Here is a 57,454-nt window from a genome sequence, read left to right as displayed (position 1 = left end):
GACGCCCGATGGACGGGCCGTCCGGCTCGCGGGGTGGGATCGGCGCCACCGCCGGCCGGTTGCGGGCCGGGGTGGGAGGGGGCCAAGAGCGCGCGGGCCCGCGCGTCACCGGGGCTGACGCTACGCCTGGGGTCGACGGTCGCCGTTCACGCACGAACCAGGAGCCTTGCCCATGGACGACTACCCGCTTCTGAACGCGTTCCTGACCATGTTGTGGCTGTTCCTGTGGATCCTGTGGTTCTTCCTGCTGTTCCGGATCATCACGGACGTGTTGCGTGACGACAGCCTCGGCGGCTGGGCCAAGACCGGATGGATGGTCTTCGTGATCGCGCTGCCGTTCCTGGGCGTGTTCGTCTATGTCGTCGCCCGCGGCAGCGGCATGGGCAGGCGCGACGCCGCCCGGGCCGAGCAACAGAACGAGGCCTTCCAGGCGTACGTCCGCGACGCCGCCGGCACCAACAAGGGGTCCACCGGCGTCGAGGAACTCTCCAGGCTGGCGCAGCTCAAGAGCAACGGCGACATCTCCGCCGAGGAGTTCGAACGGGCCAAGCAGAAACTGCTCGCGTGACCTGCCCCCGGCGTGGATACGCGTAACGCTTGGTGCGGTCAGGCGCCCGGCCGATGCGCCCGTCGGCGACGAGCCGATCGGCGGCGGCCGGGCGCTATCGCGCTTGGGTTCGTCCGGTCGGTTCGCGGTTGCGCCCGGTGGCGGCCAGCAGGGCGATCACCGTGAGCAGGGCCAACAGGAGGACCACCCACAGCAGGATGACCAATGCCGTCGGGTGGTTCCACAGGGCGAAGCCGAGGGTGACCAGGAGCAGCGCGCCGAGGGTGAGCCACCGGCGGCGGGCGGCCACCCAGGTGCCGGTTTTGCCGGTGCCCATGTGGTGCCTGTGCGCGGAGCGGGCGAGGGCGTCGGCGCCGCGGTCGGCGCCGGCGCGCAGGGCGCGTGGCAGGCGTCCCGGCCCCGAGAGGTAGGCGCCGATGCCCACCACGACGCCCAGGACGAGCGCGGTGCGGACGCTGTTCTTCAAAAAGCGCAGCAGCGTGTCGAAGATCGCTCCGGCGGCGGCCGGGGACTGCACCGTCGCGGGCAGGTGGTCGAGATAGTAGCGGCGGGCGATCGCCAGGCCGACGGCCAGGATCAGGCACGCGAGGGCGGCGCCCAGGGCGGTGGTCACCAGGGCGCGGCGGCGCCGACGGGCCAGGAGGACCCCGATGGTGCCGAGCAGCACGGTGAGCACCGGAAGCCAGTTGCCCAGCACGTCCAGTGCGTGCGCGGCGTCCTGGATCTTCTTCAGCTTGTCCGACTTGACCAGCACCATCTTCTTGTCGACGTCGGGGATCCGTTCGGCCGGGGTGACCCCGTCCGCGACGAGGTCCTGTTTGACCGTGTCCACGGCGGCGCCGACATCGAGCGTCACGGTGCCGTCCTCCACATCCACCGAGCCGCGGCCCTTGCCGGTGAGCACCTTGACGACGTCGGAGTGGGCGGTGCGGTTGGCGTTCGTCCAGACCTTCTCGAACCGGTCGCTGTCCACGAAGCGGGTGGCCGCCCGGTGGGCCACCTGGTCGACGGCGTCGTTCAGTTGTGGGCCCAGCCCCTTCACCGCGGTGCCCACCCGTGGCGGGAGTCCCTGGGCCTCCAGCCAGGCGGCGATGTCCGCGGTGACCTGGGCGCCGTCCACCCGCACTGCTGCCCGCAACCCGTGGAACACCGCGTGCACCACCGCGGGTTCGTCCGGCGGCTCGGCGGGCGCCGTCGCGGCCGGGTTCACCCCGCTGGAGCTCGGGTCCGACATCGCCGGGTCGATCCGGCTGCCCGCGGCCGCCTGCGGGGTGCCGGGACACAAGCCGACCTACGGCGTGGTGCCGTTCGCCGGGCATCTCCCGCCGTACCAGCCGGTGGCCCCGGACCTCGCCGTGGTCGGCCCGCTCGGCCGATCGGTCCGCGATCTCCGTACGGCACTGGACGTGATCGCCGGGCCCCACGGCTGGGATCGGTCGGCGTGGCGGCTGGAGCTGCCGGACGCACGCCCGGTCCGGCGGGTCGCGGCCTGGTTCGACGACCCGTACTGCCCCGTGGACGCCGAAGTGCGCTCCGCCCTGGGCACGGCCACGGAGCTGCTCGCCGCGTCGGGGGTGGTCGTCGAGGACACGGTGCCGCGGGGCATCCGCCTCCGGGAGAGCGACCTCGTGGCGCGGAGGCTACTCGCGGGCGCGACCCTGGGCGGCAGCCGGGCGGAGGATACCCGTCCCGGCATCGCGGACCCGGGGCCGGCGGGCGACGAACTCGGCTCCTGGTTCGCCGCGCAGAGCCACGCGGACTGGTGGCAGGCACACGAACTGCGCAACCGGCTCAGACGGCTCTGGCACGACTTCTTCACGACGTACGACGCGATCCTGCTGCCTGTCGCGCCGAATACGGTGATCCCGCACGACCACCGCCCCCTCTCCGAGCGCGACATTGTCGTCGACGGTGCGCGCAGGCCCTACTGGGACCAGATCGTCTGGGCGTGCCTGACCGGCATCTGCCATCTGCCGTCCACCGTCGTCCCGGTGGGCCGCGACTCCCGGGGACTGCCGATCGGCATCGCCGTCGCCGGGCCGTATCTGGCGGACATGACGGTTCTCTCGCCGGCGCAGACCCTCGCCGGGCTGCTCCCGCCCGTCGGCCGTCCCGCGCTGGGGGCACCGGCCCCGAGCGGATCCGCGTGAGCCGTGCGGGCCGGTCAGGACACAGAGGCCGGCGCGGCGTCCCGGTGCAGCCGTGCCACAAAGCGCAGCACGACGACGACCACCGAAACGCCCAGGAAGTTGCAGACGGCCACACTGTCGTACAACGCGTGCGCGCTGCCCGCCGCGTCCGCGGCGATCTTGCCGACGACGACGATGGCGGCAAAGTAGACCACGTTGAGCACGACAGCGAGGAAGCCCCCGCCGATCTGCTCCATGAGGGTCAGCGCGGTGAGCACCGGGCCCTGGACGACGAAGGTCAGGCCCACCACCCCCAGGTAGCTGCCGGTCTCGGCGGCCACCGCGGGATCGTCGGTGAGCAGCCGGGCCAGCGGATCGGCGACCAGCCACACCACCACGGAAATGCCTGCGTACGCCATGCCGGCCAGTTCCAGACCCGAGCGGGTAGTCCGCACGAGGCCGTCGTAACGGCCGCCGCCCCGCTGCTGGTTGAGCACGATTGCGGTCGCGCCGCCCAGCACGGTCGCGGGCAGCAGGACCAGCCCCTGCACCGTCGCGGCGACGGAGAACCCCGCGACCGAGGCCGGGCCGTAGTCCCTCAACGCCCAGAGCACGGCCAGGTTGTAGCCGGACAGGATCAGCAGGGTCAGGGCGATGGGGGCACCGATCTGCCGCAGATGCCCGACGACCTGCGGCCGCCAGGACAGGGCCTCTCCCGGCCGCCACAACCCGTTCCGGCGCATCAGGACGAGGCCGAGCACGGTCACGAACACACCGCACACGCCGCTGGACATCGGCACGCTGGCCACCCCCACCCCGGCCACCAGCCCCAGCAGCGCCACCAGCCCGAGCCTGACGCTCGCGCCGACCACAGTGACGACCATGGCGGCCCCGGCCCGGCCGGACCCGCGCAGACTCGCGGAAGTCAACGCCGGTCCGATCAGGGTGAGTTCGGCCAGTGCCGTCCAGCGCAGGAAGGAGACGAAGTCGTCGTGTACCGACGCCGGCACGCTGAGTAGGCCGGCCAGCGCCGGCGCGCAGGCCGCGGCGAGGGCGCACAGCCCCGCACCACCGATCAGCCAGACCCGCGCCAGGCTCGTCATCAACGGCACCACCTCACCGGGCCGTCCCTCGCCCCGGCTGATCGCCGCCGCCACCTGGTTGCTGACGGCAAAAGCGGCCGTGACGGCGATCAGAACGAAGCCGACGGGCTGGTATAGCGACCGGATGTACAGCGCGTCCTCCCCCATCCGACCCAGCACCGCCACCACGCCGAGCAAGGCCAGGACGTCGGCGAGTTCTGCAAGGAACATGGGCACCGCAAGACCCAATAAGTGTCGCCGCATTCCCTTCCTTGACTCGTCGTTTTCGTCGTTGTCGCCGTTTTCGGGCATGGCCGACCTCCGATCGGAAGGGGTATTTCTTCGGGACCCGGGCAAGGTAGCAAAATGTCGGGTCCTCGGTCACCGCTCGGCGGAGCCCCGTTCACGCGCGTCGGCGGGCCGGAAGTCTTCGCTCGCCGCCTCCCCGACAGCAACACTCTCCAGGTCCCTCAGCCAGGAGACCATCTCGCCGGGGGAACAGGCCGCGGTGTCGGCCCGCAGGGTCACCGACAGGTCGTCCGCACTGGCGAAGGCCACCACGTAGAAGCGAATATCGTCGTCTTCCTTCGTTCCGCCCGCGGTGATTCGGGTTTCGGCCGGCGACGCGCGTAGCTCGTCCGCCGAACAGGTCGGCGCACCGGGCCCGTTCACCATGCCCCCCGTGCTCCGCCGGGTCTCCGGGCCATCCGGATTCTCCGGACTGTCCGCGAAATAGAGGTTGACGGCACACGACAGGTCCGCCTCGAAGCCATTCCGGTCGGCGAATTCTCGCAGCACCGTGGCCACGTCCTCCGGATCGTACTGGGAGTTCAGTGCCGACATCACACTCGCCTGATGAGCCGCCTTCAGCATCTGCGGGAACGTCCGTCCCACAACCCGGATTGAGAGCGGAGCACTCTGCACCATCGTTCCCGATACCTTGCGGGATTCCTCGGTGAACCTGTTGTGCGAGAGCAGCAGAATTCCACAGGTCTCGTTTTCCGTCCACGCGCACAGGAGTCGGGCGCACAGCGCGAGCAGCACGGCCCCCCGACTCCCTCCTCGAAGACGACGCTCCACCCGGTGTCATCCTTTTGGCAGACGGCACGTTCCACAGCTATCCGTCCGTCGGCCACCGAGAGCTCCGGGACGCTCTCGACGCCGGATGGGAGGTGTGGGGGCTGTGTTCGATGGGAGCGATTCGAGCCGCCGAAATGTCGGCACTCGGCCTTCGCGGCTACGGCAGGGTGTTTCGGAATTTCGTCGACGACCCGGAATTCTCCGACGACGAGGTTGCTCTCGTCCACGGGCTCGATCCCCCCTTCCTCGCCCTGTCGGAGCCGTTGGTCCACATTCGGGAATATCTGACCCACCTGAGGATGCAGGAATCACTCCCACCCGCGCGGGTCGAGCAGATTCTCGTCGAATTCAAGAACCGCTGGTATGGCGAGCGCACCCTGCCCGCGCTCGCCCGACGACTGGACGAAACCGGCTACCGTGCCGCCCGCAACGACATCAAAGGGTTCGATCGCTTCAGACTGAAGACCCACGATCTCGAAGCCTTCCTTGCCGAACGTCCATGGACCCTCCCGCAGAGAATGGCGCATACGTGAACCCACACCAGTTCCTCGCCGAGATCGGCGGCGTACCGTTCGTCGACGATGCCACCTTCCGGCCACACGCGCTGCTGACCGCCGCCGCCGTGGTCAGACGCAGTGCCGAGGCTGACGCCTTTTCGTCGCTCAAGGACTACCTCGACCCCGGGAACGCACAGCTGATCTTCGATCGCCACGCCAGGTCCCACGTCGAGCACGTGGAATGGAGAGAACTTCCTGCGGCCGAGGCCACCGAAGTTGGGCGCGCCTCGCGACTCGTCGTGGAGTCGATGCCCCAGTGGCGATCTCTGTTCGCGATACCAAAGCGGTATCGCCGGATGGCGACGAGTACGAGCAGCACCTCGGTACTGGTACCCCAGACGATCTACCTCGGCCCAGGAGCCTTCAAGGACGGTGAGACGCTCCGGGAGACACTGATCCACGAACACGCCCACATCTGGCTGAACTTCATCGCCGAGGTCTTCGATCTTCAGGTGCCCGAGGCACCCAACGACTACATCCTGCCGTCGGGAACAACAGGGAAGACGTACCGGGGTGTCATGTTCGCCGCGCACTTCGCAGCCTCCGCCGCCTGGGCTCTGCACCGACGACGCGACCGTGGCGAGAACGGCCTGGAAGACCGGCTCGGTCACCTCACCCGGTATCTCGAGAAGTGCCTGGCGACCATGAGGACCCGCCCCTACGGCAGCGTTGTCGGTGATCTCGCCGACAACGCGTTGACCCGGCGACTGAACCTGCTCGCGGACGCGGCGCACGACACGCCCGTAGCCGGGTGACGGGCTTGCCCGCCGAGCGCACTTCGACGAAAGCGCCGAGGAAGGGTGTCCACAACTTCGCCCTCCTGCAGATCGCCGCCTTCTTCGGCACGCTGGCAACACGATGCATCGAGATCGCGCTTGCGTGGTGGGTCCTGGCGGAGACCGGCAACGACGCGCTGCTGGGCGTGCTGATCGCTCTGGGTGTCGGAGCGGACGTGTTGTCACGCGGGGCACTGGCGTGGCTGGGCGACAGATTCGACCCGCAAAGAGTCGTCGGCTGCTGCTTCCTGGGATCTGCCGTCGTGAGCGGACTGCTCACCTGGCTCACCTTCGTCGGCGCCTATCACCTGTGGCTCATCGTGAGTGGAATCCTGCTCCTCGGCGTCGGCCTCGGGGTTCGCGAGCCACTGCTCATGTCCATGATCCGGAGTCTTCTGGATACCCCGTCGGTCGCCGGAGCGGTCCGGATTCGCAGCGTCGTGATGTCCGTCTCGTCCTTCGCCGGACCGGTCGTCGCCGGTATCCTGATCGGCCCGCTGGGGTATTCGGCGGTGCTCGGCACCGCCTTCTGCGTTGTCGTTGTCTCCACTACGCTCGTCGTCCTCCTCCGCGTGCCACCGCCCGAGAACCGCCCGACACCGCCACGGCGCGGCGGATTCGCCGCGTGGGCGTCAGGCACCAAGGCCGGCTTCCGGGCCATCCGCCGGGTTCCTCCGGAGTGGCGACTGGCAATGCTGACGATGGTGGTCAACTTCGCACTGTTTCCCGTCTTCGCCGTGATCGTGCCGGTTCTCGTGGCACAGCGCTACCCCGGCCGAACGTGGGTCCTCAGCGTTGTCGAATCCTCCTTCGCGACAGGGCTTGTCTTGGGCGGCGCGGCCCTGACCCGCATCAGCGACAGATTGCTCGGCCGGCGGCGCAGCGTCACGGTGGGATTCGCGCTCCTCGGCGGCGGTTTCGTGGGCACGGGCGTGGTTACCGGCGCGCCTGACCTCGGCAGCGCCGTCGCCTTCACCGCCTGCGCGTCGCTGCTGATGGTGCTCGCCGGCGTCGGCCTCTGCATGGTCACGATCAACACCGGCACCGTACGGCTGCTCGCGACCCCGTCGCCGTATCGCAATCGCATGGTCGCGGCGGCGTCCTTCCTGTCGGGGATCGTCATGCCACTCGGATCCATCTGCGCCGGACTGATCTCCCGCACCTCCGGCGAACTGTGGGCGCTGGTCGCGCTCGGCGCCGCAATCTGCCTCTGCTCGGTAGTCGCGGCACACGACAAGGTGCTCGCCCACTTCCTCGACATCCCGGACGAGGAACTCGGCGACATCTACCTCAGGGAATTCCCGGACGCTTTCGAGACCGAGACCCAGGAGACGGGAGCAACACGCCCATGAAGGAATCCTCCCTGACCCTCGTACGGTGCCCGGAGGAGGACTGCGGAACATCCTCGCTCGCCGTCGACGCCTGGGCGCATGCGACCCTCACCGGCCATGAGAAGGACATCGTCGAAGGCACCGTGAACTGCGAATCCTGCGGCAACGCCTATCCGATCGTCTCGGGCGTCCTGATACTGATCGCGGATCTGACCGGGTACCTGAGGGATCGCCTCGCCGTGATGATGCACCTCCCCGAGCACACCCCCTCTCCCGAAATGGCGCGGTGGCTGAACTCCCGAGTCCCGGGGCCCGCGGACCCCCGACACACGCGCCGCAGCATGAAACTGGAAGAGCGGTACGTCAGCGCGTTTCTCGGAGCACACTTCGATCGAGGCGCGGCCGCCGAAACGACCGACGAACTCATCGCTCACATGCTGGCCGCGAGCGCGCAGCGCGACCTGTGGGCGACTGCCACCTCGCTGTTCGATCGGCTGGGGCCCATCAGCGCCCTCGATGTCGGAAGCAGCGTGGGCGGACTGTCCGCCCTGCTGTCGGAACGCCGGTGCCGGACCCTGGGAATCGACACGTCATTCCTGTCCGTGCCGGCGGCACGTCGTGCGGTCCTGGGCGCACCGAGTCGACTGGATCACTATCGCTCGTACCACGAAGGGGACCTCTACACCGAGCGCCCTCTGGTCGTCGGTGGCAACGCAAGGTACGTCGACTTCATCGTCGGATCCGGGCTGACCCGTACGACGCGTGACCCGGTCGAACTGACCTGTGCCGTCAACCTCTTGGACCTGGTGCCGAACCCGGAACAGCTCCTGGACACACTGGCCGACCAAACACTCGAGAGCGGACACATGCTGATCACCTCGCCCTATGGATGGTCCGGCGTGGCAAAAGACCGCCGGCTCGGTGGGACCGGGGGCGAGAACTCCTCATCGGCCCTCCGCAAAGCAGCCGCTCGACGAGGCATGAAGGTCGCCTGGGAGGACGACCGCGTTCCCTGGCTCTGGCGCGACTACTCCCGATTCTGGAGGGTCTACTTCGTGGACGTGGTGCTCTTCACACGAGCGTGACCGCACTGCGACCCTACGGACCCGATGCCTGTGCGTCGGGCGACCCCGGTCGTGTAACCCCCACCGCCCCCGAAGCTGCCACCGGCGACTCCTCCGGGAAGACCACCTCCCCGCTGCTCGGCGGCCCCGGACCCCTGACCGCCTCGCGGGCTGGCGCCCCCGGGCCGCAGCCGCGACGGACGACGACACTGTGCCCGCCTTCGGCGGCGGCGCGCCCGTGGTGGACTTCGGCGGCCCGGACGCCATCGATCCCGGCCGTGTCCGGGCGGACCTCGCCCGACACACCCACGCGGCCCTGATCTTCGTCGAGGGCACCTTCGCCCTCACCCTCGCGCAGGTCCGCGAACTGGCCGACCACACCGCCTACCTCGCTGCCCCGGCCGACCTGCGCATCGCCCGCAGGACCCTCCGCAAGATCACCGAGGGCGAAGACCCCGCCACCCACCCGCGCGGTTACCTCGAACGCGGCCGCGACGCCCACAGGCGCCACGTCGAACCCGCCCGTGCCCACGCCGACCTCGTCCTCGACGGAACCCACGCCCTCTCCGACCTCAGCCGGGCCCTGCACCAGCTGAGAGGGCATTTGATCTAGATGAAATAACCTTTATGTCCTAGTAGGTTCCTCGCCAGGTGGGTGTGGTCTCGCCCGTTATGCGCTTGGTGAGGTTGTCGATGGAGGCGATGTGGATCATGGCTTCGGAACTGGCGGGCAGGGTCTCGTAGTCGCGGATCAGACGTCGGCGGAGCATGATCCATCCCAGGCTTCGTTCGACCACCCAGCGCCTTTCACGACGTGGAAGCCGCGAACTCCGGGGCTTCTTTTGACGACTTCGACGTCGATTCCGAGGCCGGCGCCGTGTTCGATGAGGGCGTTCTTGAATCCGGTGTCGACCCAGCTCTTGGCGATGGTCGGGTACGTCTTCTCGGCCTGGTCGAGGAGGCGTATCCCGAGGGCGTTTTCGGAGAGGCTCGCGGCGGAGACGGTCACGGCGAGGACGAGGCCGATCGTGTCGGTGAGGATGCCTCGCTTCCGGCCGACGATTTTCTTCGCGGCATCCGTCCCCTGGCTGGTCGGGGCACGTTGGTGGAGGTCTTCACGCTCTGGGTGTCGATCACGGAGGCGGTCGGTTCGGGGTTGCGTCCCTCTTTTACGCGGGCCGGGCCGGTCAGGTCGTGGTTGAGCCGGGCGAGGATTCCCTCGTCGCGCCAGGCCGCGTAGTAGGAGTAGACGGTGCCATGGCTCGGGAAGTCGTGCGGGAGGTATTTCCAGGGGATTCCGGTGCGATTGACGTAGAGGATTGCGTTGAATACGTCGCGGAGTTCGACCTTGGCCGGTTGCCCGGTGGGTCTGCGGTCCAGTCGGGCTTTTCTCCAGGCCGTCAGGGTCGGCTCGATCAGGGCCCATCGGGCGTCGGACGGGTCGCTGGGGTACGGCTTCCGCCGGCTCACGGCAGAGCTCTTACACGAACGGCGGTTCCGAGAGCAGTACTTGGCCGCCAGGGCGTTTCTGCGACATCAACAAACCAGACGGAATCCAGGCCCGAGAAGCGGAGCAAACAGGCACTCGAGGCTGGGGCCTCACGGCCGCGGAGAGACACGTAAGGCGCAAATCCTATCGAAGGCCCTGGCGGCAAAGCGACTTACTACCGCGTTCCATACCTAAATCCCCACTTAGAGGGGGTCCGGTAAGGGTTTCTCCCTCTTTGGCCGCCTTGGGTGATCTCGGCGTGAGGCAGTTCCGATGATCTCCTGCGTGAGGCAGGTCGGGGGCTGTATTGATCGTGTTGTGATGCGGCGAAGGCGCTATCCCTCGGATCTGACGGACGCCCAATGGGCCCCGATCGAGCCGCTGTCTCGCCTGGCGCAAGGATCGGGCCGGTGGGCGTCCGCCGACGACGGACCTGCGCGAGGTGGTGAACGCGATCCTGTACGTGGCCCGCACGTCGATTGGTTGGCGGTACCTGCCGCACGACTTCCCACCGCATACGACGGTCTACGACTACTTCACCGCATGGGAGAGGAACGGAACCGCCGAGGAGGTCCACAACACGCTCCGTGACGAGGTCCGGCGCCGGAAGGGCCGCCGAGTGCTGCCCACCGCGGCCGTCATCGACGCGCAGACGGTCAAGGCGTCGTCCAACACGCCGGAGGCCACCCAGGGTTACGACTTCGCGAAGAAGACCAAGGGCCGCAAGTGTCACATCGCCACCGACACGCTCGGCCTGCTCCTGGTCGTGCTCGTCAACGCGGCCTCCGTCCAGGACTCCGTCGGCGGCAAGGGAGTGCTCGACGAACTGCGCGCCCGCTTCCCCGACATCACCAAGGCGTGGGCGGACGGCGGCTACAAGAACGGCGCCGTCGGGCACGCGCACACCCTCGGCATCGACCTGGAGCTCGTGAACCGCGACCCCGCCACCAAGGGTTTCGCGGTCCTGCCGAAACGATGGGTGGTCGAGCAGACGTTCGGCATCCTGGCCCGCTACCGTCGCCTGCATCGCGACTACGAGACCCGCCCCGAACGGTCCCGCGCGATGATCCACTGGGCGATGACCAACACACTCGCCCGCCGACTGGTCGGCCCCAAGGTCCGATTCCGGCAAACCATCTACCCAAACCCGGACGCGGAAGCCTAAACCCTTACCGGACCCCCTCTCATGGCGGTGGTGATGTCCTGGTCGGTCACCGTCACGATGTCGTCGAGGAGTCGGAAGTTCACAGCCCGGGCCAACGGCGGAGGCTGGTGTATCCGAGGCCGTCGACGATGGTGACGGGGAACTCGGGGAGAACGATGCGCCCGCCCCGGCGCAGGGACAGCTGGGCGTCGGCGTCGCGATCCACAGTCCGGCCTCGGGCGCGTCGCGCGTGTGGGCGTAGGTGTCCGCCGGCGGCCCCTGCGCATGGACGCGGACGGCGTCACCTCGCCCAAGAGTCGGGGCACGGTCCCAGGGTCGTGGCCTGGGCGGACGTCGAGACGTTGGTCTCCTGGCGGGTCAAGCACGGCAGCCACCGGGTCGGCGTGGTCGTCACCGGGCGCTACCGCCACCGAACCGGGCTCGACACCAGGCGCTCCGGCCGATGGATGAACAAGGTCGTGGTCATACCGGTCTCCTGGACCACCCCGATGTGGGACGGCCCACCCGACGAATTCAAGGCCATGGTCGCCGCGTTGTGGGGGATCGTCCCCGGACACCCTGGATCGACCCGTCGCACCGCCGGGAACGCATCACGCACGGCCGACCTCCGTCGCGGCCCGGTTCCGTCGCGTTCGCGGCCGTTCGCGACGACCCAGGGGCGCCAGGCCGCGTAGCGTTCCACCGCTGCCGGGTCCGCCTACTCGGCGGGTTCGCCGGCTTCATGGGAGCGGGCACGTGGAGCGGTGGGGGCGGAACCGGCCGGGGTGGGCGCGAACGGGACGTCCGTATCGGTCGGCGTCCGGTTGTCGAACCAGGTCATGACCGGAGAGGCGGTGATCCCGTGGGTGACGACGGAGATGACCACGACCAGGCCGGTCGTGGCCCAGATCAGGTCGGCCCGGGCGAACTCCGCTTCGGCAAGCGCGTACGACACGTAGTAGAACGAGCCGATGCCCCGGATGCCGAAGAACGCGATCACGCCCCGCTCGGGTCGAGCCAGCGAGGATCCCACGAGGGCGACCAGGCAGGTCGCCGGGCGGACGACGAACACCACGGCTGTCGCGAGGGCCACCGCCTGCCACGTCAGCGGCCCGAGCAGGCCGCCGACGATCGCGCCGCCGAACAGCAGCAGGATGCCGACGGTGAGCAGGCGTTCGATCTGCTCGATGAAATCGTGCAGGACGGTGTGGTAGCCGCTCGCCCGCTCGGAGGCCCGGATCGTGCACGCGCACACGAACACCGCGACGAAGCCGTAGCCGCCCGCGACCTCGGTGACGCCGTAGGACAGGAACGTCGCGGCAAGCGCCACGAAGCCCTCCGCGTGCTCGGCCAGCCGCAGTGACCGGGCGCGCGGACGAAAGCTCAGGCGGCCGATGAGCCAACCCGTACCCAGGCCGAAGACGAGCCCGGCCGTGAGCTTGTACGCCACGTCGACGGCCAGCCAGTGGCCTGTCCAGGCGCCCGGGGCCGCCCCCATCGTCGCCATGGCGACAGCCGCATACACGAACGGGAAGGCGAGACCGTCGTTGAGCCCTGCCTCGGAAGTGAGCGTGAAACGCACCTCGTCCTCCGAGTCCTCCTCCTCACTGGGCTCGCCCACCTGGACGTCCGAGGCCAGCACGGGGTCGGTTGGCGCGAGCGCGGCGCCGATCAGCAGGGCCCCGGCCGGGGCGAGGCCCAACGCCCACCAGCCCAGCAGCGCGATGGACAGGATCCCCAACGGCATGGCGATCAGCAGCAGACGCCCCGTCGACGACCAACGATCCCGGCCGAACGGTCGATCGAGCTTGAGGCCCGCACCCATCAGAGCCACCATCACGCCGAGTTCGGTGATGCGCGCGCTCAGGGCCGGATCCGCCAAGGGATCCGGATCCGGCAGCGGCGAAGGCACCGCGAACACGAGCATCCCGAGCAGGAGAAACGCGATCGGCACGGACAGCGGGCGCCGCGCCACGAGCCGGGGCATCACCCCGGCCAGGAGTGCTCCGATGCCGATGACCGCATACGACAAATCCATGGGATCCATCGCCCGCGCCTACCCGAAACCCGAACGCACGCACGTACGGCTCCACTTTCGTGTTCGTCGGATCGTTCGGTACCCCGGTCGGGCCCCTACGATTCACGCCGTTCGCGCTGTGTCCGGCCGGAGGCCCGTTTCGGCGTCCGGCTCGATGCCCGGCTCGATGGGCCTGCCGTTTGCGATGGTCAACCGCGCGGTGGTGAAGGCGGCTTGCAGGCGGCGGTCGTGGGTGACGACAACGAGGGCTCCTTCGTAGTGGGTCAGCTTGTCGTTTAAGTGCGCCACGAGCGCTGAGAGTGAGGTTGATGTAGGTAGACCCACTTGATGCGGTGCTGTGCAGATGATGAAGGTTTTGTGGCCCTTCGGCGTCGCCCTTCGGGGGGAGGCGTCAAACCGCCCCGAGCTGCGTTGGCTGAAGACCGTCGTGGTGAGCGTCGGGGGAAAAGGCGTCCGTGAGGCGTCAGGTGGGGACCGGAAAGGCGAGCGCGAGCGAACCGCTGACGACGTGTCGAAACAAGCAGACGACATCAAAACCGGGGCGTTTAAATGGCGCCGGGATGAGCCTGGCGGGTGCCCGTCTATTGGCCAGGTGGTGTCCGGCATGGAGGCGGCGCGAGTCCGGTCTGCGGCTTCTGCATGGAACGTGGGAAGGCGAGTGTCGATACTGCCGGTCGGACGTCGGAGGACGTCGGTCGGCGAGAGGGAGCGTGCCGAGCGGCGGAAACCGTGAGGTGCTGAGTACCGACGCGGCACGCGCCGACGGACCGGCTCGTAGTAGCGACGAAGCTCCGGTAATCGGGGTGGAGCGAAGGGGCCGGCTCATTGATGATCTGTTCGCGCGAACAACCGGAAGTTCTCCGGGAGGAAGCGGGTGGGCATGTCAGGTCCGGCGGACAAGTCGTTCGTGATTTCGAAGCAACTGGTGTGGGAGGCATACGGGAGAGTCAAGGCCAACAAGGGTGCGGCCGGGGTGGACGGGTGCACGATCGAGGAATTCGAGAAGGATCTGCGGGACAACCTGTACAAGATCTGGAATCGAATGTCCTCGGGGACGTACTTTCCGCCTCCGGTGAAGGCGGTCGAGATTCCCAAACCCGGAGGCACGAGAGTCCTCGGGGTGCCCACTGTGGCGGACCGCATCGCTCAGACGGTGGTCGCCATGGCGCTGGAGGCCCGCACGGAGTCGATCTTCCACGAGGACTCCTACGGGTATCGGCCCGAGCGGTCGGCGTTGCAGGCGATCGAGCGATGTCGACAGCGGTGCTGGAAGAAGGACTGGGTCCTGGACCTCGACGTCCAGAAGTTCTTCGACTCCGTGGATCACGCCCTCATGGTCAAGGCCGTGGAGGCGAACACCGATCAACGCTGGGTGGTGCTCTATGTGAAGCGGTGGCTGGTCGCGCCGCTTCAACTACCCGACGGAACCCTTCAAAAGCGTGACCGGGGTACCCCGCAAGGGTCTGCGGTCTCGCCCGTGCTCGCCAACCTCTTCATGCACTACGCGTTCGATCTGTTCCTGGAACGGGAGTTCCCGACCGTGGACTTCGAACGTTATGCGGATGATGCGGTGGTGCATTGTGCGACCGAGCGTCAGGCCCGACAGGTGTGGGCTGCGCTTGCCGTGAGAATGGAGGAGGTCGGGCTGCGATTGCACCCCGACAAGACCAAGCTCGTGTATTGCAGGGACACCAGACGGCGCGGAGCTTTCGAGAGCACGTCGTTCAGGTTCCTCGGGTACACGTTCGCCCCTCGGAAAGCCCGGTATCCGGACGGCAAGGGTTTCACGTCGTTCCTGCCCGCGGTGAGTCCGGAGGCTCTCAAGGCCATGGGTCGACAGGTCCGTCAATGGCGGATTCACAGGCGCACCGGGCTTGAACTCGATGAGCTCGCCGGTTGGATCAATCCGATCGTGTCGGGCTGGATGACGTACTACGGCCGGTTCTACCGGTCGCAGTTGTATCCCTTCCTACGACGCATCAACACCTACCTGATGCGATGGGCGCGGAAGAAGTACAGACGGCTGCGGGCCTACAAACGCTTTCGTGTGTGGTGGACCGATCTCGTTAAGCGAGTACCGGGACTCTTCAAACACTGGGCGTGGGACCGCCAGTTCGTGTGGACTCGATGAGAAGAGCGGAGTGACGGGAGACTGTCACGCTCCGTTCTGTGGGAGCCCGGGGGTGAGATTCCCCCGGGCCACCCGACCCCATTCTTCGGGGTTTGGTCCCTTTGTTGTGGTGGCTGGGTCGGGTGTATGACTCGCCGTTTGACGATTCGTCCGACGTCGTGGCGGGGTGCCGGTCTGTGGTTCCTCGAGCCTGGCGGTCGCCCGGGACCAGGGGTGGAGGGTTTGGCTGCGCCGGCCGGACGTGCGGTCTTCGAGCGGAGGTTCCTGAACCCTCTGTGGACTCGGGCCGGGGTCAGCCGGTTCGGTTCGGCGGGTTTCTCCCAGGGGCGTCGCAGGTCGTCGGCGAGCGGCCGGGCGAGGAACAGCTGCGCGTAGGCGGCGATCACGATCCAGGTCCAGCGGTCGGCGGATTCGGGGTCGCGGATCCTGGGTGCGGTCCAGCCGAGGGTCTGCTTGAACAGGCGGAACGTGTGCTCGATGTCGAACCTTCGCAGGAACGACTGCCAACAGCGATCGACGTCGGCTTCGGTGGCGTCGGTCTTGGACCACCACAGCCAGACCGGCTTGGGGTCTCCGCCGGTGGGCAGGTGGTCGACTCGGAGCCGGATGATCGTTCCGGAGATCATCGGCAGGTCGCCGTCGAACCCTTCCCATGCGCTGCGTCGGGTCAGCCGTGGGTGGAGGCGGTCCCACGCGGTCGCCGTCGCGGTGCCGTAGCGGGTGGTCGTCGTGGTAGTCGCGGCCTGGGGTTCGCCCCAGGTGTCGGGTTGCCCGAAGACGAACTCGCCGCCGTGCTTGGGCGGTCGGCCACCCTGCGGGTCGTAGGCCCTCGGTGGTGTCGGCCGGCGCATGACGCGGTCCGAGCGCATCCGGCCGAGGATCTCGACCGGCAGGTCCGCAAGGAGGAAGGCGATGCGGGGGGCGTCGTAGCTGGCGTCGAGCACGACGAGCACGTCCGGGTCCGGAGGTGCGTACTGCCCGGCGGCGACCAGGCGTTCGACCACCGCGCGGACCTGAACGGCGGTGGTGGCCGCGACGTCCTCGCCCGGCCCCGGCCGGACCGCGTCCAGGACCACGGTCCACGAACTGCGGCCGGCCTCCAGTGCCGCAACGATCGAGTACGGCCGGCCGGGCACCATCTGGTGCTTGCCCTCGCCCCGGCCGAAGGTGTGGCAGAACGTCCGGTCCGGACTGGTGTCCGCGTCCGGCCGCAGCCACGGTGAGACGTCGACCGCGAGCACGATCCGCCCGTCCGCGGCCCTGGGCAGAGGCAGCCCCGCCAGGGCGTCCCTCAGCCGGTCGGTGTCGATCCGGCCGCGATTGACCGCATCGTAGAGCGCTCCGTGACCACGGCGGTGCTCCGGCGCGAGCGAGAGCCCGACCAGCGTCCTCACCGGGCCGTCCGCACACAGCACGGCATCCGCCAACTCGAACAACGCATCACTGCGGCGGGTCAGACAGGCATGGAACTCGACCCGGAAGCGGGACAGTTCCGCGAACACCTCGACCCGACCCGACCCACACGACAGACTCGTCACCACGGTCTTCGCCCCGATCCCACTGTGCCTCCTGGTCGAAGCACAGGATCCGGCGAAGGCCGCCAACATCACGTGCGACCACCGAAAGCCCGGACACACGGGTGCCGGGCTGCTATCGGCTGGACCCGGGATTCAGCAGCAAGCTAAAGGAGCCGCCAACGGCGACACACGCACGCCATGCCGCCCGCAGGACGTTCCCGCTCACCCGACGCACGCTCGACCACGACCCTGCCGTCCTCGGCCCACAGCCGGTCCCCGGCGCGCAGGAACAGCGGCCGCTCCAGCTCGAACACCGAGCACCCGGGCTCGAAGTCCACCCCGTTCAGCAGCAACATCCTCGGGGCCGTCACATGCTCACCGGTCAGAATCACTTCCCCATACTCTCGCACCGGTCGAGTGAGTTTCCCGAGCGCGCCAGCCACATCGACGATCGCGACCTGGGTTAAAAGACAAGGTCAGTGCCTGTTCGAGTTCTTTTACCAGGTCGGGGGCGAGGTGGTTGGTCGGCTCATCCAGGAGAAGCAGATCGACCTCCTCGCTGATGAGCCGGGCGGGTTCGAGCCGGCGTCGTTGGCCGACGGACAGGGTCCGCACCTCCTTGTCGAGGTCCGCGGCGTGGAACAGCCCCAGCGCGAGCAGTTCCTCGGCGTGCCGCTCGCGCGTCGAGCCCCCTCCTGCGGGCCGGCCGCGTCCGGCGGCGAAGGCTGCCTGCAGAGTGCGGCCGTCGCGCCCGGCCGAGTACGCGTCGTTCTGCCGCAGGTGACCGATCCGCGCTGGCAGCCGGACCGTGCCGGTGGTGGGCGCGAGTTCGCCGGCCAGGACCCGCAGAAGCGTGCTCTTGCCCGCTCCGTCGGGTCCCGTGACCAGCAGCGGACGACCGGGCTCGACCCGCAACGATTCGATGTGCAGCCGACCACCCACCCGAACGTCGCTCAACTCCGCGACCGGAATCACGGGTTGGACCCCGACCGCCCCGACCCCGCCGGCGGATATTCGAGCGCTGAACCGTAGGGGGATCGGTGGTGGCGGGACCGGATCGGCGCTCAGCCGTTCGAGTCGTTCGCGTGCGTTGCGGATTCTGCTCATGGCACCGTGTGCGCGAGACCTCGCCCGGAACGCGCCGGCACCACTGAAGGCTGCGGGCGCCTTGCGCGGGATGGCCGCCAAGCGCGCGGAGTTGGCCGTCACGAGGGTCGCGTTCCTGGCGACCTCCGCCCGCCATTCGGCGTGTTCGAGGGTCCAGCGGGTCCGTGCCGCCGCTTTGGCTGCCAGGAAGCCGGCGTATCCGCCGCCGTGGCGTCGGACCGTGCTCAGGGCGGGGTCGACCTCCAGGATGGTGGGGGTGATCCGGTCGAGGAACATCCGATCGTGCGTGACCACGACGACGGTGCCGCGATGGTGGCGCAGGCGCCGGCCCGACGTCGGGGTCGCCGGCCGGGACGTCGGCGGCCGGGGTCGGGACGGGAGCATTGGGACCGGCCGCCGACCTTCGCGCGACCGCACACGAGGGCAGGACGCCCGGCTGCGACGGCCGAGCGATCGGGCCGAAGGTGGTGGGATTCATGACGCGCACCGAGTACGAGGGCTCCGCCTGGGTGATGACCGAAACCGGGCGCTTCGAGGTCCGCGCCCGCCTGGCCCGCCGACCCGACGGCGCCTGGAGCCTTGCGATCCGCGGCACCGATCCCGATTTCGACCCCGAGGCCCTGGCCCGTGCCCGCACCTGCTGTGGATCGGCGACTGTGCCTGTTCCTTCGCCGTCGACACCGCCCGCGAGCACGAGGCCGACGTCACCGGCGACCACGCCCCCTTCGGCCGACGACTACGCGAACGGCGGGCGGCCGGGCGCGCCCCGGTCCGACGGGGACACCCGGCCGCCGGGGGTCGCGCGAGGCCTTCGTGCCGGCCGGGAGGAGGGTGAGGTCGACCTCGACCCGTACCGGCCGGCGGTGGGAGTGCCCTGTCCGGTCGAGTGGGGCGCCCGGCGGCGTTCACGGTCCTCGACGGACTCGGGCGCTCACCGTCGACGTGGTTCGTCACCGAGCGGTGTGTAGTCGGGGTCGGCCGCGAGTCGACTTCGTGTGCACGCTCTCCTCCTGGAGGGGCTTCATGAGGGCGCTGCCCGAGTTGAAACGCGTGGACCCGCTTCCGAGCGCATCGCGGAGTCGGGCGCCGTACGGGCGGCGCGTGGCGGCCGGATCGTCAGTGGTGACGACCGTGTTGGCGGCGGGTGGCGCCGCTGTCCGCCTGCCACTGCACTTGGTGCTGGGCGCGCGTCGCATCGGGTGCGGTGGCGCGGACGCCGACACCATGGTCCTGGACGAGGGACCAACCCAGGCTGCCGGCGGCCAGCGTGAACGCCATACCGATCGCCGACATGATCACGCCCAACGTCGCGCTGCGGGCCGGCCCGTGCCAATGCGAGGCATACACGGCCAACGTGATCGCAAACAGGGCCAGCGACACCACGTTCAACGCGCCGTGCCGCATCCCCACCCGCTTGGCCGCGGAACCCTTGGGAATACCCATCGCCAGATCGACCAGCCCGGGAATCGCCGCGAGCACCGCGCCGGCCACACCCGCGATGTTGAGCACGATCGCGAAATCCAACCAGAACTGGGATCCCTTGGCCGCATAGACCGCGTAACCCACCAACGCGCCCGTGTATCCGGCGATCGGAAACGCCACGAGCATCGGATGCAACGGATGCCCCATGACTCTCGCCTTGCTGTACATCACAAACCTCCGCAGCTGGAAGAACGAAACCACTCGCCCTGTGCCCGGGCCGACCCGCCTCACACGGACCGTTTGCACGAATCCCACTGATTTGCACCTCGCCAGGGCCGCATCGGCCGCCTCGGACAGAAGGTGTGACGGTCATGTGGCGCGCGAGCAAGGACAGGTTGTGAAAACCGCTTCCATCGTTCCCGTGGGGACGAGACGTGGCCGGTTCCGTGCGAGCGGCGCTCGGGAGCGTCCACGTCACCGGCACGGGCCCGCCGGGCGGCCGATTCCCTCGATTCGTCGAAGCGGCTGATCAAGGTCCCGATTCCTCGACACGGTCGAGGCTGCGGTGTATCAGGCCTGGATACCACGGTGTGGTCGGTCGATCTGCTCCCGAGCGTTATGTTGACGTGGTCGCCGCGCTCCGGACGGCGTCGACGACCGTGCGCTCGGCCCGGTGGCGCGCGGCCGCTCTCGCCAGTTCGTCCGGGGGCCGGTAGGAGAAGCTCGCAGCGCGCACAACACCGTTGGGCCGACGGCGGATCGCCGTGCGGTGAGCACGTTGCGGACGCCGGGATCGACCCGGGAGCGTTGTGTGGACTCGCGTGTTCTCGGCCATGGCATCCGACCTCTCGTACCGGCGAATCGGACGACGATGTCCCCGATTCCCCGAAGCGCCCCACCCAGGCCCGCCGCCGGGACGGAGGAGTCGAGGCATCGAAGGAGGTACGCCGGGAGCGTGGGGGCGAGGCGTCGGAGACGGCGAAGGGCGATCGCGGCGGCGCACGGATCGTGTGGCCGGTGGTGTGGGCGGGTACCGGCGTGAGGCTGCGCGCCAACCGTTCCGTCGAAGAGGAGGATTGTCGATGATGAAGTCGCTGCACGACAAGGGTCTGCGTTCCGAGCACGCCTACATGGCGGGTTTCGCCTCGATCGGGTTGTCGGTGCTTTCCTGGCTGGGGTCGATGAAGGTCGAGCACCATGGTGTCGATCGCGCCGACCGGTGGGGCCTGTTCGTGGGCGAGTGGGCGCCCACCTTCTTTGCGATCGGTATCGCTCTGCGACTCGAGGAGAACCGGGACGGAGGATGATCTGAACCGGCGTCGCGGGGCGAGAACCGGCGGTCGACTGTGGCAGACGCGTCGACCACATCGCGCCGCCTCGCCTCGCGACCGCCGAACTCACCACCGGCTTCGGGCGCGGGAGAGCAACGGGTTCGCTGCAGGCGGGGATACCGGGCGGGGACGGACGGTGGTTCTCCGGTGTCTTGTAAGCGAACACACCCTCCTGCGCTTCGCGTTCGCCGGGCGGGTCTCCACCGAAGACCACCAGGACCCCGAAGCGTCACGCAACCGGCAACTCACCCGCGCCCAAGCCCGCATCACCCCGGCCGGGACGATTGTCGCCGAGTACTTCGACGCGTCCCGCACCCGGGCGCTGCCCGGCACCGCTGTCCCCGCGCCGGGGAACTCCTTCGCGAACTCGCCAACCCCGACCGGGGCTTCGGCGCGGTCGTGACCGGCGAGCCGCAACGCGTGTTCCACGGCGACCAGTTCGGGTACACGTTGCCGTTGTTCACGCACTACTGGGTTCCGCTGTGGGTGCCGGAGGTCGGCGGGCCGATCGATCCGCCCAACGAGGCCCACAACCCGATGACCCTGTTCGGCGGCATGACCAAAGGCGAACGCAACCGCATCCGCGTCCCGGTCCAAGCCGCGATGGCCGCTCAGGCGCAGAGCGAGGGTTGCTACCTCGGCGGCCGGCCGCCGCACGGGTACATGCTCATCGGCCTCGGCCCCCCACCCGCACCCGGAGAAGGCCTCGACGGCAGAGGACCCGCATCAAGGCATCCGTGGGCGCTGCGGGGCGGCTACCCGGAGGGCAGCTGGTGCGAGACGCAGCCGCTGGGCCCGCAGGGGACGTCGCCTTCGAGGGTGATGCGCTGCATCGAACGGCGCATCCCCGGCGGCACGTAGCGGCCGTCAGGCTGTCAACGCCGGGTCGGCGCAGTGCTGGATGCCGTCAAGTTCGATCACGACCCGGGCCCGGTTGGGCAGGAGCAGGAGAAGGTTCATGTGCCGATCCTGTCGAGTGTGCAGCCGTGGCGGCCGAGGACCGGGAACAGCAACTGGGGGGATACGAGGTCCACCGCTTCGGCGGCGCCGAACTCACAAAGACCCCGGCAACCGCCGCCACCGTCTCGCCGACTTCTTCGACCGGCTCCCCGCCCGCCACGCTTTACCCTTACCGCAGGTGGCGGCCATCGTCCCGGCGCGGTGGCGTGGACCGCCGCCCGGCCGGCGAAGGTGCCCGACCGGCAAGGAATGTCCGCGCCCGATACCCCCTCCGATGCGGGGGCCGACCCGGGGGCCGATCCGGATCGGACCCCCGGGCGCGCGAACCCGTTGTGTGTTCCGTCCCGCGACTACCAGCCGGCCTTGACCTTGGTGTATGCGGTGCGGCACGCCGCGTCCGGGGCCTCGGTGGAGAGTTTCGTCATGGCGCCTTGCCAGACCTTCTTGGCCACGGCTTCCAGCTTGCGGGTCTCGGCGGGGAGGTCCACCGCGTACTTCTTGACCGATCCCATCGTGGCGACGGCGAACTTGTTGCACGCCGGTGCGGCCGCGTTCTGCCAGCGGGTGTCGAGATCCTTCGCCACGACGGGGCCGTTGGCTGCCGCCCAACTGTTCCACGCCGCGCAGGCACTCTGGGTGAGTTCCGCCTGATCGGCTTCGGTCAGATTGATCACCTCGTTCAGCAGGGCGTTCCAGGGCTCGTCGGGGACGGTGTAGTACGTGGTGGGGAACTTCTCCTTGGTCTTGAAGATGGCCTCCGAACATGCCGGGGGCAGCGGGGCCGCCGGCACCTGGGCGCCCACGTTCAGCACCCGGGGGTTGGCCGCCGGCTGCCGGGAGGCTGCGGTCGGCGACTGGGCCGGTGCGGTCAGGGCCTGAGCCGAGGCGGCCAGAACCGCGGCGGAGACCACCGCGGTGATCAGAACTTTGCGCTGGATACGGTGAGCTGCCATGCCTGATGCTCCTTTGTCGGGGGCCTGGTCCGGAACGGACTGCCGCCTGATCACCGGAACGATCACAGGCCGATCAGGACACGGGTACTTCACCCGGGACGTGGATGCGTGACCCGAGCCCCCGGGCCCGCCGGCTGCATGGTGCCCATGCGGCGGGCTCCACAGGCAGGGGGCCTCCGCCGAAAGGCGTCGTCGGATGCCTTCGGGGCGCGCCCGGCAGTCGACCATCCGGGCCATCGGGCGCCCTCTCGGCAGGCCCCGGCCGTCGTCCGCCACGCCATGGTCACGGGAAACGTGTCGTTCCCGCCCCGTGGTCGTTGTGGAGTCGACACGGGGCCGGTTCCGGCGTGTGGGGAGGAGCGGGCATGAAGGTCCAGGGTGTGCACCATGCCTACGGTCGGCGTACGGTCCTGCGTGGTGTCGACCTGCGGCTTCGGGCCGGGACGCTGTGTGGCATCGTCGGGGAGAACGGCGCCGGCAAATCAACGCTGCTGAAGATCCTTTCCGGCGAGCTACGGCCCACGCGCGGCACGGTCGGTCATGGTGGCCGGTTCGGTTACTGCCCGCAGCACGTGGTCCTCAACGACGCGCTGACCGTCCGGCAGCACCTGAGGTTCTTCCAGAGGGCCTACCGTCTGACCGATCTGCGGTATGCCGAACAGGTCATGGACGTGCTGGGATTCGCCGGTTTCGCCGACGAGCGGGCAGGGATCCTCAGCGGCGGGACGCGGCAGAAGCTGAACGTGACGCTGGCGCTGATACACGATCCACAGGTGCTGTTGCTGGACGAGCCGTATCAGGGATTCGACTGGGACACCTACCAGCGATTCTGGGATCTCGCCGTGCGGCTGCGTGACGCGGGACGCTCCGTCCTGGTCGTCTCCCACCTGGCGTATGACACCGAGCGCCTGGACGAACTGTGGCGTCTGGACGGCGGGGTACTCCGCGCGGACCAGGCGGTGACGGCGTGAGGTTCCACCTGACCCGGTTCACACTCGCCACAGGGTTCGCGCTGACCGAGCACAGCCGCAACCGGTTCGCCATGGCCCTCGTGACCCTGTTCGTCCCCTTGTGGACGACCCTTGCCTATCTGGCGATGCCCGACACCCCGGCACCCATGCGGCTGCGCGCCACCGGGGAAACGCTGGCGCCCCACGGCAACGAACTGACCGAGATCAGCGGCGCACTCAACGCGGTCACCCTGATCACCGGCTTCATGATGTTCGCCGCCACCTTCTCCAGCAACTGCTTCGACCGCCGCCTGGCAATGGCCGGCTACCCCCGCACCCACCTCGTCCTGGCCAAGGTCACCGCACTGGCGCTCATCTCGGCGACGGTCGCCACCTACGCCACTGCGGTCACGTGCTTGGCCTGGACACCCCGGCAGCCTCTACTGCTCGCGGCCTCGCTGTTCACCGCCGGTCTCACCTACGGCGCCCTCGGCGTCGGCTTCGGCTCGGTGCTGCGACGAGAGGTCGAAGGCATGTTCGCGATCGTGATGACCAGCATCATCGACCTCGCGCTGCAGAACCCGATCACGAGCTCCGGGGCAGACAACCCGGTCGTGCGCTACCTGCCCTCCTACGGGGCCATGCAGGCCGGTACGGCGGCGGGATTCTCCACCAACGCGATACCGCGCCATCTGGCCATCCAGCTCACCTGGTTCGCGGCAGCGGCCCTGATCGCCCTGATGGGCTTTCGCCGCAGCACCCGCAGCACCCTGCCCGTCGACGCACAGCCCCCCGAGCCCGAATCCGCGAACAGCGGCTTGTCCCTTTCCTCGCCGCGCCGAGCTGCCGCACCATCGGCCACGGCATCCGACACGGAAGCACACTGAGGTCCTGGTTCTCGAGATGCGCACGAACCCGCAGCCCACCTCCGCACCCCTCCGCACGGCGATGTACGCCGATAACGGTCGAGCCACCCCCCATCCACCGAAGGGTGAGGACCCCGCCCTGCGGGCGGCGTACCGGCTGTGCCGCCGCGTCACGCGACAGCACGATCCCGGGATCCACGCCCTCGTCCAGCTGATGCCGGCCATCCTGCGCCCGGCGTGCTGGGCCCTGTGGGCGGCTGCCGGCGTCCTTGACGACCTGGCGGACGAACGCGGCGCGGGGCCGGCCGAGCGCGCGGCGCGCGTCGAAGCGTGGACCATGGCACTGAAGCACGATCTGGGAGTGGGCACGAGTGCCGATCCGATCCGGTACGCCTTGGTGGACACGGCGGGGCGGTGGCGTCTGGACCTGACCGGCCTGCAGGGCGCGATGGCGAGGACGCGGGACGACGCCCACGGTCTGCGCTTTCCCGACTGGGCCGCGTGGCGGGCCTGGTGCAACGAAGAGATCGTGCCCTGGGTCGACCAGGTCCGGCACCTGTGCGAGCAGGCCGGTGCGCCGATGACGCTACGACTGGACCGGCAGGCCGACTACGAGCGCTTCATCGACGGCGCCCAACTCACCGACGTCCTCACCGACCTGAGTACCGATCTCGCCGAGGGCCACCTGCTCCTGCCGCAGGAGGCGCTGGAGCCCTTCCCCGGCGCAGAGGCGGATCTGGTCGAGGGACGCTGGAGTCCGGCCGTGGCGGCCTTGATCGCCGAGCTGACGGCCCTGGCGCGCCGGCGGGTGACCAGGCCCGCCATGACGAGGGGAATGCACCCGGGCACCGCCGTTGTACTCGACACGGCGGCCGGCCTGATGCGCCTCCAACTCGACGCCATCGAAGCGGCCGGCCCCACCCTGCTGACACGCCCCCCGCGCCCCTCCATCCGGGCCCGCACCCGCGTGCTGGTACCCGCCCGACTTCGCGCGGCCCTGGCCTGGAGCCTGACCCCCCTGACCGTGCCGGGCCCTCGGCCTCCCGCGGTGGACGCGAGCGATCCGGCCCCGGCAGCCGACGGCACCGGGCTCCTACCTCCGCCACCGCACCCCGACGGCATCCGGCCCCCGCAGATCGCCACCGACCGGATGCCCTGCCACGTGGCGGTCATCATGGACGGCAACGGCCGCTGGGCCCGGCAGCGCGGTCTGCCCCGCCACGAAGGCCACCGCGCCGGCACCGCCGCCGCGCGCGAAATGGTCTACGGCGCCCTGGAGATCGGCCTGCGCCACCTGACCCTCTACACGTTCTCCACCGAGAACTGGAAACGCGACACGGAAGAAATCACCACGATCCTGGAGACAGTCCAACGTGAACTCGACGAGGGTCCCCTCCGTGACCTGGACGTACGCCAGCGCTGGTCCGGCCGTCCCGACAAACTGCCCCAGGACCTCGTCCATGCCCTCAGACGTGAAGAGCACCGTACCCGCAACCGAACCGGACTCACCCTTACCGTCTGCATCAACTACGGCGGCCGCGACGAGATCACCCGGACCGCCGCAGCACTGGCCCAGGCAGTCCGAGCAGGCGTGGTGAACCCCGACCTCCTCGGCGAGGACGACTTCGCCCGCTATCTGCCCCACCCCGACATGCCGGACGTGGACCTGCTGTGGCGTACCGGCAACGAACAGCGCACCTCGAACTTCCTGCCGTGGCACGCCGCCTACGCGGAGCTGTGCTTCACCCCCGGCTACTGGCCCGACATGGACCGACGTGACCTGTGGCAGGCCATCACCGAGTACAGCCGGCGCCAACGCCGCCACGGTGCCGCCCCAGCCACCCTCGCCTCTTCCGAGAACCACCGATCGTCCCCTCAAGCCCAACGCGAACCCCGTCACTGACGCGTTCCAGCTCGGAGGCCCCGTTGATCCGATCAGAATCAGCGGTTGGTGTGTCCTTGCCGGCTCGCGCCAGGACGTGGTGCCCTCGCCGGTGAGCGGGATCCACTCAACCGGCCGGGTCTTCACCCGGCCGGCTTGGGACACCGAAGCCTCGATCTGGAAGACGCACTGTGGGGAGAGGCGAGTAACGGCTCCGGCGTTCCTTAGGTCGTCGCCCCTTTGAGCCCCCGTCAAGCCGAGTCCACCGGCAACGCTGCCACGAACATCGCCGCCGTCGGGCGGCGTACCGGGAACACGCTCACCATGAAGGCGTGACCGCGTGATTGCGGGCCCGCTGTTTCCGGTGGAGAGCTTCGACTTTCATCCCCTTGGCTGTGCGCCGCAACAGTTACCTATTTACCCGGTAACACATGCTTTCTCAGTACCTGCTGCTGCACTCATGACATGGCTGAGCACAGGTGTCCGAGACATCCCGGCTGCCCCCAATCAACGCGTTCGTCTACCTCTCCCGGGGCGGTGCCGCGCTCCCGCTCGGGGCAGACATGTCAGCCACCTTGCCTGCCTCGCCCTCGCCTTCGCCGCGTGACCGCATACACCGGTCGGTTCACTGTCCGGATTCCGGCCGCCGACCCGCGTTACGTCGCCATCGTGATCTGCTCATCCCCGCGGCTTCGGCGATCGCCTTCTGAGACGCCCCGCTCGCGCTGAGTTCCAGGGCCAGGCTTACCAGTTCCTCGCGATCGGCGGCGTTGCTCAGGGCGGCGATCTCGTCGGTGGTGAGGGGACGTCGGATGGGGCGGCCTCGCATGCGCGAGCATGCCTCCCCGTGGCAGGTACGGCGGCGTCGCTCGGCGGATGTGGTGGGCCTCCAAGTGCGTCCGCATCGCGTGCACACGCTCCCGCGCCTGCGGGCCGGCCACCGCCACGCCCGACGATTTTCGATCGACGAATCGACCGACATGGCTGGCCGCGTTGCCGCGCAGGGCCTCGATGGTGCGGGCGTCGACGGCGGCCTGTGGATTGCGGGCCGCCTCCAGGCGCGCCCACGCCGCCCGGTCGCGTTCCATGCGGTGCAGGGCGGCATCGCGCTGTCTGTGGCGGACCGCCGTCGACACCAGGGGTTCGGTGCGGGGCAGTCCGTGTGCCGCGCGGTATTCCTCGGCCGTCAGCCCGTGCACGCGGATGTGGGTGCCGAGGCCGGCGGCTCGAACGCCGCATTCGTGGCACAGAAGCCTCTCGCCGTCGTCGTCGAGCACGCCGTAGAGGCCGTGGCCGTCGGGTCGGCCCACCCTGGCGGCGCCGCAGCGGGCACAGGCGGTGAGGGGAGGTGGCGGGACCGTGGCACCCGCGACAGGTCGTCGAAGCGGTGGATGGAGCGTGGGTCATGTGAGGCCCTGTCGAATGTGTGGGTGCGTGCGACGCCCCGTGCGTGACCGTTGCGTCGATTCCTTCGCGGCCTGTCGCCGGCATGGCTTCGAAACCCGGTGCGGGGGAGGTGGTCTGCGTGGGTGGACGTCCTGTGCCGGTGTCCGGCCGGTGAGGTCGTGCGTATCGCGCCGCTCAACAGACTTCGGACGCTCGGGTGTTATGGCCGGCGGCGCCCCCTGTCCCACGGGATACTGGCTGCATGGAGGGCTCCTACGTTCTGTCGGCGTGCGCGGCCGCCAGGGACGCGATCCCCGCCGCCGCGTCGGGGTTCACCGGGTTCGGGGTCGCGGCGCAGGGCGGTGCAGGGCGTCTTTGCGCCGTGCGTTTCGGTGCTGTCGAGTTCACTGCCGCGGGTGGCCGAGTCGGAGGAGCGTGTCGGGGGAGACGGACTCGGCCTGCGAAGGCCGACCGTCCCGCCCGAGGCCCGGGATGTGGCGGCGCACGTCGAAGGGCGTCCGCGCCGGGTGGGGTGTTCACGAGTTGGCGGACGTTCGGTCGTCGGCGACGGTTCGTGTGGTGGGGATCGTGCCCGGGCCGGAGGCCCCGGCGGGGTGTGCGCCGTACTGTTCGGACTGAAGCGTGAACATGTCCGCGTAGATGGCGTTCGCGGCCATGAGTTCGTGGTGGGTGCCGTGTTCGGCGATGCGGCCTTTGTCGAGGACGTAGATGTGGTCGGCGTGTTGGACCGAGGCGAGGCGGTGGGTGATCAGGACGACGATGGTGCCGTCGGCGACGAGTTCGCGGATGCGCGCGAACGTGTCGATCTCCTTGCGGGCGTCCAGCGCCGAGGTGGGTTCGTCCGCGATCACCACGGGCGCGCGCCGGTAGCGTTCGCGGGCCACTTCGCCTCGGGGGCCACGCGCTTCGTAGGGGCGCGGGCCGGGTCTTTCTTCCCCGAGGACCCGGCCTGCGCCCGAGGGGTCTCCTGCCCGGGGACGAGGGGTTCATGGCTCGCCCGTTCCGGTGAATCCCGGTCGGGCCGTACGAGAACCACAGTCGGCCGGCCCGGGTGACCGGGCATGTCCGCCTCGCGCCGGGAACAGACCGGTGAAGTCCTCGCCCCGGAACGTCACCCCCGGTTCGTGGATCGTGGCCCGGTACGGGGACAAGCGGATTTCCCGGAGTGGGAACCGCCGGATTGTCGCTGAGGGTTCTGCGTACGTCGAGCCCGAAGCGACCTCCGGCGTTCCACTCCAGTGGCGGCGGACTCGACTCGACCGTCGACGACCACCACGCCTACTTCCGGATGCTACTCAACCACGGAATGCACGGCACCGAGCGGATCCTGTCCCGGCCGTCGCGTTGATGACCACCAACCGTCTCACGCCCGAGCAGACAGCCCGCCTTTCAGGCATGGGCGCCCAGCGTCGTCCATCTGTCACACGGTCAGGGGCAGACCGGCGGCTGGGGTTTCGGGATGACGGCGCGCACCTACCGAGGTGACTACGCGCCCATCGGCAAGGTTGGGACGGCGGAGCCGGCACCACGACCTACGCCGACCTGCACAACCAGCTTGGCGGCATCCTGCTCACCCAGACCGGGATGTCCGCTCCGGACTCGGCGTGGGCCATGCAGGATTTCTGGACCACGCTCTACCAGGCAATCGACGACTGAACTGTAAGTCGAACGCGCCGCGGTCGGCAGCCGGATGTCCCGACGATCCCCGGTCGGTACGCCACTCCAGGTCAGCCCGAGGCGGCCGAGACCCGCTCGTCCATTGCGGAGGGAGCATCGGGCGCCCTGCCGCCTGTTGCCGGCGTACGGCCGGACTTCAGCAGCACGGCGATCACGGCGCCCAGACCACCGGCCGCGGCGACGACCCACAGCGCCGTCGTCCAGCCGGTGTCGGTGTAAACCTGTGGGATGTCGGTGGTCACGGTGCCCTGGCCGGTCGGGCCGGGGGAGACCATCCGGAAGGTGTGCGCGGACAGGACGGCGGTGATGACCGCGGTTCCCACCGCGGCCCCGAACGATTGCGCGACCGCCAACATCCCGGCCCCGATGGCGGATTCGCGCTCGGGGACCGCCTCGACGATGAGGTTGTTGGCGGCGGAGTAGTAGAACCCGAAGCCCACGCCGTAGACGGTGTAGAGGACGAGCACGGTCACCCAGTTCCCGTGCCACAGTGCCAGCAGTGCGGAGGCGACCGTCATTACGGCCATTCCCGCGATGAGCGGGCTGCGCAATCCCGAGGCGCGGCCCCACATCCCCGCGGCCGGCCCCGCTGCCATGCTGGTGGCCGACATGCCGATGGTGATGTGCGCCGCGAACGCCAGGAGGCTGAAGCCGAACGCGTAGCCGAGGTCTCCCTCGAAGGTGATGACCCGGCGCATGACCTCCACCGGCTGTCCGGCGGTCGCCGCTGCACCCGCCAGGATCTGGTCCTTGATCGCCGCGGCGTCGGTCTGCGCCATGTACGGGATGATGTAGCCGATTCCGCCGATCACCACGTTGGCCAGGAACCCGACGGCCAGCACCATCGAGACCTTGGACGAACGCAGCAGGCGCGGACTCATCATCGGCGAGGGGGTTTTGGTCTCCCACACCGCGAACAGGGCGAGAACGGCCAGACCGGCGGCGAGGTATCCCCAGGCGCTCGGCCGACTCCAGCCCCACGTCTGGCCGTTGCTGATGTAGACGAGGGCGAGTGCGACGCCGCCGCCGAGGAGAAGCGCTCCGAGCCAGTCCAGTTTCTCGTGTACCCGAACGCTGCTCTCCGGGACGAGCAGCAGCATGAGCGGGATGATGACGGCTCCGTACACGACCAGGAACCAGAACAGCGAACGCCAGCTGTACTGGTCGGTGAGGGCGCCGCCGACGAACGGGCTGAGGATGCCGGAGAACCCGAAGCCGGCCGCCAGGGCGCCGATGGCGACCGGGACGTAACGGCGGGGCAACAGGTCGCGGAGCAGTCCGACGGCGATCGCGGTCATCGCGAAGGCGGTTGCCTGCAGCGCTCGGCCGACCAGGAACAGGGTCCACGATTCCGTCACGGCGCACAGGACGGATCCGACGAGGAAGCTGACGCTGCACATCAGCATGACGCGGCGCTTGCCGTACAGGTCGGCGAGTTTGCTGACGATGGGGGTGGTCGCGCCGCCGACCAGGGCGATGATGATGACCATCCAGCTGAGGTTGCTGCCCACCTCCGGCCAGGAGGCGCCGACCTTCTGCACGGCGGGCAGGACCATCGCGTATTGGAGGGGGACGACTTCGGCGAACAGGATGACGATCGCGGCGACGGTGACGATGCGCCACTTGGAAGCGCCGTCGAGACGATCGGCGCCCGCCCCGGGTGGGGTGTCTTCCGGCGACTGGGTGGTGTCGGCGGTGTCGGCCATGGGCCCTCTTCTCGGCATTGCGTGACGGCCGCCGACCGGTGTGGTCGTCGAGCGTCGCACGTATTGGGTGAGCCGTCGGCCCGGAACTCGGGCCGGAAGCGATCGGAGCGGCGCAGGCGCCGCTTCCGGGAGAGGAACGGGCGCAGAAATTAACATAGGTGATACGCGAAATGAAGACCCTTGCTCTGCGAGGCCCCCCAAGGTGCCCTTGTGCTGCCGTGGGTGTGGCCCCGTCGCCGTGCCGCGTACGTCCGCCATGACGTCAGAGCCGACAAGCCGGAACACGGTCGTCGAAAGGCCGTCGACCGATTCGGCGGCGTGGACGTGCTCGTCGACAACGCCGCCGCCCTGCGCATCGTGGCCGTCGAGGACGAGACCGCGGACGCGTTCCGTCGCGCCTTCGACGTCAACCTGGTGGGTGCCTTTCCCGCGTCCCGGGGTGCCATCTGCATCACCGACGCGGACTGCCCCGGCGACGTTGGTTTCACCGGTCCGGGAGCGGCGCCGCCGCCCGAGGCGCCGGTGACTGACTCGGGGCGGTGCCGTCGCCGAACCCTGGGCCCGGCGCAGGCAGTGGGGCCCGGCCGGCGAGGCGACGGAGGCGCCCCGCCGACCGGACGTTCGGGAAACCGCCCCGTATGCGGGCCGGGTCGGGCGGTGCCGGCGGACGGCGCGGAGTGGATGTCCGCCGCTGGATGCGCCGCGTGCGGGGTGTGCGGACCAGCGGTCGACGAAGCGACCCGTGGTGTCGGCGCGTCCGGTGGTTGTGAGCCGCGCGGCAACGGTGGGCGGCGGGTTTCCGAACGCCGACCCGGCGATCGCGGCGGACGAGGTCCGGGCCCTGTTCGAGGAGGCGACCGACGAGGAGCCGTCGCCCGGTACGGCGGGACGGTGTGGCTGACCACGGCCGTCCTCGCAGGCTGCTCGGCGTGAGCCGGTTCGCTCCGCTCGGGCGGCGGCGCGACCCCCGAGGGGTCGCGGGACGGTGCCCGTCAGCCCGCGAATTTCGTCAATGACAGCGGGGGCGGCTTCGCACGTGCGCGCGGACCCTTGGTGGGCCGGAGGCATATCGCTGCGTATGGCGTGTCCAAGGCTCCCTACCGGCGGACACGTTCGCAGACCGGGAGGTCAGCGTCGCATGCCTATGCGATCGAAGAGGACGAGGCCGTCGCCGTAGGGCTGGACACCGGTCACGGAGGGTGTGAAGACGACGGTGTTGGCGGCCTCTTGGTAGACCCAGAAGGGGAGGTCTTCGTTGAGCCGGATCTGGACGCGGGTGTAGGCGTCGCGGCGGGCGGCGGGGTCGGTCGTCAGCCGGCCCGTGTTCATCGCTTCTGTGACCGCGGCGTTGGAGTATCCGCTGATGTTGGTGAGGCTGCCGAATCGCAGGAAGTCGTACAACACCGGTTCGGGGTCGCTCATCCACATGCCGGTCACGGCCATGTCGAAGTCTCCGGAGACACTGCGGCGGATGAGGGTGGCGGTGTCGATCTCGTCGATCTGCATGTGGACGTCGGGGAAGCGCTGGACCTGCTGCTGGATATAGGCGGCCTGGGAGTTGGGGTCCCGGCCGCCGCCCACCACGACGAAGGAGAAGCGGAAAGGTCGGGTCCCGCCGGCGGTGAGCTTGGCGAATCCCGCGCGGGCGGCTTCGGGGTCGTCGTCGCGCGCCGCGAGCTGGCCGTTGGCGACCTGTGAGGTGGTGTCGAAGATCCCGCGGGCGGAGGTGCCGAGGCCCTGGAAGAAGCGGCGGTTGATCTCGTCCACGCTGAGGCTGTCCACGACGGCCCTACGGGCGGCCACATCGTTGAACGGCGGCCTGCGGGTGTTGAAGACGAGCATGAGGCCGCCGCTGAGCTGTAGGGGAAGGACGCCGAGCTTCCTGTCGGTCGCCTCCTTCGCCTGCACCGGGTCGCTGAGGGTGGTCAGGTCGAAGTCCTTGGCGGCCATCGCGCCGACCGGGGTCTTCTCTGCCGAGGTGACGCGGACGTCGATTTGATCGAGGTAGGGGCGGCCGGGCTGCCAGTAGTGGGGATTCCGGCGCAGCGTCAACCGTTGTCCGGGAACGCGTCCGGCGAGGACGAAAGGCCCCGCGCCGACGGGGTTGGTGCGCAGGGACACCAGGTCCGTCAGGGCGCCCGGGGAGGCGATGTAGGCCAGGTTGTTCGCGACGGCACGGTCGAAGTGCGCGTTGGGACCGGGCAGTTCGACGGTGAGGCGAAGAGGACCGGCGACGGCGAATCTGAGGCCGGTGGCGGCGATCGCGCCGGCGGACCCGTTGGCGGGATCCGCGTGAACCTGCCAGTTCGCCTTGACCGCAGCGGCATCGAACGGCCGGCCGTCGGAAAAGACCACACCGGGGCGGATGACGAGGGTCCAGGTGCGTGCATCGGGGGAGGGGGTGAGGGACTCGGCGATGTGCGGCCGGATGGTGCCGGTGGCGGGGTCCGCCCACACCAGGGGGTCGTAGATCGCGGCGAGCAGGTGTCCGTAGGCGACCGCGTAGGCGGGAGTGGTGAACGGATCCAGCGCCGGCGGGTCCGCAGGCACCGCCACACGCAGCACCCCGCCCTTTCCGGGTGTGGACCGCGCGTCGGGGCTTGGCTGCCCTGGTGACCCGCAGGCGGTTGCCACCAGAACGGTCGCCGCAACCACTGCGAAAGCGCGCCGACGACCGCGCAGGAAGTGAGGGAGACGACCAGGGGGGAAGCGGAGCACGATGCCTGCCAAGGAGTTGGGGGCTGCAACGTCGGCAGTCCGCGAACGAATGACGGATGTGGCGCGCGGGATGCGGCATTCCCCTCGCGCTTGTCCCGATCAACGGTCCGACCATCTCCGTTTGAGCGGATTCACGGACGGCACGTCGACCACCTCGGGCGCCGGAGCGTAACCGGAGCGGTCGCCGTTGCTTGCTGTCGCCTTTTAATGTAATGAGTAAGTTATTTTGGATGCCGTGGCATACCGGGCACTTTCGGTGGTTTGCTGCCGGGTATCGATTCAGCGCCCCGGTAACGCCGATTCGGGGCAGCGATACCCAAGCATCGACATCCCGAAGGGCCGCGCGGAGGAGGGCTGCAGTCGAGGCTCCCGGAAACGCAGCCGGTGTGCTTCGCCTCGTGCTCTCGATCGCGATGCAGGGGGCGGAACTGCCACCGGCGGAACCCTGAACTGACGACCGCGCCCGGAGAGTCTCCACACGGTTCCGCCCGGACACGGCCCACGTGCGGGGAGCACGACGTGGGTGCCACCGTCGGGCAGGTCACACGCATGCGATAGCGCGATGTTGCCACGCGTTGTTGATGCCGTACGCTAATTGCGATAGCCAGCGCATGCAGTCTCGGAACACGGAGTTCTCACCGGTACGTTTCGCGCACACATCCGGGCCGCGCGTCGTCTGTGAACGCACGCGCTCGGCGCCGGTGAAGAGCGCGGTGAAAGGACGTCGATGACTCAGCCGTCAAGGGCCCCGTCGACGCGCGGTCGTGGCCGACCGCCGCGACTGTCGCGCGAGAAGATCGTCGACGCCGCCGCGGCACTGGTCTACGAGGCCCCGGGTACGCCGCTGACGATCAAGCGGGTGTCGGAAGCCGTCGGCGCGGCGCCGATGGCGCTGTACCGATACTTCCCCGACCGCGACGACCTGCTCCACGCGGTGGCCGACCGAGTGGCATCCGACATGCGGTTCGACAAGCCGACGGGTGGGACCTGGCAGGAGCAGTTGCGCGGCTGGATGCTGTTGAGCATGGAGCACCTCCGGCCCTATCCACAGTTGCTGCCGTACATCGCTTCCACTCGCCAACCGGCGTGGTTGCCGTCGTTCACCCTGCTGACCGAGATGCTGCGGCCGTTGAAGCTGGGCGACGGGGAGCTGGCCCTGGCCGTCGCTCTGATCGGCACGACGATCATGGGCCAGGCGACGTTGGCCGCCTCGCGCGTCCCCGGCGCAGAGATGTCCGCGGTCTTGCTGGAGGCGCTCGACGAAGTGGATGTGGTGGAGAAGGAGAAGGTGGCGGCGGTGGTCGGCGCGCTGCCCGGTGCCTTCGACCGCCTCTACGACGTCGTGATCGACACCACCATCGCGGCGGTCGAGTCCCTCGCCGGAGACACCTCCAGGGCTGGCCGAACGGCGAAGCGCGGCCTCGCGGTGCCGACGAACCCGATTTTCAGCAGCGCTTCGTTGGCGTAGACGCCTGTCCCGTTCGCAGGAGACGCGCGGACGCCCATGGCCCGGCGGGGGCCGGACGAGATCCTGTGGTGTCGGCTCGCGAGCCCGGAGCCGCCGAGCGGTTCCGACGCGGCACCGCCACCCGGAGCTCACGGCGGTCCTGTGCGGTGGACTGGCCCGCCCCCGTGCCGGCCCGCGGGGGCCGGGGCCCGGGCGGGCCGGCGGTGGGCTGCCCATGAGTCTGTCGCGTTGGACGGCGGCGGTGCTGCCGATGGTGGCTCGCGGGGGTGATGGGACGCGAAGCCCCTTGCCTTTTTTGTGTAATCCGTATTTTATTCGAGGGAACGACGCGGCCCAGGCGGTGTCCGGCGAGCACGCGGAGCCGGCGATGGCCGGGCAAGGCACACCCAGGCCCGAACTCACCTGGGCCTTTTCCGTAGACTTCGCCACTGAGGAGCACGCTCATGGTTGTCATCGACGTCGATGCCCACTTCGAACCGGCTCGCGATTGGCTGGACCGGTTTCCGGAGCTGCGGGACCGGCTGCCGGCGATGCTGCCGGACGACGATCCCGAGTTCACGCCGAACACACCGGAGCACTTCGCCTACGCGGCGTTCCCCCTGCGGCAGGCGGCGGCCCGGGACCGGCGGATTCCGGTGTCGGACATGACGACGCCGTTCATGAGGGCGATCTTCCCGGAGGACCGGCCGGCGGACTTCAACCTCGGCGGGCACTCCCAGTGGCAGGAGGTCGATGCCGCCGCCCGGGTCCGCCTGTTGGACCAGCAGGGGATCACAATCCAGAACATCCTCCCCAGCATGGGCATGGTGCTCACCTCGCTGATCCGGGACGCGGAACTCGGCAAGCTGGCGGTGAGTTCGATCAACACGCACATCGCCGAGGAGACCTCCGACCACCGCGACCGGCTGCTGCCCGTGACGTCGCTGCGCTTCGACGACCTGGAATGGTCGGTCGGGGAACTACGGCGCATGCGCGAGCTCGGCAGTCGGGCCTTCTTCGTCACCAGTGAGGCCGTCGGCGGTGTGCCGGTGTTCCACCCCGACTACGACCGCCTGTGGTCGGCCGCCGAGGACCTCGGCATGGTCGCCCTCCTGCACGTCGGACTGGCGAACGCCGCCTTCGATCCGGGCTACGCCAACACCGTCGACCCGAGCGTGCTCGCCCGCATCGCGACCGCCCAGACGCACCAGATGGCGGACGTGTTCCTCAACGCCATGGTCTTCGGCGGCGTCTTCGAGCGGCATCCGAAGCTCACCGCGCTGATCTGCGAACTCGGGACGGGCTGGGTCCCCTACACGGTCGCCAACATGGACGGGCGCGCGAGTGCGGAGTCTGCGGTCTTTCTGCACGACTACAAGCTGCCGCTCAAGCCATCGGAGTACGTGCAACGCAACGTGCGCATCACGCCATTGCCGAATCCGGGGCAACTGCCTTTCGAGCTCTTCGAGAAGCTGCCCGGCGTCGCGGTGTTCTCGTCCGACATCCCGCACTTCGAGGGCAACCTGACGCCGGTCGAGTTCTACGCGAAGGAACTCGCCGACACACCGGTCGACGTCCGCGACGGCTTCCTCGCCGGGAACATCGCCGAGTCGTACGCACGCATGGGCGACCCGCTCACGCTCCCGACCTGAACCACGCCACCCGCAGCAAAGCGGGGCTAGACCGCACTGAATGGCCCCAGCCACCGAGATGGTCGTCGAGGCGCCGGGTGTCTGGGTGTTCCCGGGCCTATGAGTGGGCGTCGTCGCGAGTGCGGGGCGGCCTTGAGTCGGTGCACGGCGCAGCGGCGACCTGACCCGTCGGTGGCGCCGTGAGGCCGCTACCGGTTACGCGGCGACAGCTCCCGATCGCCGACTCCGCGTGGCGTCTCTCGCGCGTCCCGCGGGCGGAATCGAGCCGCGAAGCGAGCAGGCTTCGGAGTCGACCCTGAGCGTGTAACGAGCGCAACGGATTGCCGATCGAAATTCCGACGGCTCACTCTCCCGCCGTCCGGAGCCCCACCGTCGCAACCGGTGGGCGGGCGGGGCGTGCTCCCCGTTCGGGAGGTCGAGAATGCAGCGAACGGTGGCAGACGGGCTGCCCAGTGAGTGGATGGATCTGCGCCGGGTGTCCGGCCTGATCGGTATGCTGACCGCATGCCCGCCCCCACGCGCCGATCCTCCGATTCCGCAGGCCGCTCCGCAGCCCCGGACCTTCGTGCCCAGCAGAAGCGGTATACCCGGCAACGGCTGATCGCCGCCGCGGCCGGGCTGTTCGAGACGAAGGGTTACGAGGCGACCACCGTCGACGACATCGTCGCCGAGGCGGGGGCCGCCCGGGCCACGTTCTACCTGCACTTCACCGGCAAGGGCGACATCGTCGCGGAGTTGGCCGACCGGATCTGGACGGACACGGCCGCGATGTTCGCTGCGTTCGGCGCGCTGCCCGACTGGTCGCACGCGAGCATCCGGGCCTGGTTGAACACCTACGTCACGCGGGGCGAGGAGAATCGGCAGGCGCTGAACATCTTCGCCGAGCAGTTGCCGCACGCGTTGCGCGACCAGCACCAGGAGCACGTCAAGGAGTTCGTCGCCCTGCTCACCCGGCCGGCCGAGCGTTGGGCGCACTTCTCCAAGCCGGAGGCCAGGCGGCGTGCCTACCTGTTGATCACGCAGTTGGAGACGTTCATGCCCTCGTGGATGGCGGGCCGGTGGAGCCGGGAACGCTCCGCCATCCTCGACACGCTGACCACCGTCTGGCGCAACACGCTCGAAGCCGACCGGCACTGATCGACAGCGCCGGGCGATGTGATGTCGGCGCGGCGCCGGGAACGGGGCGGCGTCACGCGCATGACGCGCCCTACTCGGCTGCGGCGATCAGTTCCGCGCCCAGCTCGCCCAACGCGGTTGCGAGCAGGTGGGTATTGGCGCGCGGCACGGTTGGTACGACCGAGGCGTCCACGATGTGCAGGCCGTTCAGCCCGTGCACGCTCAGGTTCGTGTCGACGACGCTCGACGTCGGGTCGGTGCCGATGCGGCAGGTGCCGACGCCGTGGTAGAACGCGTAGTGCGATTCGACGAACGACGCGCACAGGACGTCGTCAGGCATGTTCAGCACGGTTCGGGCGGAGCCCGGGTCGAGCGCGAGGCCGGAGGCAGCCACGATGCGGGCGGCCATGCGCACGCCGATCGCCAGCCGCTCCAGGTTGTCGCGGTCGGTGGTGAACGGCCAGGAGATCAGTGCCGGGTCGTCGGGCGCGGCGCCGGTGGGGACGACCGATCCGGAGCCGTTGGGCAGTTGCAGGGCGACGCTGATCTCGATCTCGCGCGTGCCGTCCGGATTGCGCCGTGCGACGGGGGTGAGTTGGAGGTCGTGCGTGCGTCCCCCACCCGGACGGGCCGTGGTGCGCGCGATGGTCTGGAGCGTGGGTCCGCCGTCGGGCACCGCGTCGGGACGGACCGCCGCCCGGTACGACACGACCATGTGGTCGGTCAGATTGCGTCCCACGGCGGGTAGTTCGTGGACCGGTGCGAGGCCGAGGGCGGCGATGCCGGCCGCCGGTCCCACGCCGGAGCGCCACAGCAGCAGGGGGTTCTGCACGACGCCGGCGGACAACACGACGCGGCCCGCGTACACCCGTTCGCCGTCGGCCAGTTCGATGCCGGTCGCTCGGCCGCCGTCGAGCAGGATGCGGCGTACGTGGGCGTCGCCGCGTACGGTCAGGTTCGGCCGTCCGCGGGCGGCGTCGAGGTAGGCGACGGTGTTCGACACCCGTTCCGTGCCGCGCCGGTTCATCGGGATCGGGCCCACGCCCGTCGTCCCGGGGCGGCTGTGGTCGGGGCAGAACGGCAGCCCCGCGGCCACGCATCCGTCCACGAAGCCGCGTTGCAACGGCGTCCAGTCCGCCTCCGGATGCCGCAGGATCGGGATCGGCCCGCGATCCCCGTGGTGGGGCTCGCCGCCGAAGTCCAGGTCGTGCTCGATGCGGTTGAGGTACGGCAGCATGCGCTCCCAGCGCATCCCCGCCGGCCACGCCGCGAAGTCCTCCGGCTCCGGGCGCATCGCCACCGCGCCGTTGGTCGCCGACGAGCCCCCGACGCCGCGCCCGCGCGCGTAGTTGAGCGTGCGTCCGCCGGCCGAGGCGACCTTGTCGCCCCAGTTGTACGGCCAGGCCACCGGCCGCGACAGGTGCCGCAGTTCGTCGGGCAGCGCGTCGGGGCGGTGGTCGGGGCCGGCCTCGACCAGCAGGACCGAACGCTCCGCCCGCTCCGACAACCGGGCGGCCAGGACGCACCCGGCCGAACCCGCACCGATCACGACGACGTCGAACGTGCCCGGGCCGCTGCTCGGGGATATTCCGGTATCGGGGTTTGTCTGTACGGCTGACATGCGCGCTTCCTCTGCTTCTGCTTTCCTGACTACGGACTCACCACGGTTGTGCTGTGCGGGGAACCTCGCCCGCGCCTACCCGAAGCGCGTCACCGCCGATTCCCACGCCGAGCGTGACGAGGCGAGGGTGGCGGCGGCGAACTCGTGGAGGTCGGCGGTGCGCCACGCCTCGGAGAGGAGTTCCACGCTGACCACGCCGTCGTACCCCTTCGCGACGAGCGTCGCGCAGAATCGGCCGAGATCCAGGACGCCTTCACCCGGCAGGACCCGTCGGTGCATGGACTCGTGGTGCGTGTCGTCGGAGATCGGCTCGGGCGCGTCCGCGAACTGCACGAAGCCGACGCGATCCAGCGGCACAGCGGCCAGGTCCTCCCACCTGCTCGGTCCGCGGAAGAAGTGCCAACTCTCCACGACCAGGCGCAGGTTCGGGTGGGCGACTCGATCCAGCAGGCGCAGGGCCTCGGGGATGGAGTCGACGTGCCGGGTGGGCAGGAATTCCAGGGACAGGCCGATCCGTTCTTCGGCCAGCGACCGGGCGCAAGCGGCGGTGTTCGCCACCACGTCGTCGTCGATCTCACCGGTGACCACGCACAGGACCTGCGCCGGGCGCAGCACCCTCGACAGGCGGAGCACCTGTTCCAGGCTGCGCAGCGTGCTCGCCTCGTCGGCGGAGATCGACAGCGAGACCAGTTCGTGGCAGGGCAGGTCGTGCTGCTCCAGGTGCGCGGCGAGGTCGTGCGGGGTCAGGCCGTCGCGTTCGTGCGCGAGGACGGAGAGGACATCGAGCCCGATGCGGTCGTAGCCGGCGGACGCGGCGGCGGCGATCTGCTGCGGGAGGGAGGGCGCGAGCCCGTAATACGTCGAGTGGTTGAAGGTGTTGAAGCTGTAGCGCATCGGATCCTCGAAGCGGTTGAGGAGCCGGGGCGGGGTACGCGTGGCGACCGACGTGGCCCGCCCCGGTTCGGTGTCGAGCCGGCGTCGTCAGCGTGCGGCGAGCGCCGGGTGCTCGGCTCCGTAGTGGTCGATGAACACCGAGCCCAGGGCGTCGGCTCGTACCTCGGCACCGTCCAGGGGAACCGCGACATCGGTAACCAAGGGGCCGACCCGTGCGGCGAGTTCGTCCAGGCGCGCGAGGTCGAATCCGTACACGCGGGCCGCGTTGCCCGCCAGCATCTCCCGGGCCTCGGCCTCGGGTACGCCTTCGAAGGTCAGGCGCAGTGATTCGTGGGTGTATGGGAAGGACCCCTCCGCGTGCGGATAGTCGGAGCCCCACATCAGCCGGTCGACGCCGATCGTCTCGCGCATCGCCGCGTCCGTCTGACGCAGCGGGCTCGCGCCGATCCAGCAGTTCCGCGCGAAGTACTCGCTGGGCAGAAGGGTGAGCCCGGCGGCCATGTCCGATCCGAAGAAGTGCTGCGCGGTGCCGTCGAGCGGCATCGTGCGTACGAACTGGTCGAGTTTGGCCAGTTCGCGAGGCACCCAGGCGGAGCCCTGCTCGGTGAAGACGACCCGCAGGTCGGGGAAGCGTTCGAAGACGCCGCCGAAGACGAGGTGTCCGAGGACGCGGTTGGAGAACCAGGTGATCTCCGAGAGGAGGACGGCCAGCCCGCGCGGGTCGTGAGGGTAGGCGGGGACGCCGCCACCGCTGTGCAGGTTGACGACGACGCCCTCGTCCTGGCACGCCTGCCAGATCGGGTCGTATACCGGGTCGAACAACGGCGCCAACGCGGAACCCGGCGGCACACCCGGTACCAGGATGCCGCCCAACAGACCCACTTCCTTGGTCCAGCCGACCTCGCGGACCGCGTCGTCGACGTTGTTGAGCATGATCTGTGCGACGCCGGCCCGGCGGCCGGGAGTCGCGGCGCAGAAGTCGGCCACCCACCGGTTGTGGGCCTGGAGCCCGGCCCAGCGTTGTTCGTACTCGGTGGCGGTCGCGGGCGGCGGAGGGACGAAGAACTGGGTCTGCGGGAAGAACGGCGGCACGGTGTTGGGGTAGATCACCTCGGCCACGATGCCCTGCGACATCAGGTCGGCGTCGCGGACGGCGCTGTCCCAGTTGCAGTCCTGGGCCTTGCTGAGCAGGTGTTCGGATTCGAACGGATTCACCAGCGTCGCGGCCCACCGATCGAACGCCTCGTGGTGCGTGGAGGCCAGGTATGGGCGGTAGTCCAGCAGATCCGCGCCGGCATGGCAGTCGGACGAGATGACCGTGTAGCGGTCGACAGGCATGAGGGTTCCCTTTCGCGTCGTCGACTTGAACATATCTAACATAGCTATGTTAAGCAGCATTGAGCCAGCACTTCTTGCGAAGGAGCTCGGGAACGTGCCGCTGCGAGCCCCTTACATAGCTAAGATCGACGCCATGGCGAAGAGTTCGGGTGCGATCAAGGCGGAGCCGCGCGAGGTGGTGGAGCCGGTGCGCTACACGGCCATTGCCGAGGTCGTCGCCGACGCGTTGCGGCACCGCATCCTGGAGGGCGAGCTGGCCGACGGCGACGTGCTGCCCAAGCAGGACGAGTTGATGGCGGAGTTCGACGTGGGCCGTACGACGCTGCGCCAGGCCATTCGCATCCTGGAGACCGAGGGGCTGCTCACCGTCCGCCGCGGAAACATGGGTGGTTCGGTGGTGCATCGGCCCACGCCCGAGGACGCGGCGCACATGTTCGGCATGGTCATGCACGCCCGACGGGTGACCCTGGAGGACCTGGCCCGGGCGTTGCGGCGGCTGGAGCCGGTGTGCGTGGCGTTGTGCGCGCAGCGGGAGGACAGGATGGAGGCCGTGGTGCCGCGGTTGCGTGAGATCCACGCGCGGATGGCGCCGACCGTCGAGGACGGCCTCGCGTACATCCGGGCGAGCCGCGAGTTCTACGAGGCGATCGTGGCCTCGTGCGGGAACCGCACGATGCAGATCCTGCTGGGCATGGTCGAGACGCTCTGGGTACGCCAGGAGCAACTGTGGGCCGAGGGCTCGGCGAGCGAGGTGGGGCCGGACGCGCGCCTGTTGGGCATCCGTGAACACCAGCGCCTGATCGACCTGATCGCCGACGGCGACGAGACCTTGGCCTACCGGTACGCGGTGCGCCATCTCGAGAGCGCGCACGCCTATCCGCTGCAGGAGTACGCGGTGTACCCGGTGCGGTCCGGGCCGGCCGCGCCCTGAGCGTTCCGGCCCAGGACCGGCGACGAACGCACGGGCGTCCTTCGGGGCAGCCGAGATCGGGCCGGAGGCGCGCTGCCCTCGGGGGCTGTCCGCGCCGCCGGCCCGACGCGTTCGAGACGAGTCGGTCCTGCCGAGAATCGGCGCTGAACGGGAGTTCCCGGAGCCGACGCGAGGATGCCGACGACCCGACCGAGCCCGGTCCGTCGACATCTCGCCGGCCAAGCGGCCGGTGCCGTGACGCGGCCTCGTGCGCGGAGCCGACACTCGACCTACGCCCGGTGGCCGCCGGCTGCCTCCGCGATGTCCGCGAAGAGTTCGGCGGGCAGGTCCTCCAGCGCGGCGGCGTTGGCAGCGACCTGCTCCGCCGAGGTGGCGCCGACCAGTACGGACGGAACCGTCGGCTGGGCGGCCAGCCAGGACAGGGCCAGGCCGGTCATACTGCGCCCGGTCCTCTCGGCCAGGTCCCGCAGCCGCTCGACGACGGCGAAGTTCGCGTCGGTGGCGATCGAGGCGAAGTAGGGCAGCGTCGCCAACCGTGATCCCTCGGGAAAGTCCCTGTCCTGTCGGTACTTGCCGGTGAGCAGTCCCGAGGCCAGGGGGAAGTAGGGGATGACTCCGATCCCGAAGTGCGCGGCCGCGGGTATCGATTCGCTTTCCACCGCACGGGAGAGCAGGTTCCACTCCACCTGGATCGCGGCGAAGCCGACCGTGTGGCGGGCCCGCGCGGTGTGCACGGCGTCGGCCAGTTGCCAGGCCGCGAGGTTGGAGGCAGCGGCGTAACGGATCTTGCCGGCGCGCACCAGGTCGTCCAGGGCCGCCAGGGTCTCCTCGACCGGCGTCTGCGGATCGGGGTAGTGCTGGTAGTACAGGTCGATGTGGTCGGTGGCCAGACGGCGCAGGCTGGCCTCGCAAGCGCGGATCACGTGACGCCGGGACGACCCGCCACCGTACGGGCCGGGGGCGACGGGGCCGCCGAATTTCGTGGCGATCACCACGTCGTCGCGACGGCCACCGAGGGCCTTCCCGAGGATTTCCTCGGACAGTCCCTTGGCGTAGATGTCGGCGGTGTCGAACAGCGTGATGCCGCAGTCCAGGGCGGCGTCGACCACCTGTGAGGCCGCCGCCTGATCGATGCGCATGCCGAAGTTGTTGCAGCCGAGCCCGAGGGTCGAGACCTTGAGGCCGGTTCGACCGAGGTTTGCGTAGTGCACGAAGGCTCCTTGGATGAAGGCAGAAGGCCCGAGGCGACGAGGGCGCCACCAACTTATGTGTAACGTCTACACGAAACCAATCGGCGAGTGGGGCCTCATCTTGTGAACGTCATCATAACCATGATAGCTATGATGTGAACTGACGGGCCCTCAGATTTCGGCGGCGTCAACGCCCATGCGGACGAGGAGTTTCGGTATGGCCGCACCCGACGACAATCCCGCCTCGCGGCGGATCACCCACCTGGAACTGCTGCACCGACCCGGAGAGCGCGCGCAGGCTCAGCGGCTGCTCGAACTGCTGGGGTGTCGGGTCCTGGATCGGGGTGGACACTTCTTCAGTGCCTTCGTCGAACCCGAGGTGACCGACTACCTGAGCAACATCCTGTACGCGTCCGAGGTGACCCCGGAGCAGTGGGCCTTCGAGTGTCAACTGGACGTGGCGGCCACCGACGGGCCGTTCGCCCGGGCACGGTCGGCCTGGGACGCGCACATGCGGGCCAAGCCCCAGTACACCTACCACTTCGGGCTGCGCCTGCCGTCCGAGGAGGCACTGGACACCGCCCTGGCACGCATCGACGCGGCCGGTCGCGAGGACGGCGAACTCGCGGGCCGGGTCGAGGTCGTGGCGGTGTTCCGCCCCGGCGATCCCGACGCCGCGACCGACACGATGGTCCAGGCGTTCGTGCGCACCGACATCGTGGCGTGCGGCCTGGTCACCCTCGGGCAACACATCGAACTCCAATGGCACCTTCCCCGCACGCCCTAGCTGCTCCGGCCGTGCGGGCCGGGGCCGCCTCGCCACTCGAAGGGATCCACCATGTACGACCTCGCAGGAAAGGTCGCGCTCGTCACCGGCGCCGCGCAGGGGCAGGGAGCAGCCGAGGCACGCCTGTTCGTCGCCTGCGGCGCGTCGGTCATGCTCGCCGACGTCCAAGCCGAGCAAGGCGCCGCGCTCGCGAAGGAGTTGGGGGACAACGCCGCGTTCGTCACGCTCGACGTCTCGGACGAGCGGGCCTGGGCGGCGGCGGTCGAAGAGACCGTGTCCCGCTTCGGCCGCATCGACGTACTCGTCAACAACGCGGCCGCGATGCGGATCATCGCCATCGAGGACGAGACGGCCGCCGACTTCCGGCGCATCCTCGACGTCAACCTGCTCGGCCCCTTCCTCGGCATCCGCGCCGTGGCCCCGCACATGCGCGAGGCAGGCGGCGGATCGATCATCAACATCGCCTCGGTCAGCGGCGTACAGGCGCAGGCGTGGGCATCCGCGTACTCCGCGTCCAAGTGGGGACTGCGCGGCCTGACCCGCACCGCTGCGGCAGAGCTCGGCGAGGCCGGAATCCGGGTCAACGCCATCGTGCCCGGCGCCATCCACACCGCGATGCTGCCGGGCGACCGCAGCGGCGCCGAACAGGACACCCGGTTCGCGCGCTTGCCGTTGGGCCGCGCCGGTGAACCCGACGAGATCGCCCACATGGCCGCGTTCCTCGCCTCGCCCGGCGCCTCCTACGCCACCGGCGCCGACTTCACCGTCGACGGCGGACTCCTCGCCGGTCCGCCCGCGGCACCGCGCCCCGCCGCTCCGATGACCTTCCACTGAACCCCCACCCACCACCAGAAGGACACCCCATGAGTGAGCAACAGCGCGTCGTCTATGCGAGCGCCGTCTACGACCAGGACGAAGTCGACGCCGTGATGGCGGTTCTGACGCAGGGTCAGAACGGCCTGCGGATCGGCCCCAACGTCGCCGAGATGGAACGCCGCGTGGCCGACCTGTTCGGCAAGCGCCACGGGGTGATGGTCAGTTCCGGTTCCGCCGCGCTGTTCCTGGCCCTGGAGATCCTCGACCTGCCGGTCGGCTCCGAGGTGATCACCTCGCCGCTGACCTTCTCCACCGACCTGTCGTGCCTGCTGCGCGCCGGGATGGTGCCGGTCTTCGTGGACGTCGAACCCGACACCTTCCAGATCGACGTCACCAAGATCGAGCCGATGATCGGCGAGCGGACCCGCGCCATCCTCGTGCCCAACCTCGCCGGCAACGCACCCGACTGGGACGCCATCCGCGCCATCGCCGACCGACACGACCTCAAGGTCATCGAGGACTCCTGCGACGCCGTGGGCGCCACCCTGCGCGGCACGCCCACCGGCGCCCGCTCCGACATCTCGGTCACCAGCTTCTCGCTGTCGCACATCATCACCGCCGCCGGCACCGGCGGCATGGTCATGCTCGACGACGACGCCCTGCGCGACCGCTGCCTGACCCTGCGCGGCTGGGGCCGCCGCTCGGAGGCACAACTCTTCGGCTCCAAGGCCGGATCGCGGGACTTCTGGACCGACCTGGACGGCATCAGCTACGACAACATGTTCATCTTCGACGAGGCCGGCTGGAACTTCCTGCCCACCGAACTGTGCGCGGCCTTCGGCGTCCAGCAGGTCAAGAAGCTCGACCGCAACTACGAACGCCGGCAACACAACTTCACCCGCTTCTCCGAGGTGCTGCGCCGCCACCCGAAGCACTTCACGCCGCCTCGCCAGACCGAGGAGCTGAACACGGCGTGGTTGTCGTACTGCTTCCTGGTCAAGCCCGACGCCGGGTTCGGCCGCAGCGACCTCCAGCAGTATCTGGAGCGCCACGGCATCGACACCCGCGTCGTGTGGACCGGCAACGCCGCCCGCCAGCCCTTCATGAAGAACGCGACCTTCCGGCAGCCCGCCGACGGTCTCCCGGGCGCGGACCAGGTGATGGAGTACGGGATGCTGATCTCCTGCAACCACGGCCTCACCGACGAGATGATCGACCACGTCGCCGCCCGGATCGACGCGTTCGTTCGGCAACTCGACACCGCCTCCTGAGCGTTCGCCCCCGGTCGCGCGAAGCCGTGTGGTTTCGCGCGACCGGGGGCGAGGTGATGTCAATCTGTGGAGAGTGCTTTGTGCAGGGCCGCACATACGTCGTCGAGTGCCTGGGAGCAGGCCGGGACGGTGGCGAAGTAGGACAGGAAGCCGTGCAGCATGCCGGGGTAGGGGCGGAAGTCCACGTCGACGCCGGCGTTTTCCAGTGCGGTGGCGTAGGCCGCGAAGTCGTCGCGTCCGTGGTCGTAGCCGGGGGCGACGATGATGGCCGGGGGCAGGCCGGACAGGTCGCTCGCGTGCACCGGCGACAGGTACGGGTCGCGGGGGTCGTGCCCGGCCGTGTACGCCGCCCACATCGAACGGCCGGTTTCCGAGCTCACCATGGGGGCGTGGGCCATCTCGGTCCAACTCGGGCGCCGCGAGACCACGTCCAGGCCGGGATATGCCAGCATCTGGTAGCGGAAGCTCGGGCCGCCGCGGTCGCGGGCCGCCAGGCAGGTGACGGTGGCCAGGTTTGCACCGGCGCTGTCCCCGCCAACAGCCACGCGTGTGGGGTCGCCGCCGATGTCGCCGGCGTGCTCGGTGACCCACGACGCGGCCGCGTAGAAGTCCTCCAGCCCGGCGGGGAACGGGTTTTCCGGCGCCAGGCGGTAGTCGACGGAGACGACGAGCACCTCCGCCCGCTTGGCGATCTCCCGACACAGCGCGTCGTGGGTGTCGACGTCGCACATGCACCATCCGCCGCCGTGGCCGAACACCAGGACGGGCAACGACGGCGCGGGGGAGGGGGCGTACACGCGCACCGGGATGGCCCCGTCCGGGCCGGGCAGAGTGCGGTCCTCGACTCGATGGACCTCGGACCTGGGTTGGCGGGCGGAAGCGACTCTGGCGTGTTCGCGGATCGCTTGGACGTTGTCAGGGGTGACGGGCGGCATCATGGGAACGCCGACCATGACCGCCGCGAGCTCGGGGGGAAGCAGGGGATAGTCGTTCGGATCGAAAGTCATGACCTACCTCGTGGACGTGCGGGGGCCTACGCGTGCCACCGAATGGTGCGGACGACGGCGCGGCCGGTGGATGGGTGATCGGCGGCGTCAATGCGAAAGGCCGTCGCCGGAGAGCGTCGGATCGGCGTAGAGCTCCCGAAGATCTCGTTTGAGGATCTTGCCGCTGGGATTCTTGGGCAACGACTGTGCCAGGACGACGGTTTTCGGAACCTTGAATCCGGCCAGAGCCGCCGCGCAGTGTTCGATCAATTCCGCGCCGGTGGCGGCGGCGCCCGGACGCAGCACGACGGCCGCGGCCACCGCCTCGACCCAGTACGGGTGCGGCACGCCGAAGACGGCGGCCTCGACCACGTCGGGATGCGCGTGCAGGACCTCCTCGACCTCGCGGCCGGAGACGTTCTCGCCGCCGGTGTTGACCATGTCCTTCTTGCGGTCGACGACGTACAGGTAACCGTCCTCGTCGAAGCGGCCCAGGTCACCGCTGTGGAACCAGCCGCCCCGAAACGCCTCGGCGGTGCGTTCGGGGTCGTTCCAGTACCCGTGCATGGTGTGCGGGCCGCGGTGGACGATCTCGCCCACCCGTCCGGCCGGCACGGGGTTGTCGTCCTCGTCGACGACGCGGGTCTCGACGTTGAGGCCCGGACGCCCCGCGGAACCGGCCTTGCGCCGTTGGTCGGCCGGGCCCAGCACGGTCGCCATCGGCGACATCTCGGTTTGGCCGTAGAAGTTGTACAACCCCAACTCCGGCAGCCGACGACCGAGTTCGGCCAGCACCTCCACCGGCATGGCGGCCGCCCCGTAGTAGCCCTTGCGCAGCGAGGACAGGTCCCGGCCGGCGAAGTCGGGGTGGCGCAGCAGGGAGATCCATACCGTGGGAGGGGCGAAGAACTTGGTCACGCGCTCGCGCTCGATCGTCTCCAACACCCGGCCCGGCTCCGGCCCCGGCAGGACGATCGAGGTCGCACCGAGGTGGACGTTCGGCGTGAGGAAGCAGTGCAACTGCGCACAGTGGTAGAACGGCAACGCGTGCAACTCGACGTCGTCGCGGGACATGCCGCCGTCGACGATCACACTCGAGTACTGCGCCATCAGGTTGCGCGTGGTCATCACCGCGCCCTTGGGCCGCGACTCGGTTCCCGAGGTGTACATGATCTGCACGGGATCGTCGTCGTCGATCCGCACCTCGTGCTCTTCGCCCTCCTCCCTGCCGAGGTCGTCCAGCTGGATCCAACCGTCGTGGTCCGTGTCGCCGATGAGCACACGCAGCGGGGCGACTGGCGCACCGCGCCGCAGCGCCTCGCGTGCGGTGTCCAGCAGGTCCTCGCCGGCGATCATGCCGACGGCCCCGGAGTGTTCGAGCACGTAGGCGACCTCTGCGGGGGTGAGCATGAAGTTCACCGGTACCGAGACGGCGCCCAGGCGGGCGAGGGCGAAGTAGGCCACGACGAAACCGTGGCTGTTGCGGGACAGGACGACCACCCGGTCGCCCTTGGTGATGCCGCGGCGGGCGAGGGCGCCCGCGGTGCAGCGCACCTGGGCGTCGAGTTCGGCGTATGTCCGGCGCAGATCGCCTGCGACGATCGCGGTCTTGCGCGGGTTTCGGGCGGCGCTTCGGGCGAGGAGGTCGGCGATGCCGTGGCGTCGCGCCCGCGTTACGTCGGTGGGCAGGGGGCGCTCGATGGTCATGGGAGTGCTCCGGTCGAGGATGCTTCGGGTCTCGGAGGCTGCGTCGTCGTGCGGCGCGACGCGCCGCCGCGAGGTGGCGGCGTGAGCCGGACGGCGCCCCGGCCCGGGAAGGGGGCCCTGACGGGCGCGGGCGGCCTGGGCAGGTGGGTCAGCTCAGGATGTATTCGTCTTCCTGCGGCGCGCGTGTCATCCACCAGTAGTCGACCAGGCGCCAGGGGTTGGAGACGACCACGCGCCCGGAGCTGTTGCGGTAGTAGCCGCGGACGGAGGGGTGGCTCCAGACGAGGCCGTCCAGGGCTCGGTCGACGGTCTCGTTGTAGGCGTCGTGGGCCTGTTCGGTGGGTTCGATGGCGGTGGCGCCGCGGGCGTGCATGAGTCCCAGGCAGCCGAGGATGTAGTTGACCTGTGTCTCGGTGATGATGTTGACGCCGGCGCCGTGGTTGGGGCCGGAGTTGGGGCCGCCGATGACGAAGAAGTTGGGGAACCCCGGCACGGTGACCCCGCGTAGGGCCCGTGGGTCCTCCTCGCCCCAGACGTCGCGCAGGGTGATGCCGTCGCGTCCGGTGATGTCGATGCCGTCGAGCATGGGCAGGAGGTGGTATCCGGTGGCCAGGACGACGACGTCGACCTCGACGACCTCGCCGTCGGCGGTGGCCAGGCCCTCGGTGGTGGCGTGGGTGATCGGGGCGGTCTCCAGGCGGACGTGGTCGCGGCGCAGCATGCGGTACCAGTCGCAGTCGCGCAGGATGCGCTTGCCGAACGGCGGGTAGGTCGGGACGGCCTTCTCGAGCAGGTCGGGGCGTCCGTCGAGTTCCTCGCGGGCGTAGGCGAGAAGCCACTGACGGGCGTCCTCATTGGCCTTGGACACCGATTCGGTCATGGTCCAGTCGGGGTCCACGACCACGCGGGGGTAGTTGCCGTCGGCGGTGATCCAGTAGGTGAGAGTGCGGAACCACTCGGCGTAGAAGGGGACGTGCCGCATGGCCCAGCGGGCGCCGGCGGGGACGACGAGGCTGTCGGCCCGGCGCGGCATGATCCACGAGGGCTGACGCTGGAAGACGGTCAGTTCCCGGACCCGGTCCACGACAGCGGGGCCGAGCTGCATGGCGCTGGCGCCGGTGCCGATCAGGGCGACGCGCTTGCCGGTGAGGTCGACGTCGGGATCCCAGGCGGCGGTGTGGATCACCGGACCCGCGAACTTGTCCAGGCCGGGGAAGTTGGGGTGCATCGGGGCCTGGAAGAACCCGATGGCACTGATGACGGCGTCGGCCCGCTCCGTGTGCTCGACACCGTCCGGTCCGCGGCTGGTGACGGTCCAGCGGCGGGTGGTCTCGTCGTAGCGGGCGCCGGTGACCTCGGTGTCAAAGGTGGTGTTCTCGCGCAGGCCGTGGGCGTCGGCGCAGGTGCGCAGGTAGTCCCACACCACCCGGCCGTTCGAGTAGTACTCCGGCCAGTCGGGGTTGATCTCGAAGGAGAAGGAGTAGAAGTGGCTGGGGGTGTCCACCCCGATCCCCGGATAGCGGTTGGCCAGCCACGTTCCGCCGACGTCCGCGTTGCGGTCGTAGACGCGGTAGCTGTAGCCGGCCTCGGCGAGCTTGATGGCCGCGCACATGCCGCTGAGCCCCGCGCCGATGATCACCACGTGGAAGTCGTTCGGCGGGGTCGCGCGGACCTCGGCGGGGACGGCCTCCCGGGCGCTGAAGCCGCCCTGCTCGCGCAGCAGCGGAAGGAACTCCGCGTCGACCGGCTCGCCGACGCAGACGGAGGCCATGCGCTGGAACAGCTCGTCGGGCAGGGGCTGGTCGGCGCCCGGTGACGCGGGACGAGTCAGCGCCTCGGCGAGCAGGTCACGGGCACGGGCCGCAAGGCCGGCCTTCTCGGCCTCGCCTGTCGTCGGCGCGACGGCCGGGGCCAGCTCCTCCAGGAGCCCCGCGTCGCGGGTGAGCTGGATCAACGACATCAACACGATGCGTGGGTCGGCCTGCTCCAACTGCCGTCGGACCTCGGCCCGATCGGTCCGGGGCAGGGGGAGAGCCGCGGCGCGGGGGCGCGGATACGCGGCTTCGACGGTGGGCGTGGGCATGGGGGCCTCCGGGAGCGTGGTGCCTCGATCGCGGTCGGCCGGAGCCGGGAATCATCCCGCTGGCTGACCAATGAGGATGTTCAATAGACACTCTGTCCAGCGAGCAAATGATGCCCACCCAGGCGACAACTGTCCAGAGCCACCCGCCGAACACCGGACTGTCGGGGTCTCAAATTTGTGTACCTGGCTATCGAAATTCACTGGGCAACCCGTTTCGGAGAACTGCGCCACATGGCCGTCGGAGCCGGGCGGTCGTTGCGCGGCGGATCCCCGGTCAATGAACTTTGAGTTCCGCGCCCCCGGTCGCCGGGGTTGCGGCCCGTGCGCATGACCACGGCCGGGAGTGCCGCAGCGGCCGGCGCGCACAAGCCCGTGAGCCGGCCGGAGCCGGTGTACAGCTGGGGGATGTCGGTGGTGACCGTGCCCTGCGCGGTGGTCGACTGCGGCGTCATGCGGAAGGTGTGTGCGGACGGCACCGCCGTTGTGACGGTGGTGCCCAGGGCCGCGCCGGACGACTGCGCGACGGCGAGCAGCCTCGGCCGCCTTGTGTACCCGGGTCGCGTCAGTCGCCGGTGGTGCCTCGCGGGGCCAGGGACAGGGCTGCGGCCAGCGGGTCGGCGTTGGGGCGCGGGTCGACGAGCATGACGACCGGGACGGTGACGCCGTTGTCGACGTACTCCCGGATCCGGCGCCGGCAATGCTCCGGTGGGCCGTGCACCAGCAGTTCGTCCACCACCTCGTCGGGCACCGCGGCGAGGGCTCCGTGGCGATCGCCCGCGGCCCAGGCCCGCCACATGGGTTCGAGCGCCTCGGTGCGGCCGAGCCACCGGTGGAACGCGGCGTAGCCGGGGACGTTGAGGTAGGAGGTGATCATGCGGCGAAACGTGGCCCGGGCGAGGTCGGCGTCGTCGAAGGGGGAAACGAAGATGCGCGCGACGATTTCCTTGCCCGGACCGCTGTCGTGCACGTACGGGACGACCTGCTTGACGTCATCGGGGGAGAGCCAGTTGATGATGGCGCCGTCGGCCTCGGTGCCGGCCAGGCGCAGCATGCCCGGACGCAGCGCGGCGAGGAGGAGGGGTGGTGCCTCGCGGGGTGGGCGCGCGAGGCGAAAACCGTCGATGGCGAAGGTCTCGTACTCGCGGGCGACCCGGGCCCCGGTGAGCGCCTCGCGCAGGAATCGCAGGGTGTCGCACACGCGTTGGTAGGGCCGGTCGAAGGGGACGCCGTTCCATTGCTGCACGATCGGGCGGGAGGCGGTGCCGAGGCCCAGGTGGAAGCGTCCGGGTGCGAGTTCGGCCATGGCGGCGGCGGTCATCGCGAGCGTCGCGGGTCCGCGGGTGTAGGGGGACACGATCGCGGTGCCGAGGTGGAGGTCGGGTGCTCCGGTGGCGGCGAGAGCCAAGGGGGTGAAGGCGTCGAGTCCGTCGACCTCGCAGCTCCAGATGTCGGTGTATCCGGCGGCGGCCAACTCCGCTGCCATACGGGGGTGTTCGGTGAGCGGGGCGGTCATGGGCATGGTCATGCCGAAACGGGTGGGCACGGGTGGTTCTCCTCGCGTGCGGTCGGGTGGCCGGCGGGGTGGGCGTTCAGCCGGTGAGTCGTTCCCACAGGTCGATCTCGCCGCCCGCGATCGTGTCGGCGCCCAGGTGTCGGGCCCAGGTTTCCTCGTCGCCGTCCTCGTCGCGCCAGGCCCACAGTCGGGTGGTGAGGGGGTGGAGCGCGTACTCGCGGGTGACTCCCATCGCCCCGTGGAGTTGGTGGGCGTTCCGGGTGACGGTGTCGGCGGCCGACGCGGCGACGACACGGGCGACCGCCGCGGCGGCAAGCACGGTCTGGGGGTCCTCGGTGCCGGCGTGCAGGTCCACGGCGCGGTCGACGGCGGCGTCGACCTGGAGCCCGGTGACCTTGATGGTCGCGAGGGAGGCGGCGACGGCGGGCACGTCGATGAGGGGGCGCCCGAACTGTCGGCGTTCCGCCACGTATGTGCGTGTCAGTTCGTATGCCCCTGCACACGCTCCCGCCAGAGCGGCGGCGCGCAGCAGCGCGACCCGGGCCCGGATCGCATCCGCGACGGGCGCCCCGGCGAGGCCGGCGAGGGGTACATCGCCCAGGTCGACGGAGTCGCGCGGTTCACCGGCCAGGTTGGTTCCCTCCTCCACCTGGACGCGCCGTCCGGCGAGGTCCGCGTACCGGACAACGTCGTCCGGGCCGACCACGACCAGGCCTGCGGCGCGGCGGCCCCAGGGCACGGCCGGGAGCGGGGCGCGGGTCGTGGGCCGGCCGGCGAGGACGACCACGAGGGGCCCACCGGTGGGGAGCGGCTTGCCGGCGAGGGTCAGCGTCCAAGCGGCCACGGCGTGTTCGGCGACCGGTACGGACGCCGCTCGGTGGGCGAATCGCCGTACCACCGTGGCCAGGTCGGCGAGGTCGCCGCCGGATCCGCCGTTGCCCTCGGGAACGCCAATGGTGTGCAGGCCCAGTTCGACGACGGTGTCCCAGAGCCGGTCGGGGTCGCGGGGGTCGGCGGTGATGTCGTCGACGAGGTCGCGCAGTTCGGCATGGACATCGGTCATGTGCGGGTCTCCTGCCTGGCGATCAGGGACAGCAGCACATCGGCGGCGCCCCCTCGGATGGTGAAACCGGGCGAAGCGAGCAGCGCCTGCTCGAACGCGGCCCGCAGCGCGGGGCCCGGGACGCGGTGGTAGACGCGGCGCGCGAAGGCGACGACGTCGTTCTCGAACGCGTTGCCGAGGTATTTGAGCGTGGCGGCTTCGACCGTCGGGGCGTGGCCGTCGTCCACCCGACAGGCGACGTCGAGCGCCAGTCGGCGCAGTGTGGCCAGGCGCGCGGTGAGCCGGCCGAGGTCGGTGTGCAGGTCATCCGAAGGCGTGGAGCCGCCCGCGAGGGCTTCCACGCACCAGGCCAGCAACGGATACGTCGACAGGATGCGTTCGGGGCCACCGCGTTCGAAGGAGAGTTGCTCCACGACCTGGCGCCAACCCTCGCCGACGGCGCCGAGCACGCGATGGGCGGGGACGTGGACGTCGGTGAAGTTGATCTCGTTGAAGTGGTGCTCACCGGCGAGGTCGACGATCGGGGTGACCTCGATGCCGGGTGTGTCCATGTCGACGATGAACTCGGTGAGGCCGTGGTGTTTGCGTTCAGTGCGCGCGGTGCGGGCGAGCAGGTACGCGTGGGTGGCGTGGTGGGCACCGGTCGTCCACATCTTGCGTCCGTTGATCCGCCAGCCGCCGGGCGTCGCCTCGGCCGTGGTACGGACGGCGGCGAGGTCGGATCCGGCGTCGGGTTCGCTCATGCCGAGGCAGAAGACGGCCTCGGCACATGCGATGAGGGGCAGGATCTCGGCGCGCAGCTCCGGGCTGCCGTGGCGCAGGAGAGCGGGGCCTATCTGGCGTTCGCCGATCCAGTGCGCGGCGACGGGTGCGCCTGCGCGCAGGAGTTCCTCGGTGACGGCGAGGCGGGCGACCTGCCCGAGGCCCGCGCCGTATTCGGTGGGCCAGGCGAGGCCGAGCAGGCCGCCGCGGGCGAGTTCGCGGCTGAAGTCGGCGTCGAAGCCGCGCATCCAGTTGTCGCTGCGCGGGGTGTAGCGGCCTTGGCTGCGCCATTGGGTGGTGAGGTCGCGGACCTGGCGGCGCAGGTCCGCGACGGCGGGGCCGGTCACCGGCCGGCCGTTCGTCACGACGGTCGTCGAACGTTCTCGGGTGGTGGTCATCTCACTTCCCCGTGTAGGTGCCGGGGCGGCGGGTGCGGAACGCTTCCATCGCCTCGTGGGAGTCGGCCGTCGAGGTCATCACGGCCTGGTGCGAGGAGATCAGGTCGAGCGCGGTGCGCAGGTCCTGGCGTTCGCCCTCGCGTACGGCGCGTTTGATCAGTTGCACGGCCAGCGGCGGGCGGTCGGCGAGTTTGAGGGCGAACTCTCTTGCGGCCTCCTGGAGTCGGTCGTCGGGATGGACCGCGCTGACCAGGCCGAGAGCGAGCGCCTCCGGTGCGTCCACGAAGTCGGCCGTCCACAGCAGGCGCAGGGCGGTGGCGGTGCCGACGATGCGGGGCAGGTACCAGCAGCCGCCGTCGCCGGGTACGAGGCCGACGCGGACGTAGCCCTCGCAGAAGCGGGCCGATTCGCCGGCGATCCGGATGTCGGCCATCAGCGCCATGTCCATCCCCGCGCCCACGGCCGCGCCGGCCACGACCGCGAGGTAGGGCTTGGTCAGCGCCTCCGCCGCGAACGCGACCTGGTGGATGCGGGACATGAGTTGCTTCTCCGCGAGGGGGGTGCGCTCGCGTTCGGCGAAGGCGTCCAGGTCCACCCCCGAGCAGAACGTGTTTCCCGCGCCCGTGACGAGGACCACGCGGACCTCTGGGTCGGCCTCGGCCCGCCGAAGGGCGTCGGCCCAGGCGTCCACCATCTCCAGCGTGAAGGCGTTCTTGTGGTGGGGGCGGTCGAGGGTGATGGTGGCGATGTGGTCGGTGAGGGAGTAGTCGAGTTCGTTCGGGCTGCTCATCGAGTCCTCGGGTTCGGAATGGGTTCGTGGGTTCGATCACGCGGGTTCCGGCGGTGGGCGGTGTTCAGGGCACGATCGCGGCGCGGACGACGTCGCGGTGGTCGGCGGCTCGGAACGCTTCGTTGATGGCGTCCAGGGGAAAGACGGTGCTTTCGGTGAACCGCTTGGGCAGGCGGTCGTGGACGGCTTCGAGGAAGGCCAGGCTCTTGCCGAGCGCGGAGGGTTCGTACAGGGAGACGCCGATGACGCTCTTGTTGGTCATCGTCAGTCGGGACGGGTCCGCTTCGTAGGTGCGCCTGGCGCTGATGTTGCCGACGCTGAGATAGCGGCCGAAACGGCCGAGCATGCGGATGCCCTCGTCGACGACGGCCGGTGATCCGACGAGTTCGACCACGATGTCGGCGCCGCCGTCGGTGAGACTCTGAATCTTCTTGACCCGGGCACGTTCGTCGGTCTCGGTGGTGATGTCGATGGTGGTGTCGGCGCCCATCTCGCGGGCGAGTTCGAGACGGTCGGCGACGGCGTCCACCACGATCACGCTTCGGGCGCCGCGGGCCTTGGCCAGGGCCGTGGCGTACAGGCCCAGGCCGCCGGCGCCCTGGACGACGACGGTCTCCCCGAAGGCGAGTTGTGCGCGGTCGAGGCTGTACATCACCTGCGACAGCGCACAGTTGGCGCCGGAGACGACCTCGTCGGAGAGTGTGTCGGGCACCGTGTAGAGCAGCGCGCCGGGCGGCAGGACGAAGTAGTCGCCGAACGCGCCGACGTAGTAGGGCGGTTCATCGGCCGCGGCGAGCATGGCCATGCGCAGCCGGGTGCATCCGGCGCTGCGCCCGGAGACGCAGTACCGGCAGACGTGGCAGCTGAAGAAGTACGGGAAGACGACGCGCGTCCCGAGTTCCAGGGGTTTGCCGTCGGTGTCGCGGCCGGTGCCCTCGCCGAGGGCGGCGACGCGTCCGACCATCTCGTGCCCGAGGACGGTGGGGAGTTTGCCGCCGAGTCCGCGGGTGTTGAAGTTGCCGTGCCAGGCGTGCAGGTCGCTGCCGCAGACGTTGGCGCGGGTGACCCGGATGAGGATCTCGCCGGGGAGGATCCCACGTCCGGCGAGCGAGACCTCCTGGATCTCGAATGGCTGCTCGGGAGCGTCGAACCGGGCGATGCGTCCTTCGAACATGGTGGGTGATCCGCCTCTCGATGCTGGACG

The 57,454-nt window shown here is 69.6% G+C and carries 46 protein-coding genes and 6 pseudogenes; 25 read left to right on the top strand and 27 right to left on the bottom strand.

What is annotated here, in order from left to right:
- Positions 1-172 precede the first annotated feature (172 nt).
- A complete protein-coding gene (locus ACZOOI_RS30580; RefSeq protein ID WP_465282808.1) occupies positions 173-568 on the top strand; it encodes an SHOCT domain-containing protein in 396 nt (131 codons plus the stop codon).
- Positions 569-662: 94 nt separating this feature from the next.
- Here ACZOOI_RS30580 and ACZOOI_RS30575 read toward each other — a convergent pair whose 3' ends face one another.
- Positions 663-1,688, bottom strand: coding sequence for a hypothetical protein (locus ACZOOI_RS30575; RefSeq protein WP_465282807.1), 1,026 nt, complete (start codon positions 1,686-1,688; stop codon positions 663-665).
- Between ACZOOI_RS30575 and ACZOOI_RS30570 the strand changes: the two genes are divergently transcribed.
- Positions 1,660-2,718, top strand: coding sequence for an amidase family protein (locus ACZOOI_RS30570; RefSeq protein ID WP_465282806.1), 1,059 nt, complete (start codon positions 1,660-1,662; stop codon positions 2,716-2,718). The two genes, ACZOOI_RS30575 and ACZOOI_RS30570, sit on opposite strands and share 29 nt — an antisense overlap.
- Positions 2,719-2,732: 14 nt before the next feature.
- Here ACZOOI_RS30570 and ACZOOI_RS30565 read toward each other — a convergent pair whose 3' ends face one another.
- Together ACZOOI_RS30565 and ACZOOI_RS30560 are read right to left on the bottom strand one after the other, a co-directional pair.
- Complete coding sequence (locus tag ACZOOI_RS30565; protein WP_465282805.1) at positions 2,733-4,091, bottom strand: MATE family efflux transporter; 1,359 nt, start codon at positions 4,089-4,091, stop codon at positions 2,733-2,735.
- Between the two features lie 69 nt (positions 4,092-4,160).
- Positions 4,161-4,823 (bottom strand): hypothetical protein, encoded by a 663-nt coding sequence (locus tag ACZOOI_RS30560; protein ID WP_465282804.1) that lies wholly within the window; start codon positions 4,821-4,823, stop codon positions 4,161-4,163.
- Positions 4,824-4,873: 50 nt separating this feature from the next.
- Between ACZOOI_RS30560 and ACZOOI_RS30555 the strand changes: the two genes are divergently transcribed.
- The 5 genes from ACZOOI_RS30555 (at position 4,874) to ACZOOI_RS30535 (ending at position 9,200) form a co-directional block, all read left to right on the top strand.
- A complete protein-coding gene (locus ACZOOI_RS30555) occupies positions 4,874-5,392 on the top strand; it encodes a TfuA-like protein (protein ID WP_465282803.1) in 519 nt (172 codons plus the stop codon).
- Positions 5,389-6,171 (top strand): aKG-HExxH-type peptide beta-hydroxylase, encoded by a 783-nt coding sequence (locus ACZOOI_RS30550; RefSeq protein ID WP_465282802.1) that lies wholly within the window; start codon positions 5,389-5,391, stop codon positions 6,169-6,171. Before ACZOOI_RS30555 ends, ACZOOI_RS30550 begins: the two co-directional genes overlap by 4 nt.
- Positions 6,168-7,544 (top strand): MFS transporter, encoded by a 1,377-nt coding sequence (locus ACZOOI_RS30545; protein WP_465282801.1) that lies wholly within the window; start codon positions 6,168-6,170, stop codon positions 7,542-7,544. Before ACZOOI_RS30550 ends, ACZOOI_RS30545 begins: the two co-directional genes overlap by 4 nt.
- Positions 7,541-8,608 carry a methyltransferase domain-containing protein gene (locus ACZOOI_RS30540; RefSeq protein WP_465282800.1) on the top strand — a complete coding sequence of 356 codons (1,068 nt, stop codon included), beginning with the start codon at positions 7,541-7,543 and terminating at the stop codon, positions 8,606-8,608. The genes ACZOOI_RS30545 and ACZOOI_RS30540 overlap by 4 nt, the downstream gene beginning before the upstream one ends.
- A 190-nt stretch (positions 8,609-8,798) precedes the next feature.
- Positions 8,799-9,200, top strand: a complete 402-nt coding sequence (locus ACZOOI_RS30535) for a hypothetical protein (protein WP_465282799.1) — start codon at positions 8,799-8,801, stop codon at positions 9,198-9,200.
- Positions 9,201-9,219: 19 nt separating this feature from the next.
- On the opposite strand, the pseudogene ACZOOI_RS30530 reads toward ACZOOI_RS30535, so the two are convergent.
- Positions 9,220-10,057, bottom strand: a pseudogene (locus ACZOOI_RS30530) (IS5 family transposase).
- 340 nt (positions 10,058-10,397) lie between these two features.
- Between ACZOOI_RS30530 and ACZOOI_RS30525 the strand changes: the two are divergent.
- Together ACZOOI_RS30525 and ACZOOI_RS30520 are read left to right on the top strand one after the other, a co-directional pair.
- Positions 10,398-11,241: pseudogene (locus ACZOOI_RS30525) on the top strand (IS5 family transposase).
- A gap of 317 nt (positions 11,242-11,558) precedes the next feature.
- Positions 11,559-11,915 carry a hypothetical protein gene (locus tag ACZOOI_RS30520; protein ID WP_465282798.1) on the top strand — a complete coding sequence of 119 codons (357 nt, stop codon included), beginning with the start codon at positions 11,559-11,561 and terminating at the stop codon, positions 11,913-11,915.
- Positions 11,916-11,938: 23 nt separating this feature from the next.
- Here ACZOOI_RS30520 and ACZOOI_RS30515 read toward each other — a convergent pair whose 3' ends face one another.
- Entirely contained in the window at positions 11,939-13,258 is a 1,320-nt protein-coding gene (locus ACZOOI_RS30515) for a cation:proton antiporter (RefSeq protein WP_465278632.1), read from the bottom strand.
- Between the two features lie 102 nt (positions 13,259-13,360).
- Complete coding sequence (locus ACZOOI_RS30510) at positions 13,361-13,546, bottom strand: hypothetical protein (protein WP_465282797.1); 186 nt, start codon at positions 13,544-13,546, stop codon at positions 13,361-13,363.
- A gap of 592 nt (positions 13,547-14,138) precedes the next feature.
- Between ACZOOI_RS30510 and ltrA the strand changes: the two genes are divergently transcribed.
- Positions 14,139-15,389, top strand: a complete 1,251-nt coding sequence (gene ltrA / locus ACZOOI_RS30505) for a group II intron reverse transcriptase/maturase (RefSeq protein WP_465282796.1) — start codon at positions 14,139-14,141, stop codon at positions 15,387-15,389.
- Between the two features lie 98 nt (positions 15,390-15,487).
- Here ltrA and ACZOOI_RS30500 read toward each other — a convergent pair.
- The 4 genes and pseudogenes from ACZOOI_RS30500 to ACZOOI_RS30485 form a co-directional block, all read right to left on the bottom strand.
- A pseudogene (locus ACZOOI_RS30500) lies at positions 15,488-16,927 on the bottom strand (NF041680 family putative transposase); the annotation flags it as partial.
- Positions 16,928-17,070: 143 nt separating this feature from the next.
- Positions 17,071-17,298: a hypothetical protein gene (locus ACZOOI_RS30495; protein WP_465282795.1), complete on the bottom strand. Its 228-nt coding sequence runs from the start codon at positions 17,296-17,298 to the stop codon at positions 17,071-17,073.
- Positions 17,282-17,965 (bottom strand): annotated as a pseudogene (locus tag ACZOOI_RS30490) (ATP-binding cassette domain-containing protein); the annotation flags it as partial. The pseudogene ACZOOI_RS30490 and the gene ACZOOI_RS30495, both read right to left, overlap by 17 nt.
- A 1,164-nt stretch (positions 17,966-19,129) precedes the next feature.
- On the bottom strand, positions 19,130-19,663 hold the full coding sequence (locus ACZOOI_RS30485; RefSeq protein ID WP_465282794.1) for a DUF2231 domain-containing protein: 534 nt from the start codon (positions 19,661-19,663) through the stop codon (positions 19,130-19,132).
- A gap of 854 nt (positions 19,664-20,517) precedes the next feature.
- Here ACZOOI_RS30485 and ACZOOI_RS30480 point away from each other — a divergent pair.
- Positions 20,518-20,742: a hypothetical protein gene (locus ACZOOI_RS30480; protein ID WP_465282793.1), complete on the top strand. Its 225-nt coding sequence runs from the start codon at positions 20,518-20,520 to the stop codon at positions 20,740-20,742.
- A 423-nt stretch (positions 20,743-21,165) separates the two neighbouring features.
- Positions 21,166-21,627, top strand: coding sequence for a hypothetical protein (locus tag ACZOOI_RS30475; RefSeq protein ID WP_465282792.1), 462 nt, complete (start codon positions 21,166-21,168; stop codon positions 21,625-21,627).
- A gap of 449 nt (positions 21,628-22,076) precedes the next feature.
- Here the strand turns inward: ACZOOI_RS30475 and ACZOOI_RS30470 are convergent, their stop codons facing one another.
- Entirely contained in the window at positions 22,077-22,679 is a 603-nt protein-coding gene (locus tag ACZOOI_RS30470; RefSeq protein ID WP_465282791.1) for a hypothetical protein, read from the bottom strand.
- 365 nt (positions 22,680-23,044) lie between these two features.
- Here ACZOOI_RS30470 and ACZOOI_RS30465 point away from each other — a divergent pair, with 365 nt between their 5' ends.
- The 3 genes from ACZOOI_RS30465 to uppS all read left to right on the top strand — a co-directional run bounded on the left by ACZOOI_RS30465 (position 23,045) and on the right by uppS (position 26,398).
- Positions 23,045-23,650 carry an ABC transporter ATP-binding protein gene (locus ACZOOI_RS30465; RefSeq protein ID WP_465282790.1) on the top strand — a complete coding sequence of 202 codons (606 nt, stop codon included), beginning with the start codon at positions 23,045-23,047 and terminating at the stop codon, positions 23,648-23,650.
- Positions 23,647-24,516: an ABC transporter permease gene (locus ACZOOI_RS30460; protein WP_465282789.1), complete on the top strand. Its 870-nt coding sequence runs from the start codon at positions 23,647-23,649 to the stop codon at positions 24,514-24,516. The genes ACZOOI_RS30465 and ACZOOI_RS30460 overlap by 4 nt, the downstream gene beginning before the upstream one ends.
- 193 nt (positions 24,517-24,709) lie before the next feature.
- Entirely contained in the window at positions 24,710-26,398 is a 1,689-nt protein-coding gene (gene uppS, locus ACZOOI_RS30455; RefSeq protein WP_465282788.1) for a polyprenyl diphosphate synthase, read from the top strand.
- A gap of 604 nt (positions 26,399-27,002) precedes the next feature.
- Here the strand turns inward: uppS and ACZOOI_RS30450 are convergent.
- Positions 27,003-27,206, bottom strand: a complete 204-nt coding sequence (locus tag ACZOOI_RS30450; protein ID WP_465284219.1) for a hypothetical protein — start codon at positions 27,204-27,206, stop codon at positions 27,003-27,005.
- A 1,093-nt stretch (positions 27,207-28,299) separates the two neighbouring features.
- Positions 28,300-28,668: a hypothetical protein gene (locus ACZOOI_RS30445; RefSeq protein ID WP_465282787.1), complete on the bottom strand. Its 369-nt coding sequence runs from the start codon at positions 28,666-28,668 to the stop codon at positions 28,300-28,302.
- A 332-nt stretch (positions 28,669-29,000) separates the two neighbouring features.
- Here ACZOOI_RS30445 and ACZOOI_RS30440 point away from each other — a divergent pair.
- A pseudogene (locus tag ACZOOI_RS30440) lies at positions 29,001-29,440 on the top strand (serine hydrolase); the annotation flags it as partial.
- A gap of 71 nt (positions 29,441-29,511) precedes the next feature.
- Here the strand turns inward: ACZOOI_RS30440 and ACZOOI_RS30435 are convergent.
- Positions 29,512-31,167 (bottom strand): MFS transporter, encoded by a 1,656-nt coding sequence (locus tag ACZOOI_RS30435; protein WP_465282786.1) that lies wholly within the window; start codon positions 31,165-31,167, stop codon positions 29,512-29,514.
- A gap of 210 nt (positions 31,168-31,377) precedes the next feature.
- On the opposite strand from ACZOOI_RS30435, the pseudogene ACZOOI_RS30430 reads away from it, so the two are divergent.
- Both ACZOOI_RS30430 and ACZOOI_RS30425 read left to right on the top strand, forming a co-directional pair.
- Positions 31,378-31,602, top strand: a pseudogene (locus ACZOOI_RS30430) (SDR family NAD(P)-dependent oxidoreductase); the annotation flags it as partial.
- A gap of 331 nt (positions 31,603-31,933) precedes the next feature.
- Positions 31,934-32,068: a hypothetical protein gene (locus tag ACZOOI_RS30425; protein ID WP_465284218.1), complete on the top strand. Its 135-nt coding sequence runs from the start codon at positions 31,934-31,936 to the stop codon at positions 32,066-32,068.
- Between the two features lie 227 nt (positions 32,069-32,295).
- On the opposite strand, the gene ACZOOI_RS30420 is transcribed toward ACZOOI_RS30425, so the two are convergent.
- Positions 32,296-33,723, bottom strand: a complete 1,428-nt coding sequence (locus ACZOOI_RS30420; RefSeq protein WP_465282785.1) for an ABC transporter substrate-binding protein — start codon at positions 33,721-33,723, stop codon at positions 32,296-32,298.
- An 889-nt stretch (positions 33,724-34,612) separates the two neighbouring features.
- Between ACZOOI_RS30420 and ACZOOI_RS30415 the strand changes: the two genes are divergently transcribed.
- From ACZOOI_RS30415 to ACZOOI_RS30405, 3 genes are all read left to right on the top strand, one after another.
- On the top strand, positions 34,613-35,353 hold the full coding sequence (locus ACZOOI_RS30415; RefSeq protein WP_465282784.1) for a TetR/AcrR family transcriptional regulator: 741 nt from the start codon (positions 34,613-34,615) through the stop codon (positions 35,351-35,353).
- Between the two features lie 443 nt (positions 35,354-35,796).
- Positions 35,797-36,984: an amidohydrolase family protein gene (locus ACZOOI_RS30410; RefSeq protein WP_465282783.1), complete on the top strand. Its 1,188-nt coding sequence runs from the start codon at positions 35,797-35,799 to the stop codon at positions 36,982-36,984.
- 504 nt (positions 36,985-37,488) lie between these two features.
- Complete coding sequence (locus ACZOOI_RS30405; protein WP_465282782.1) at positions 37,489-38,121, top strand: TetR/AcrR family transcriptional regulator; 633 nt, start codon at positions 37,489-37,491, stop codon at positions 38,119-38,121.
- Between the two features lie 70 nt (positions 38,122-38,191).
- Here the strand turns inward: ACZOOI_RS30405 and ACZOOI_RS30400 are convergent, their stop codons facing one another.
- The 3 genes from ACZOOI_RS30400 to ACZOOI_RS30390 form a co-directional block, all read right to left on the bottom strand.
- Entirely contained in the window at positions 38,192-39,721 is a 1,530-nt protein-coding gene (locus ACZOOI_RS30400) for a GMC family oxidoreductase (RefSeq protein WP_465282781.1), read from the bottom strand.
- Between the two features lie 75 nt (positions 39,722-39,796).
- Positions 39,797-40,615, bottom strand: a complete 819-nt coding sequence (locus ACZOOI_RS30395) for a sugar phosphate isomerase/epimerase family protein (RefSeq protein ID WP_465282780.1) — start codon at positions 40,613-40,615, stop codon at positions 39,797-39,799.
- Positions 40,616-40,702: 87 nt separating this feature from the next.
- Positions 40,703-41,953 (bottom strand): amidohydrolase family protein, encoded by a 1,251-nt coding sequence (locus ACZOOI_RS30390; RefSeq protein WP_465282779.1) that lies wholly within the window; start codon positions 41,951-41,953, stop codon positions 40,703-40,705.
- A 133-nt stretch (positions 41,954-42,086) separates the two neighbouring features.
- On the opposite strand from ACZOOI_RS30390, the gene ACZOOI_RS30385 reads away from it, so the two are divergent.
- Entirely contained in the window at positions 42,087-42,884 is a 798-nt protein-coding gene (locus ACZOOI_RS30385) for a FadR/GntR family transcriptional regulator (RefSeq protein WP_465282778.1), read from the top strand.
- Between the two features lie 269 nt (positions 42,885-43,153).
- On the opposite strand, the gene ACZOOI_RS30380 is transcribed toward ACZOOI_RS30385, so the two are convergent.
- Entirely contained in the window at positions 43,154-44,095 is a 942-nt protein-coding gene (locus ACZOOI_RS30380) for an aldo/keto reductase (protein WP_465282777.1), read from the bottom strand.
- A 196-nt stretch (positions 44,096-44,291) separates the two neighbouring features.
- On the opposite strand from ACZOOI_RS30380, the gene ACZOOI_RS30375 reads away from it, so the two are divergent.
- From ACZOOI_RS30375 to ACZOOI_RS30365, 3 genes are read left to right on the top strand one after another with little or no spacing between them, the layout of a single operon-like run.
- Positions 44,292-44,861 carry a hypothetical protein gene (locus ACZOOI_RS30375; protein ID WP_465282776.1) on the top strand — a complete coding sequence of 190 codons (570 nt, stop codon included), beginning with the start codon at positions 44,292-44,294 and terminating at the stop codon, positions 44,859-44,861.
- A gap of 51 nt (positions 44,862-44,912) precedes the next feature.
- Positions 44,913-45,695, top strand: a complete 783-nt coding sequence (locus tag ACZOOI_RS30370) for an SDR family NAD(P)-dependent oxidoreductase (protein ID WP_465282775.1) — start codon at positions 44,913-44,915, stop codon at positions 45,693-45,695.
- 29 nt (positions 45,696-45,724) lie between these two features.
- Positions 45,725-46,948 (top strand): DegT/DnrJ/EryC1/StrS family aminotransferase, encoded by a 1,224-nt coding sequence (locus tag ACZOOI_RS30365; RefSeq protein WP_465282774.1) that lies wholly within the window; start codon positions 45,725-45,727, stop codon positions 46,946-46,948.
- A 59-nt stretch (positions 46,949-47,007) separates the two neighbouring features.
- Here ACZOOI_RS30365 and ACZOOI_RS30360 read toward each other — a convergent pair whose 3' ends face one another.
- The 8 genes from ACZOOI_RS30360 to ACZOOI_RS30325 form a co-directional block, all read right to left on the bottom strand.
- Positions 47,008-47,955, bottom strand: a complete 948-nt coding sequence (locus ACZOOI_RS30360; protein ID WP_465282773.1) for an alpha/beta hydrolase — start codon at positions 47,953-47,955, stop codon at positions 47,008-47,010.
- Between the two features lie 87 nt (positions 47,956-48,042).
- Positions 48,043-49,641: a fatty acyl-CoA synthetase gene (locus ACZOOI_RS30355; protein WP_465282772.1), complete on the bottom strand. Its 1,599-nt coding sequence runs from the start codon at positions 49,639-49,641 to the stop codon at positions 48,043-48,045.
- A 148-nt stretch (positions 49,642-49,789) separates the two neighbouring features.
- Positions 49,790-51,724, bottom strand: a complete 1,935-nt coding sequence (locus ACZOOI_RS30350; protein ID WP_465282771.1) for a flavin-containing monooxygenase — start codon at positions 51,722-51,724, stop codon at positions 49,790-49,792.
- 562 nt (positions 51,725-52,286) lie between these two features.
- Complete coding sequence (locus ACZOOI_RS30345) at positions 52,287-53,267, bottom strand: LLM class F420-dependent oxidoreductase (RefSeq protein ID WP_465282770.1); 981 nt, start codon at positions 53,265-53,267, stop codon at positions 52,287-52,289.
- Between the two features lie 46 nt (positions 53,268-53,313).
- Positions 53,314-54,300 (bottom strand): acyl-CoA dehydrogenase family protein, encoded by a 987-nt coding sequence (locus ACZOOI_RS30340; protein WP_465282769.1) that lies wholly within the window; start codon positions 54,298-54,300, stop codon positions 53,314-53,316.
- On the bottom strand, positions 54,297-55,460 hold the full coding sequence (locus ACZOOI_RS30335) for an acyl-CoA dehydrogenase family protein (RefSeq protein WP_465282768.1): 1,164 nt from the start codon (positions 55,458-55,460) through the stop codon (positions 54,297-54,299). Before ACZOOI_RS30335 ends, ACZOOI_RS30340 begins: the two co-directional genes overlap by 4 nt.
- A gap of 1 nt (position 55,461) precedes the next feature.
- Positions 55,462-56,250, bottom strand: a complete 789-nt coding sequence (locus ACZOOI_RS30330; RefSeq protein WP_465282767.1) for an enoyl-CoA hydratase/isomerase family protein — start codon at positions 56,248-56,250, stop codon at positions 55,462-55,464.
- A gap of 64 nt (positions 56,251-56,314) precedes the next feature.
- Positions 56,315-57,424: a zinc-binding dehydrogenase gene (locus ACZOOI_RS30325; RefSeq protein WP_465282766.1), complete on the bottom strand. Its 1,110-nt coding sequence runs from the start codon at positions 57,422-57,424 to the stop codon at positions 56,315-56,317.
- Positions 57,425-57,454 lie beyond the last annotated feature (30 nt).

It is taken from the genome of Embleya sp. L77 (assembly GCF_055557415.1).
This window is presented reverse-complemented; position numbering and strand designations above follow the sequence as displayed.

Excerpts from the sequence above, each read along its gene's own strand:
- ACZOOI_RS30580 (WP_465282808.1), top strand. The coding sequence starts at position 173 with ATGGACGACTACCCGCTTCTGAACGCGTTCCTGACCATGTTGTGGCTG.
- ACZOOI_RS30570 (WP_465282806.1), top strand. The coding sequence starts at position 1,660 with ATGTCCGCGGTGACCTGGGCGCCGTCCACCCGCACTGCTGCCCGCAAC.
- ACZOOI_RS30565 (WP_465282805.1), bottom strand. The coding sequence starts at position 4,091 with ATGCCCGAAAACGGCGACAACGACGAAAACGACGAGTCAAGGAAGGGA.
- ACZOOI_RS30540 (WP_465282800.1), top strand. The coding sequence starts at position 7,541 with ATGAAGGAATCCTCCCTGACCCTCGTACGGTGCCCGGAGGAGGACTGC.
- ACZOOI_RS30515 (WP_465278632.1), bottom strand. The coding sequence starts at position 13,258 with ATGGATTTGTCGTATGCGGTCATCGGCATCGGAGCACTCCTGGCCGGG.
- ltrA (WP_465282796.1), top strand. The coding sequence starts at position 14,139 with ATGTCAGGTCCGGCGGACAAGTCGTTCGTGATTTCGAAGCAACTGGTG.
- ACZOOI_RS30485 (WP_465282794.1), bottom strand. The coding sequence starts at position 19,663 with ATGTACAGCAAGGCGAGAGTCATGGGGCATCCGTTGCATCCGATGCTC.
- ACZOOI_RS30480 (WP_465282793.1), top strand. The coding sequence starts at position 20,518 with ATGATGAAGTCGCTGCACGACAAGGGTCTGCGTTCCGAGCACGCCTAC.
- ACZOOI_RS30470 (WP_465282791.1), bottom strand. The coding sequence starts at position 22,679 with ATGGCAGCTCACCGTATCCAGCGCAAAGTTCTGATCACCGCGGTGGTC.
- ACZOOI_RS30465 (WP_465282790.1), top strand. The coding sequence starts at position 23,045 with ATGAAGGTCCAGGGTGTGCACCATGCCTACGGTCGGCGTACGGTCCTG.
- uppS (WP_465282788.1), top strand. The coding sequence starts at position 24,710 with ATGCCGGCCATCCTGCGCCCGGCGTGCTGGGCCCTGTGGGCGGCTGCC.
- ACZOOI_RS30450 (WP_465284219.1), bottom strand. The coding sequence starts at position 27,206 with ATGCGAGGCCGCCCCATCCGACGTCCCCTCACCACCGACGAGATCGCC.
- ACZOOI_RS30435 (WP_465282786.1), bottom strand. The coding sequence starts at position 31,167 with ATGGCCGACACCGCCGACACCACCCAGTCGCCGGAAGACACCCCACCC.
- ACZOOI_RS30415 (WP_465282784.1), top strand. The coding sequence starts at position 34,613 with ATGACTCAGCCGTCAAGGGCCCCGTCGACGCGCGGTCGTGGCCGACCG.
- ACZOOI_RS30410 (WP_465282783.1), top strand. The coding sequence starts at position 35,797 with ATGGTTGTCATCGACGTCGATGCCCACTTCGAACCGGCTCGCGATTGG.
- ACZOOI_RS30405 (WP_465282782.1), top strand. The coding sequence starts at position 37,489 with ATGCCCGCCCCCACGCGCCGATCCTCCGATTCCGCAGGCCGCTCCGCA.
- ACZOOI_RS30400 (WP_465282781.1), bottom strand. The coding sequence starts at position 39,721 with ATGTCAGCCGTACAGACAAACCCCGATACCGGAATATCCCCGAGCAGC.
- ACZOOI_RS30395 (WP_465282780.1), bottom strand. The coding sequence starts at position 40,615 with ATGCGCTACAGCTTCAACACCTTCAACCACTCGACGTATTACGGGCTC.
- ACZOOI_RS30390 (WP_465282779.1), bottom strand. The coding sequence starts at position 41,953 with ATGCCTGTCGACCGCTACACGGTCATCTCGTCCGACTGCCATGCCGGC.
- ACZOOI_RS30385 (WP_465282778.1), top strand. The coding sequence starts at position 42,087 with ATGGCGAAGAGTTCGGGTGCGATCAAGGCGGAGCCGCGCGAGGTGGTG.
- ACZOOI_RS30375 (WP_465282776.1), top strand. The coding sequence starts at position 44,292 with ATGGCCGCACCCGACGACAATCCCGCCTCGCGGCGGATCACCCACCTG.
- ACZOOI_RS30370 (WP_465282775.1), top strand. The coding sequence starts at position 44,913 with ATGTACGACCTCGCAGGAAAGGTCGCGCTCGTCACCGGCGCCGCGCAG.
- ACZOOI_RS30365 (WP_465282774.1), top strand. The coding sequence starts at position 45,725 with ATGAGTGAGCAACAGCGCGTCGTCTATGCGAGCGCCGTCTACGACCAG.
- ACZOOI_RS30360 (WP_465282773.1), bottom strand. The coding sequence starts at position 47,955 with ATGACTTTCGATCCGAACGACTATCCCCTGCTTCCCCCCGAGCTCGCG.
- ACZOOI_RS30355 (WP_465282772.1), bottom strand. The coding sequence starts at position 49,641 with ATGACCATCGAGCGCCCCCTGCCCACCGACGTAACGCGGGCGCGACGC.
- ACZOOI_RS30350 (WP_465282771.1), bottom strand. The coding sequence starts at position 51,724 with ATGCCCACGCCCACCGTCGAAGCCGCGTATCCGCGCCCCCGCGCCGCG.
- ACZOOI_RS30340 (WP_465282769.1), bottom strand. The coding sequence starts at position 54,300 with ATGACCGATGTCCATGCCGAACTGCGCGACCTCGTCGACGACATCACC.
- ACZOOI_RS30335 (WP_465282768.1), bottom strand. The coding sequence starts at position 55,460 with ATGACCACCACCCGAGAACGTTCGACGACCGTCGTGACGAACGGCCGG.
- ACZOOI_RS30330 (WP_465282767.1), bottom strand. The coding sequence starts at position 56,250 with ATGAGCAGCCCGAACGAACTCGACTACTCCCTCACCGACCACATCGCC.
- ACZOOI_RS30325 (WP_465282766.1), bottom strand. The coding sequence starts at position 57,424 with ATGTTCGAAGGACGCATCGCCCGGTTCGACGCTCCCGAGCAGCCATTC.